This window comes from Rhodoferax bucti, from assembly GCF_005876985.1.
Taxonomy (GTDB): Bacteria; Pseudomonadota; Gammaproteobacteria; order Burkholderiales; family Burkholderiaceae_C; genus Allorhodoferax; species Allorhodoferax bucti.
In genome coordinates this window covers 170427-228097 of sequence record NZ_VAHD01000003.1, presented here as the reverse complement: position 1 = coordinate 228097, position 57671 = coordinate 170427, and the positions used below count along the sequence as shown (strand labels likewise).

50 protein-coding genes (2 of these 50 cut by a window edge) are annotated in these 57671 nt (G+C 61.6%); 15 read left to right on the top strand and 35 right to left on the bottom strand.

Annotated features, from left to right (window positions below; translation table 11 throughout):
- From FDM28_RS12105 to mltG, 6 genes are all read right to left on the bottom strand, one after another.
- Positions 1 to 310, bottom strand: the start of a protein-coding gene (locus FDM28_RS12105; RefSeq protein WP_138515439.1) for an ankyrin repeat domain-containing protein. It extends 350 nt beyond the left edge of the window; 310 of the gene's 660 nt are visible here — the first part of the coding sequence; its start codon is at positions 308 to 310; its stop codon lies off the left edge, out of view.
- A 2-nt stretch (positions 311 to 312) separates the two neighbouring features.
- Entirely contained in the window at positions 313 to 1098 is a 786-nt protein-coding gene (locus FDM28_RS12100; RefSeq protein WP_138515438.1) for a TatD family hydrolase, read from the bottom strand.
- Positions 1099 to 1159: 61 nt separating this feature from the next.
- On the bottom strand, positions 1160 to 1522 hold the full coding sequence (locus FDM28_RS12095) for a PilZ domain-containing protein (protein WP_138515437.1): 363 nt from the start codon (positions 1520 to 1522) through the stop codon (positions 1160 to 1162).
- The gene (locus FDM28_RS12090; RefSeq protein WP_138515436.1) at positions 1519 to 2541 is read right to left on the bottom strand and encodes a DNA polymerase III subunit delta'; all 1023 of its coding nucleotides are present in this window, start codon (positions 2539 to 2541) and stop codon (positions 1519 to 1521) included. Before FDM28_RS12090 ends, FDM28_RS12095 begins: the two co-directional genes overlap by 4 nt.
- Positions 2538 to 3188, bottom strand: coding sequence for a dTMP kinase (gene tmk, locus FDM28_RS12085; RefSeq protein ID WP_138515435.1), 651 nt, complete (start codon positions 3186 to 3188; stop codon positions 2538 to 2540). Before tmk ends, FDM28_RS12090 begins: the two co-directional genes overlap by 4 nt.
- A 10-nt stretch (positions 3189 to 3198) precedes the next feature.
- Complete coding sequence (gene mltG, locus FDM28_RS12080) at positions 3199 to 4179, bottom strand: endolytic transglycosylase MltG (RefSeq protein ID WP_338110192.1); 981 nt, start codon at positions 4177 to 4179, stop codon at positions 3199 to 3201.
- Positions 4180 to 4225: 46 nt separating this feature from the next.
- Between mltG and ygfZ the strand changes: the two genes are divergently transcribed.
- Together ygfZ and FDM28_RS12070 are read left to right on the top strand one after the other, a co-directional pair.
- A complete protein-coding gene (gene ygfZ / locus FDM28_RS12075; RefSeq protein ID WP_138515433.1) occupies positions 4226 to 5155 on the top strand; it encodes a CAF17-like 4Fe-4S cluster assembly/insertion protein YgfZ in 930 nt (309 codons plus the stop codon).
- A gap of 104 nt (positions 5156 to 5259) precedes the next feature.
- Entirely contained in the window at positions 5260 to 5889 is a 630-nt protein-coding gene (locus FDM28_RS12070) for a protein phosphatase CheZ (protein WP_138515432.1), read from the top strand.
- A 41-nt stretch (positions 5890 to 5930) separates the two neighbouring features.
- Here the strand turns inward: FDM28_RS12070 and FDM28_RS12065 are convergent, their stop codons facing one another.
- Complete coding sequence (locus FDM28_RS12065) at positions 5931 to 6377, bottom strand: GNAT family N-acetyltransferase (protein WP_240791992.1); 447 nt, start codon at positions 6375 to 6377, stop codon at positions 5931 to 5933.
- Between the two features lie 13 nt (positions 6378 to 6390).
- Positions 6391 to 7386: an alpha/beta hydrolase gene (locus FDM28_RS12060; RefSeq protein WP_138515430.1), complete on the bottom strand. Its 996-nt coding sequence runs from the start codon at positions 7384 to 7386 to the stop codon at positions 6391 to 6393.
- Between the two features lie 65 nt (positions 7387 to 7451).
- Between FDM28_RS12060 and FDM28_RS12055 the strand changes: the two genes are divergently transcribed.
- Positions 7452 to 8588: an iron-containing alcohol dehydrogenase gene (locus tag FDM28_RS12055; RefSeq protein WP_138515429.1), complete on the top strand. Its 1137-nt coding sequence runs from the start codon at positions 7452 to 7454 to the stop codon at positions 8586 to 8588.
- 20 nt (positions 8589 to 8608) lie between these two features.
- Here the strand turns inward: FDM28_RS12055 and FDM28_RS12050 are convergent, their stop codons facing one another.
- The 4 genes from FDM28_RS12050 to FDM28_RS12035 all read right to left on the bottom strand — a co-directional run bounded on the left by FDM28_RS12050 (position 8609) and on the right by FDM28_RS12035 (position 14085).
- Positions 8609 to 9598: an alpha/beta hydrolase gene (locus tag FDM28_RS12050; RefSeq protein WP_138515428.1), complete on the bottom strand. Its 990-nt coding sequence runs from the start codon at positions 9596 to 9598 to the stop codon at positions 8609 to 8611.
- Positions 9595 to 10758: a patatin-like phospholipase domain-containing protein gene (locus FDM28_RS12045; RefSeq protein WP_138515427.1), complete on the bottom strand. Its 1164-nt coding sequence runs from the start codon at positions 10756 to 10758 to the stop codon at positions 9595 to 9597. The genes FDM28_RS12050 and FDM28_RS12045 overlap by 4 nt, the downstream gene beginning before the upstream one ends.
- Before the next feature lie 7 nt (positions 10759 to 10765).
- Positions 10766 to 11572 carry an HDOD domain-containing protein gene (locus tag FDM28_RS12040; RefSeq protein WP_138515426.1) on the bottom strand — a complete coding sequence of 269 codons (807 nt, stop codon included), beginning with the start codon at positions 11570 to 11572 and terminating at the stop codon, positions 10766 to 10768.
- Positions 11573 to 11649: 77 nt separating this feature from the next.
- Positions 11650 to 14085, bottom strand: a complete 2436-nt coding sequence (locus FDM28_RS12035) for a Tex family protein (RefSeq protein WP_138515425.1) — start codon at positions 14083 to 14085, stop codon at positions 11650 to 11652.
- A gap of 83 nt (positions 14086 to 14168) precedes the next feature.
- Here FDM28_RS12035 and FDM28_RS12030 point away from each other — a divergent pair, with 83 nt between their 5' ends.
- The 3 genes from FDM28_RS12030 to FDM28_RS12020 are packed head-to-tail and all read left to right on the top strand — an operon-like array spanning position 14169 to position 16619.
- Complete coding sequence (locus tag FDM28_RS12030; protein WP_138515424.1) at positions 14169 to 14921, top strand: substrate-binding periplasmic protein; 753 nt, start codon at positions 14169 to 14171, stop codon at positions 14919 to 14921.
- Positions 14918 to 16198 carry a methyltransferase gene (locus FDM28_RS12025; protein WP_138515423.1) on the top strand — a complete coding sequence of 427 codons (1281 nt, stop codon included), beginning with the start codon at positions 14918 to 14920 and terminating at the stop codon, positions 16196 to 16198. Before FDM28_RS12030 ends, FDM28_RS12025 begins: the two co-directional genes overlap by 4 nt.
- Positions 16199 to 16205: 7 nt before the next feature.
- A complete protein-coding gene (locus tag FDM28_RS12020; RefSeq protein WP_138515422.1) occupies positions 16206 to 16619 on the top strand; it encodes a VOC family protein in 414 nt (137 codons plus the stop codon).
- 100 nt (positions 16620 to 16719) lie between these two features.
- Here FDM28_RS12020 and FDM28_RS17670 read toward each other — a convergent pair whose 3' ends face one another.
- Positions 16720 to 16881: a hypothetical protein gene (locus tag FDM28_RS17670; RefSeq protein ID WP_170211738.1), complete on the bottom strand. Its 162-nt coding sequence runs from the start codon at positions 16879 to 16881 to the stop codon at positions 16720 to 16722.
- A gap of 124 nt (positions 16882 to 17005) precedes the next feature.
- Here FDM28_RS17670 and FDM28_RS12015 point away from each other — a divergent pair, with 124 nt between their 5' ends.
- On the top strand, positions 17006 to 17959 hold the full coding sequence (locus FDM28_RS12015) for a histone deacetylase family protein (RefSeq protein WP_138515421.1): 954 nt from the start codon (positions 17006 to 17008) through the stop codon (positions 17957 to 17959).
- A gap of 1 nt (position 17960) precedes the next feature.
- Here FDM28_RS12015 and FDM28_RS12010 read toward each other — a convergent pair whose 3' ends face one another.
- From FDM28_RS12010 to FDM28_RS11945, 14 genes are all read right to left on the bottom strand, one after another.
- Entirely contained in the window at positions 17961 to 20312 is a 2352-nt protein-coding gene (locus FDM28_RS12010; RefSeq protein WP_338110191.1) for a bifunctional diguanylate cyclase/phosphodiesterase, read from the bottom strand.
- Positions 20309 to 20854, bottom strand: a complete 546-nt coding sequence (locus FDM28_RS12005; protein ID WP_138516277.1) for a methylamine utilization protein — start codon at positions 20852 to 20854, stop codon at positions 20309 to 20311. Before FDM28_RS12005 ends, FDM28_RS12010 begins: the two co-directional genes overlap by 4 nt.
- Positions 20855 to 20998: 144 nt before the next feature.
- Positions 20999 to 21907 (bottom strand): SDR family oxidoreductase, encoded by a 909-nt coding sequence (locus FDM28_RS12000; protein ID WP_138516275.1) that lies wholly within the window; start codon positions 21905 to 21907, stop codon positions 20999 to 21001.
- A 29-nt stretch (positions 21908 to 21936) separates the two neighbouring features.
- On the bottom strand, positions 21937 to 22500 hold the full coding sequence (locus tag FDM28_RS11995; RefSeq protein WP_138515420.1) for a GNAT family N-acetyltransferase: 564 nt from the start codon (positions 22498 to 22500) through the stop codon (positions 21937 to 21939).
- Positions 22497 to 23435 carry a glutathione S-transferase family protein gene (locus FDM28_RS11990; protein ID WP_138515419.1) on the bottom strand — a complete coding sequence of 313 codons (939 nt, stop codon included), beginning with the start codon at positions 23433 to 23435 and terminating at the stop codon, positions 22497 to 22499. The genes FDM28_RS11995 and FDM28_RS11990 overlap by 4 nt, the downstream gene beginning before the upstream one ends.
- A gap of 17 nt (positions 23436 to 23452) precedes the next feature.
- Positions 23453 to 25135 carry an isovaleryl-CoA dehydrogenase gene (locus FDM28_RS11985; protein ID WP_138515418.1) on the bottom strand — a complete coding sequence of 561 codons (1683 nt, stop codon included), beginning with the start codon at positions 25133 to 25135 and terminating at the stop codon, positions 23453 to 23455.
- Between the two features lie 82 nt (positions 25136 to 25217).
- Positions 25218 to 25673: a PaaI family thioesterase gene (locus FDM28_RS11980; RefSeq protein WP_206021965.1), complete on the bottom strand. Its 456-nt coding sequence runs from the start codon at positions 25671 to 25673 to the stop codon at positions 25218 to 25220.
- 2 nt (positions 25674 to 25675) lie between these two features.
- Positions 25676 to 26467 (bottom strand): SDR family oxidoreductase, encoded by a 792-nt coding sequence (locus FDM28_RS11975; protein ID WP_138515417.1) that lies wholly within the window; start codon positions 26465 to 26467, stop codon positions 25676 to 25678.
- A 97-nt stretch (positions 26468 to 26564) separates the two neighbouring features.
- Entirely contained in the window at positions 26565 to 26789 is a 225-nt protein-coding gene (locus FDM28_RS11970) for a hypothetical protein (protein ID WP_138515416.1), read from the bottom strand.
- Entirely contained in the window at positions 26789 to 28645 is a 1857-nt protein-coding gene (locus tag FDM28_RS11965; RefSeq protein ID WP_138515415.1) for an acyl-CoA dehydrogenase, read from the bottom strand. The genes FDM28_RS11970 and FDM28_RS11965 overlap by 1 nt, the downstream gene beginning before the upstream one ends.
- A gap of 86 nt (positions 28646 to 28731) precedes the next feature.
- Positions 28732 to 29907 carry an acetyl-CoA C-acyltransferase gene (locus FDM28_RS11960; RefSeq protein WP_138515414.1) on the bottom strand — a complete coding sequence of 392 codons (1176 nt, stop codon included), beginning with the start codon at positions 29905 to 29907 and terminating at the stop codon, positions 28732 to 28734.
- 20 nt (positions 29908 to 29927) lie between these two features.
- On the bottom strand, positions 29928 to 31421 hold the full coding sequence (locus FDM28_RS11955) for a M20 family peptidase (protein ID WP_138515413.1): 1494 nt from the start codon (positions 31419 to 31421) through the stop codon (positions 29928 to 29930).
- A 14-nt stretch (positions 31422 to 31435) separates the two neighbouring features.
- A complete protein-coding gene (locus tag FDM28_RS11950) occupies positions 31436 to 33535 on the bottom strand; it encodes a 3-hydroxyacyl-CoA dehydrogenase NAD-binding domain-containing protein (protein WP_138515412.1) in 2100 nt (699 codons plus the stop codon).
- A 129-nt stretch (positions 33536 to 33664) separates the two neighbouring features.
- Complete coding sequence (locus tag FDM28_RS11945) at positions 33665 to 35293, bottom strand: 3-(methylthio)propionyl-CoA ligase (protein ID WP_138515411.1); 1629 nt, start codon at positions 35291 to 35293, stop codon at positions 33665 to 33667.
- A 140-nt stretch (positions 35294 to 35433) separates the two neighbouring features.
- Here FDM28_RS11945 and FDM28_RS11940 point away from each other — a divergent pair, with 140 nt between their 5' ends.
- The 5 genes from FDM28_RS11940 to FDM28_RS11920 are packed head-to-tail and all read left to right on the top strand — an operon-like array spanning position 35434 to position 39043.
- Positions 35434 to 36918, top strand: coding sequence for a protein adenylyltransferase SelO (locus FDM28_RS11940; RefSeq protein WP_138515410.1), 1485 nt, complete (start codon positions 35434 to 35436; stop codon positions 36916 to 36918).
- A 42-nt stretch (positions 36919 to 36960) separates the two neighbouring features.
- Complete coding sequence (gene msrB, locus FDM28_RS11935) at positions 36961 to 37368, top strand: peptide-methionine (R)-S-oxide reductase MsrB (protein WP_138515409.1); 408 nt, start codon at positions 36961 to 36963, stop codon at positions 37366 to 37368.
- Positions 37365 to 37946: a septation protein A gene (locus FDM28_RS11930; protein ID WP_138515408.1), complete on the top strand. Its 582-nt coding sequence runs from the start codon at positions 37365 to 37367 to the stop codon at positions 37944 to 37946. The genes msrB and FDM28_RS11930 overlap by 4 nt, the downstream gene beginning before the upstream one ends.
- The gene (locus FDM28_RS11925) at positions 37943 to 38239 is read left to right on the top strand and encodes a BolA family protein (RefSeq protein ID WP_138515407.1); all 297 of its coding nucleotides are present in this window, start codon (positions 37943 to 37945) and stop codon (positions 38237 to 38239) included. The genes FDM28_RS11930 and FDM28_RS11925 overlap by 4 nt, the downstream gene beginning before the upstream one ends.
- 21 nt (positions 38240 to 38260) lie before the next feature.
- Positions 38261 to 39043: a foldase protein PrsA gene (locus FDM28_RS11920; RefSeq protein WP_138515406.1), complete on the top strand. Its 783-nt coding sequence runs from the start codon at positions 38261 to 38263 to the stop codon at positions 39041 to 39043.
- 66 nt (positions 39044 to 39109) lie between these two features.
- Here the strand turns inward: FDM28_RS11920 and FDM28_RS11915 are convergent, their stop codons facing one another.
- On the bottom strand, positions 39110 to 39856 hold the full coding sequence (locus FDM28_RS11915) for an acetyltransferase domain-containing protein (RefSeq protein WP_138515405.1): 747 nt from the start codon (positions 39854 to 39856) through the stop codon (positions 39110 to 39112).
- 6 nt (positions 39857 to 39862) lie between these two features.
- Positions 39863 to 41053, bottom strand: a complete 1191-nt coding sequence (locus tag FDM28_RS11910) for an MFS transporter (RefSeq protein ID WP_170211736.1) — start codon at positions 41051 to 41053, stop codon at positions 39863 to 39865.
- 61 nt (positions 41054 to 41114) lie between these two features.
- Between FDM28_RS11910 and FDM28_RS11905 the strand changes: the two genes are divergently transcribed.
- Entirely contained in the window at positions 41115 to 43133 is a 2019-nt protein-coding gene (locus tag FDM28_RS11905) for a peptidase U32 family protein (RefSeq protein ID WP_138515403.1), read from the top strand.
- Between the two features lie 4 nt (positions 43134 to 43137).
- On the opposite strand, the gene FDM28_RS11900 is transcribed toward FDM28_RS11905, so the two are convergent.
- The 6 genes from FDM28_RS11900 to purL form a co-directional block, all read right to left on the bottom strand.
- Positions 43138 to 43365, bottom strand: coding sequence for a hypothetical protein (locus tag FDM28_RS11900; protein WP_138515402.1), 228 nt, complete (start codon positions 43363 to 43365; stop codon positions 43138 to 43140).
- A gap of 5 nt (positions 43366 to 43370) precedes the next feature.
- Positions 43371 to 44009 carry an NAD(P)H-dependent oxidoreductase gene (locus tag FDM28_RS11895; RefSeq protein ID WP_138515401.1) on the bottom strand — a complete coding sequence of 213 codons (639 nt, stop codon included), beginning with the start codon at positions 44007 to 44009 and terminating at the stop codon, positions 43371 to 43373.
- A 64-nt stretch (positions 44010 to 44073) separates the two neighbouring features.
- Complete coding sequence (locus FDM28_RS11890) at positions 44074 to 44670, bottom strand: biliverdin-producing heme oxygenase (protein WP_138515400.1); 597 nt, start codon at positions 44668 to 44670, stop codon at positions 44074 to 44076.
- Entirely contained in the window at positions 44667 to 46166 is a 1500-nt protein-coding gene (locus FDM28_RS11885) for a GAF domain-containing protein (RefSeq protein ID WP_138515399.1), read from the bottom strand. The genes FDM28_RS11890 and FDM28_RS11885 overlap by 4 nt, the downstream gene beginning before the upstream one ends.
- Positions 46167 to 46184: 18 nt before the next feature.
- Positions 46185 to 50759 (bottom strand): EAL domain-containing protein, encoded by a 4575-nt coding sequence (locus FDM28_RS11880; protein WP_206021964.1) that lies wholly within the window; start codon positions 50757 to 50759, stop codon positions 46185 to 46187.
- Positions 50760 to 50859: 100 nt separating this feature from the next.
- On the bottom strand, positions 50860 to 54885 hold the full coding sequence (gene purL, locus FDM28_RS11875) for a phosphoribosylformylglycinamidine synthase (protein ID WP_138515398.1): 4026 nt from the start codon (positions 54883 to 54885) through the stop codon (positions 50860 to 50862).
- Positions 54886 to 55043: 158 nt separating this feature from the next.
- Here purL and map point away from each other — a divergent pair, with 158 nt between their 5' ends.
- Positions 55044 to 55853: a type I methionyl aminopeptidase gene (gene map, locus FDM28_RS11870; protein WP_138515397.1), complete on the top strand. Its 810-nt coding sequence runs from the start codon at positions 55044 to 55046 to the stop codon at positions 55851 to 55853.
- Between the two features lie 9 nt (positions 55854 to 55862).
- On the top strand, positions 55863 to 57671 hold the 5' portion of the coding sequence (locus FDM28_RS11865; RefSeq protein WP_138515396.1) for a [protein-PII] uridylyltransferase. 789 nt of this gene lie beyond the right edge of the window; the window shows 1809 of its 2598 coding nt (coding positions 1-1809); its start codon is at positions 55863 to 55865; the stop codon falls past the right edge of the window.

The following is a 57671-nucleotide window of genomic DNA, read 5'->3' as shown; positions in this document are numbered from 1 at the left end:
GATTGCCATCGAGTGCCGCAAGCATGAGCGCGCTCTCGTCGTTCCGGTTGCGTTGTTCCACTTTGATGTCAGGGTGTGCCAGCAGCGTCTCCGTAACCTTTGGAGCCGGTGTACGGATAGCTAAAAGCAGACCAGGTACGCCGCGTGGATTTACTGTGTTGGGATCAAAACCTCGGTTCAGGAGCTCCTGTACCAAGGGCGCATTGTCTTTGTCGATGGCCAGAAAAAAATCATCGTAAGAGCCTGCAAACACCAGCGTTTGGGTCCACCCAAGCAAACACAGCAACAGAAACCTGATGTGCTTCAACATGGCTACACCTTGAACAAAAGAGTGAAGTTGCGATCGGTTATTGCAGCGACCTCTTCCACGGTGCAATTACGCACTTTGGCGATTTCAGCGGCAACAAACGGTACATACGCAGGATTGTTCGTCTTGCCGCGATAGGGTACGGGTGCCAAATAAGGGCTGTCTGTCTCAATCAACAAACGATCGTCCGGCACTATCTTCACCACATCCCGGATACTTTGGGCCGACTTGAAGGTGACTATGCCGGAGAAGGAAATATAGAAACCAAGCTCCAACGCTTGCCGAGCGATGTTCACATCTTCAGTAAAGCAATGGAAAACCCCGCCTGCGCTCGCTGGATCGCCGAACTCCCCTTCCTCGCGCAGCAAACGAAGCGTGTCTTCAGATGCACTCCGGGTGTGAATAACCAAGGGCTTCTTCAGTTGGCGTGCGGCTCTGATATGTGTTCGAAAGCGCTCGCGCTGCCACTCCATGTCTGCAATCGAGCGCTCGCCCAATCGGTAATAGTCCAGCCCGGTTTCCCCGATGGCGACCACTTTAGGGCGCGAGCCTAAACGCACCAGCTCGGTGAGTGATGGCTCTTGCACGTCGTCGTTGTCCGGGTGCACGCCGGCGCTGGCCCAGATGTGAGGTTGCGATAGCGCAAACTGATGCACCGTATCAAACTCTTCCAGGGTGGTGCAAATACATAGCGCGCGATGCACCTGCGCCGCTTCCATAGCTTGCGCAATGGCAGGCCAATCGTTGACCAAGTCCGGGTACGTGAGGTGGCAGTGTGAATCAGTGAACATGCGGGAGACAGGTCGTAAGCCGGCGGTGAGCGGCTGCAACCCGGTCAGAGGGTGGAAACCGCTAAACGGTTTGGGTGGGGCGATCAGACGCCATGTGCGAACCCAGGATCTCTTCGATTTTGAGCCGCAACAGCCTGGATTTTTCGTCCTTGGGGAACAGAATGCCTACGCCTTGGGTTCGCCCACCAGCGGCTTTGGCAGGGGTTACCCACGCGACCTTTCCGGCTACCGGGTAGCGTTGTACATCCTCAGGCAGGGACAGCAACACGTACACATCATCTCCCAGGTTGTATTCGCGGGTGGTCGGGATAAACACGCCACCTTCGGTAAACATGGGAATGTAGGCGGCGTACAAGGCTGCCTTTTCTTTGATGGACAGCTGGATGACGCTAGGCCGGGCGCTAGGGGTAGAGGTGCTGCTCATGGTGTTCTGGTGTGGCCGGAGTGTAGGACGGATTGGGCTTGTGAAACAAGCGACTCGGTCATGAGCCCCGCGTTGAAGGGGTGATCCATGGTTTTCATGGCCTGCGCAAGGCTTTTGCTCCACTGGGCCAGTGCCAAGCGGGTCGGGCGAATATCTTTGATGGATGCTTTACCAAAGAAGCGCGGCTCTGCCCCCGCATCTTGCACCATCAGGTCGTGGCACAGCTTTTGGGCGCCTTCAATCAGCATTTGCGGCGTCCAGTCTTTCAAGGCGGTGTTATCCCCGGACGCCATCGCTCTCGGGAAACCGGCCCATTCTGCTGCGCTTGCGCCACTTTGCACCCGCCGCCAAGCATCCTCCGGTCGCCCGCCGCATAGTCGCAGCAGGTCAGGAATCAAATCGGCCGCCACGCCTTGCGCCTGCAGCCACGCCGCCGCCTCGGCCGCCGCAGGCCACAGCATGGTGTGGGCAATGCAGCGGCTGCGGATAGTGGGCAGCAATTGATGGGCGGACTCGGTCGCCAGCACAAAGCGCACATCCCCGGCAGGCTCTTCCAGTGTCTTGAGCAAAGCGTTGGCCGTGATGGTGTTCATATCCTCGGCAGGAAACACCAGCACCACCTTGCCCCGCCCTCTCGCACTGGTGCGTTGGGCAAATTCCACGGCATCCCGCATGGCCTCTACCCGGATTTCCTTGCTGGCTTTGCGCTTTTTGTCGTCAATGTCGGCTTGGGCCTTCTCGCTCAGGGGCCAGCCCAGCTCCAGCATAGTGGTTTCCGGCATCAAGACGCACAAGTCGGCATGGGTGCGCACCTCGATGGCGTGGCAGCTACCGCATACACCACAGGCCCCCTCGGGATGCGGGTTTTCGCATAACCAGGCGCGCGCTAGCGACAGCGCCAAGCCATACTGCCCCAGCCCGGATGGCCCCTGCAAGAGCCAGGCATGGCCTCGCTGAGTCAAGAGCTGACGCGTCTGGGTCGCAATCCAGGGCGCGGTGGCCTGCACATCGGTACTCATGGGGTTAACCAGCCACGGTCACGCAGCGCCTGCATCACCTCGTGGCGCACGGCGTCGGGCGTTTGGTTGGCGTTGATGCGGGCAAACCGCTCGGGCGCGGACTGCTGGCGTTTGGCGTAGCCGCCAGCTACTTGCGCAAAAAAAGCTTCCGGCTGCGATTCAAACTTGTCGGGTACCCGCGCCCCCGCCAATCGACTCGCGGCAACCGCAGGCGGCAGGTCAAACCAGATCGTAACGTCGGGCTGTAGCAAGGTTTGTGCAGCTGCACCTGCCGCATCACCGCCCTGCACCCAAGCCTCCAAGGTTTCCAGCATGTGCCAGTCGAACCCGCGCCCTGCCCCTTGGTAGGCAAAGCTGGCGTCTGAAAAACGGTCGCACAGCACCACATCCCCCCGCATCAGGGCCGGCCGGATCACTTGCTGTACGTGGTCGCGGCGCGCGGCAAACACCAGCAAGGCCTCCGTCATGGCATCCATGGGGGCTTGGAGCACCATCTCCCGGAGCTGCTCGGCCAGCGGCGTGCCGCCCGGTTCACGGGTCAGGGTAACGTGGCGCCCCTGGGCTTCAAATGCCCGGGACAAGGCGTCAATGTGGGTGGATTTGCCGGCGCCGTCGATGCCTTCAAAACTGATGAAAAGACCTTGCATGGGTAGCGGCTCAGCGCCCTCGTTGGTATTTGTCGACGGCTCTATTGTGCTCGTCCAGAGTGGCGCTGAATTGGCTGCTGCCATCACCGCGTGCCACAAAGTACAGCGCCTTGGAGGCCTGCGGCCTCACCGCTGCCATCAAGGCGGATTTTCCGGGCAAAGAAATCGGCGAAGGTGGCAGCCCTGCCCGGGTGTAGGTGTTGTAAGGCGTGTCGGTTTGCAGATCTATGCGCCTCAAATTGCCATCAAACTGGGGCCCCAAACCGTAAATGACCGTCGGGTCGGTCTGCAGTCGCATGCCGATCAACAACCGGTTGTGAAACACCGCCGAGATCAAGGGCTGGTCCGCCGTCTTCCCCGTTTCTTTTTCAATAATGCTGGCCAGCACCAAGGCCTGGTCGGGGGACTGCAAGGAAATAGCCGGGTTGCGCAAACTCCACGCTGCATCCAAGTGCTTGTCCATGGCGTGCAAGGCCCGCGTCCATACCGCCAGGTCGCTAGAGCCTTTGGAATAAGTGTAGGTATCGGGGAAGAATCGCCCCTCCGGATGCTGCCCCGGCCGGCCCAAGGCAGCCATCAGCGCTTCATCGCTCAGGTTGGCGCCTTCACTTTTCAAGCCATCGGCTTTGGAGATCGCTTGCCGCGCCTGCCGGAATGTCCAGCCCTCCACCAGCGTGACGGCGCGCAGCGCCTCGTCCCCGCGCACCAGTTTTTGCAGCAAAGAGAGCGGTGTGGTGTCTGCGCCCAATTCGTAGCTACCCGCCCGGATCAGTCGGCTCTTGCCGGACAGGCGAAACCACCAATACAGAAGATCCGGCTGCACCTCCACACCGGATGCCGCGACCAGCCGGGCCACCTCGCGCACCCCGGTGCCGGGCTCAATGCTCAAGTCCGCAGTGGCGGTGGCCATGGTGAGGGGCGTATGCACCCATGCAAAGCCCGCCCCCACGACTGCGGCAACCGCCAGAATGACCGCAATCAGATAACGCACAGCCCTACTCTCCGTCCGGATGAAACGGACAATCATAATTCAGCCCATGACTACTTTGACTTCTCCGCTCCACGCCACATTGCCCGATGGCGTGACCCGCCTGAGCCACTGGGGCGTGATCCGCATCCAGGGTGAAGACGCTGCCAAATTCATCCATGGCCAGTTGACCCAGGACTTTGCGCTGCTGGGTACCGACCAGGCGCGCCTGGCGGCCTTTTGCAATGCCAAGGGCCGCATGCAAGCCAGTTTTGTGGCCTACAAGACTGCCCAGGGCGACGTGTTTTTGCTGTGCAGCCGGGACTTGCTGGCCGCCACATTGAAGCGGCTGTCGATGTTCGTGTTGCGCGCCAAAGCCAAGTTGAGTGATGCGACCGACGCCTTTGCGATCTGGGGACTGTCAGGTTCTGCTACCAAAAACATAGCTACTGGCGCAAGTCCTGTGTGGGCTAAGGCCGAAAGTGAGTCTGAAATCGTAGTGCAGCTCTACTCGACGAGCACAACGCCCCGCCAGTTGTGCATTACCGCTGCAGACGCCTCTACGCCAGCAGGCGCGCCCCTCAGCCTCGACCTATGGCGCTGGGGTGAAGTGATCAGCGGGGTGGCTACAGTGAGCGCGCCGGTGTTTGAGGCTTTTGTGCCCCAGATGTTGAATTACGAGTCCATCGGCGGCGTGAGCTTCAAAAAAGGGTGCTATCCCGGGCAAGAGGTCGTGGCACGCAGCCAGTTCCGTGGCACGCTCAAACGCCGGGCGTTCATTGCGCATAGTGAATTGGCCATGGAAGCCGGCCAGGAAATCTTCAGCGCGGACGACGCGGAGCAAGCGGTTGGCACCGTGGTGCAAGCGGCCCCCAGCCCTGCCGGCGGGTTCGACGCCATTGTTTCGCTCCAACTGGCCGCCCAAAATTCGTTACTTTTGGTTTTTGGCACAGCTTTGCACTTGCTGCCCCTGCCCTATCCGTTGCTGGAAGACATTTGACCGGAATTTGTCACCCGAATTTGGTTATTGAGTTGTGCTGATGACGCGATAGCCCCTCATAATAGGCAGCGAAAGACCATGTGCCAAAGGGATGCCGCTCGCTTATGTCCACACCGCTTACCAAAGAAGAAGCCTTCGCCCGCTTGGGTTCCATCACCCGTGAGATGCACGAGGCCCTTTCGGTTCTCGGTAACAACCAGCTCCACAACATCGTTGAAGAGATCCCGAATGCCCGGGATCGCTTGGCTTACGTCGGAAAAATGACCGAAGACGCCGCCAACAAAGTGTTGACATTGGTAGAAGTGGCAAAACCCGCTTGCGACGATTTGGCCGGCCGCGGTGATGAGTTGGGCCAGTCCCTGCAGCGCTTGGCCAACGCCCCGGACATGAGCCCCGAAAAGGCTCGCGGCATGCTGATTACCTGCAGCAAATTTGCCCATGGCACCGCCGAGTTCGCGGGCAAACAGTCTGAAGTGCTGAGCGACATCATGATGGCGCAGGACTTTCAGGATTTGTCCGGTCAGGTCATTAAGAAGGTGATCGACATCATCACCCGCACCGAAATGCAGTTGGTACAGCTGTTGATCGACAGCTCCCCAGAGCCCGTGGCCAAACCTGCGGCCACCGAGACTGCTAGTTCGGTAGATACCCATGTGTTGGAAGGCCCGCAAACCGACGCCACTGCCCTCAAGCAAGACGATGTGGACGACTTGCTGGCATCCTTGGGCTTCTAAGCCCGCGAGCCTCTAACTTTCACGCACTTCGTCTGCGGCGCTCAAGAAAGCGCCAGCATCATCTCCTGGTGGGCAATGCCCGCCTCCATAAATGCAGGCCCCCGGGCCGTGAATCCGTCTTTCAGATAAAACCCCACCGCGCTGCTTTGGGCATGCAGCATGACCTCATGGTCGTGGCGCTCGCGCGCCGCGTCCAAGAGCGCGTGCAGCACCTGGCGCCCCAGACCTTTGCCACGCTCCGCCTGCGCGGTGGCCATGCGGCCGATGCGGCCCACGCCGGGTGCTTCCACCAGCAGGCGCCCGCTGGCTACCGCTTGGCCCTGGGCCTTGTAGGTGACGGCGTGGACGGCGGTCAGGTCCGCAGCATCACACACCAAATGGGCGCTGATGCCCTGCTCCGCCACAAACACGGCATGGCGCAGGGGGGCAATATCGGCCTCCAACGCATGCCAGGGGCCCACCACGGTGCGCAGTTGCGTAGGGGTCATAGGGTGTTTCTCCTCAAACATGGGGTTGCAAGGCCTGGTGCAAGGCGCGCGCTGCATCGGCATGGGCCTTGGCAGCTTCGGGCAGCGCCCGGCCCATTTTGATGAACTCGTGCACCACGCCCAGGTAAATCTCCAGGTCCACCGGCACGCCAGCCATGCGAAGCCGGTCGGCATAGGCCACGCCTTCGTCCACCAGCGGGTCGCATTCGGCCAGGCCTATCCAGGCGGGGGCGACACCGGCCAAGTCGGCCTCGTAGCCATCGGGCCGGCGGCCATCCAAGGGGGCAAAGCGCCAATCGTACCGGTCTGCCGGGGTGCGGATGTAGTGCCCGAAAAAATAGCTGATATTGGGCTCCTCCAGCACAAAGCCTTTGGCAAAACGCTGGTGTGAGGGGGTGTTCTGGTGCCCCGTGCAGCCGGGGTAAAACAAGAGTTGCAGCGCCAGCGGCAGGCCGTGGTCGCGGGCTTCAATCGCGCAGGCAGCAGACAGGGTACCGCCGGCACTGTCGCCACCGATGGCCAGGCGCGTGCCGTCCAAACCCCGCGCGCTGCCGTGCGCAGCAATCCATTGCAGGGCATCCCAGCTGTCTTCATGGGCGGTGGGGAATTGGTATTCCGGCGCCAGCCGGTAGTCCAGCGACACCACCGCGCAGCCGGCCAGGTGCGCCAGGCGGCGGCACAACCCGTCGTGCGTGGCAATGCTGCCTACGGTAAAACCTCCGCCATGCAGGTAGAGCAGCACGGGCAGCGTCGCGTCGCTGGGGGCGTAGTGGCGGGCCGGTAGCGCGTAGCCGTCGCGGGCAGGAATAGAGAAGTCTTCCACCCGCGCTAGCTTTTGCACCGGCAGCTCCAGCACATTGGCCGCCGCGGCGTAAGCGGCTTTGGCTTGCTGTGCGCTCATGGCGTGCATGGGCACGTGGCCGGCGCGGGCAATGCTGTCCACGACTTTGAGCGTGGCGGGGGTCAGCAGGTTGCGCGGGTTGGCGTGGCGGTCAAAGTGGTGACTCATGGAGGACAAGGGTTGGAGGCAAAAACAGTACAGTGGCGATTCATTCCATCCTACACGGCGGCACCATGGCTTTAATCTATTACGTCACCCAGATTCAGTTTGAATGCGGCGCCATCCGGTTGCTGCGCAGCGAGTGCGAGCGCACCGGCATCACCCGCCCGCTCATCGTGACCGATGCAGGCGTCAAGGCGGCCGGTATTTTGCAAAAGGCGCGGGATGCACTGGGCGATATGCCGGTGGCCGTGTTTGACCAGACGCCCTCCAACCCCACCGAGGCGGCGGTGCGTGCGGCCGCAGACATGTACCGCGCACAGGGCTGTGACGGGCTGATTGCCGTGGGCGGCGGCTCGGCCATCGATTGCGCCAAAGGGGTGGCGATTGCGGCCACGCATGAAGGCCCCCTCACCCACTACGCCACCATTGAAGGCGGCTCGGCACGCATTACCGACCGGGTGGCGCCGCTGATTGCCGTGCCCACCACCAGCGGCACCGGCAGTGAGGTAGCGCGCGGCGCCATCCTCATCGTGGACGACCACCGCAAGCTCGGCTTCCACAGCTGGCACCTAGTGCCTAAAACCGCGATTTGCGACCCCGAGCTGACCCTGGGCCTGCCGCCCCGCTTGACGGCGGCCACCGGCATGGATGCAGTGGCGCATTGCATGGAGACCTTCATGGCCCCGGCTTTCAACCCGCCGGCAGACGGTATTGCGCTGGACGGTTTGGAGCGCGCCTGGGCCTATATTGAGCGCGCCACCGCACAGGGCAGCGATGTGGAGGCCCGCACCCAGCTCATGAGCGCGAGCATGCAAGGCGCCATGGCGTTTCAAAAAGGCCTGGGCTGTGTGCACTCGCTGAGCCACAGCTTGGGCGGAGTCGACCCGCGCCTGCACCACGGCACGTTGAACGCCATGTTTTTGCCTGCCGTGATTGCCTTCAACGCGGCGGCCGAATCGGTGCAAAAAGACAAGCGCCTGCAGCGCATGGCCCACGCCATGGGCTTGGCATCTGCCTCCGACCTGGGCGATGCGGTTAAAGACATGAATGCCCGCCTCGGTCTGCCCACCGGGCTGGCTGCCATGGGGGTGACGGAAGACCTGTTTGACCGCATCATCACCGGCGCTTTGGCCGACCACTGCCACAAAACCAACCCGCGCCAGGCCAGCGCGGATGACTACCGGCAGATGCTGCTGCAGTCGCTGTAAGGGGGCCTAGGCAGCGGGTGTTACCGCGCCAGCACGCCGGCCACCACCGGGCTCAAGCTGCCCATGAACTGCTCCACGGCGCTGGTGTAGCTGCCGGGCAAGCCCAGGTCTTTGTTGATTTCGCTATGGCTCATGTCCTGGCCCAGCGTTTGCACCCGCACGCCCAGGCCTTGGGCGCGGGTGCCAAAGGCGGTAGCCTGCGCGCACGACTCTTCGCGCCGTGTAGAGCACACCGCCAGCATGGGCTTGGCACCTGCGTGCAGCTGCTGGTAGGGGGAAGCGGCCTTCCAGAACTCGGGGTCGGTGCCAAACGCCGGGTCGTAGAGCTTGAAATGCCGCTCTTTCATGATGGGCGCTACATCCAGCGCCGCACTGTCGAGGAGCACCGAGCCCAGCCACGGCAGCGCGCCGGCCTGCGGGCCGTAGAGGCTGGAGGACGACAGCAAACCCACCAGGTGGGCGCCGGCCGAGTGGCCCATCAGCACAAATTGTTTGGGGTCTGCGCCCCAGCCGGCGGCTTTGGCCTGGGCTGCGGCGAGTGCGCGGGCCACGTCGCGCACCTGGTCCAGCGGGTCGGCCTCGGGGAGCAGGCGGTTGTTCACCGACACCAGCACAAAGCCTTTGGCGACCCAGCGGTTGGCTTTGTTGTCCACCACATTGCTGTGGCGCTTGTCGCCAGTGCGCCAGCCGCCGCCGTGCACCATGAAGATCACCGGTGCAGCGGTGGCACCGGTCGCTTCGGGCAGGTACACGTCCATACGTTGCTTGGAGTCATTGCCGTAGGGAATGTCGCGCAGCACCCGCAGTTTGGAGTCGCTCACCACGCTGCCATCGGGGTTCTCCAGCGCGTCTTCGGCGCCCACCGCATCGCGGCGTTCCAGGATGTGCTGCTTGATGCGGTCCAGCAACGGGCCGGCCTGCGTAGGCACCGCCGTGGCCAGCAACAGGGTGCCGAGCAACGCAGCAAAAGCAAGTGGGAGAAAGTGCTGTTTATTCGGCAGGTTTGTCATAGCGGGTGCACCAAGTTCATGTCGGGCTTGTCCAGCCAGGCGATGAACTCGTCCACCAACTGCTGGCTGGCACGGGTGGCGCTCGTCCACGCCTTGACCCGTGCATCCAGATCATTGCCGTAGTGCGTAAAGTCTGTGCGGTCCGGAAGTTTGCTGTTCGGTAAAGTTTTAACCCACTCGGGGTTGGGTGCCAGCAGCACCATGGTGTCCAGAAACGGGCTGCTGCGATGTCGCCACTTCAGGCCCTTGTCCAGCCAGCCGGGCACCACGCTTTTTTGGAAGTGCGGGTACAGCACCAGTCTTGGAGCATCATTTTGGCTGCTAGCGCTCATGGAATATGCGCAAGCAGCTCCTGAATTGATAGCGTTTGGCGCATGACTTGCCCCCGGGTAATTCAGGTGCAGGTGGTAATCGGTGATGCCACCGTCCCAATACGCGCCTTTGGGGGCACCCGGAATGTCTTGGATGGCGCGAAGCACAAAGGGAATCGAGCAGCTGGCTTGTAAGGCCGGGTTGAAGTTGCCTTCACTCAAGGCCACCTGGCGGGTGCGGTAGTCACCGGTAGCAAACGGCAAAGCCGCTGCCCTACCCTCATCTGCCACCGTGCTGGAAAACACCACCCGCTCCAGCCACGCGCCCATGGCTTTGCGGCGTACCGTGTTGGTCAAAAAAGCGCCCAGATAGCCCAGCGGCGTGCGCAGCCCGTGCTCCGTGTGCAGCAAGTGGCGCCCGCGCGAGGTGACGATGTGCAGCCGGTAACGCGGGTGGTGCAGTACTTCGGGAATGCGCCCGCCGTAAAACGCCTTCAGGCTGCGACCAAAGGTTTCGCTCACCTGGTCTGCCGTCACCCGCTTCTGGCCGGGCGGCAGCTCGTAGTGCTGGTGGATGTAGTCGTGCTCCAAGCGCTCAAAGGCGGCTACCGGGTTGTTCAGGCAGGCCGTGGCCATGCGCCAAGCGCCGATGGACGCTCCCACCAAGTCCACCGCTTGGCTGGAGCGCGGCAACCACTCGCCAAACAAAAACCGGTCCAGGGGCCCGAGGATCAGACCTTTGGGACCACCCGCTGCGCCGGGAATGGTGGCAATGTGCTGCGGTTGCAGCCCGTGGCGGGCCAAAGAAGCGCGGGCCGCCGGGCCCGCATAAATACGAAGAGCTTGCATGGGAAATTCAGGTATGTGCCGCCCAATCGAACGGGTCTTGTTGCAGCACCATGTCGATATTCAGGCCCAAGGCCACGCCCACCGAGTCAGGGTAAGTCACGGCCAAGCCCTTGTCGGTGAGGTGGGCCTCTTTGGCGCGGGCGCGCCAGGAGGCCAGGTGGATCACGCCGGCCAGGGGCTCGTAGACATGGTTTTCAAACGGGGCGTACTGGTGCTCGATCGCGTCCACCATGGCCTTGGGAAACTGCCACATGCGCGCATAGCCTGCGCCCACGCTGGCGTAGCAATAGCCCAGCACACTACGCTCTACAAACGCGCGGTTCAGGGCCAGGGGGGCAATTTCCTTGTCCAGCATGGCGCTCACATCAGGCATGGCCAGGTGCATGGCCAGCTCGCCCACCGCGTGAATCAGGCCGGTGGCAAAAGCGGCTTGCGGATTGAGCCGCACCAGGGTGGCCAGCGAGCGGGAAAGCTTGGCCACATTGAGGCTGTAGGCCCAGAACTGCGTGAGCTGGATACCCGGCACCGCCTTGGGCGAGGCCGCGGCGGCTGCCGCTTGTGCCATGGAAAGCACATGGCTCAAATCCAGCAAGGCCAGCGCCTCCGACACGGTGCTGATCTTGCCGGACTGCTGGAAAAAGCTGGAGTTGGCCAGCTGCAGCAGTCGGGTGGTGAGCGCCGGGTCGGTGCTGATCAGGCGGGTGACCTTGTGCAGGTCCACCTCGGGGCGCTCCAGTTCGCTGAGCAGCAGTGCCACCACTTTGGGAATGCTGGGCAGGTGAAATTGCTGCTCCAGCAATGCACTGAGATTCATGAAAGTGCCTTCCGCAAGCTACAAACGGTTATGAGCCCGATTATGGCGTGCAGAGGCCGCGGTGTGCTCGCAAACGGCTAGCGCTTGAGCTTGGCAAATGCCGCGGCCATGGCGTTGCCCGCTGCCGGTGCGCTGTCTTGGTAGCGGCCGACCTGGCGCTCGCCACGGGCCGGGCCCTGATAGCGGTTATCACCGGCTCTTTGGCCCCCAGCGCCCTTGGCGCCTGCGGGAGCTGCTCCTATTTTCATAGTAAGGCCGATGCGCTTGCGGGCCACATCCACTTCTACCACCTGCACTTTGACGATGTCGCCGGTCTTCACGACCTCACGGGCATCGTTCACAAACTTGTGCGCCAGCTGGCTCACATGCACCAGGCCGTCCTGGTGCACGCCCAGGTCGATGAAGGCGCCGAACTGGGCCACGTTGCTCACGGTGCCCTCCAGAATCATGCCTTCCTTGAGGTCGGCAATGTCTTCCACGCCGTCGTTGAAGCGGGCCACCTTGAAGTCCGGGCGCGGGTCGCGCCCGGGTTTTTCGAGTTCGGTGAAGATGTCTTTGACGGTGATCACGCCGAATTGCTCGTTGGCAAACAGCTCGGGGCGCAGGGTCTTGAGCATGTCGGCGCGGCCCATGATCTCGGCCACCGGCTTGCCGGTCTGCAGCATGATTTTCTCGACCACGGGGTAGGTCTCGGGGTGCACGCCCGTCATGTCCAGCGGGTTGCTGCCACCACGGATGCGCAAAAAGCCTGCGCTCTGCTCAAAGGTTTTGGCGCCCAGGCCGGTCACCTTCATCAAATCCTGGCGGCTGCCAAAGGCGCCGTTGGACTCACGCCAGCGCACCACCGCCTTGGCCACAGTGCCCGACAGACCGGAGACACGGCTGAGCAGCGGCACCGAGGCGGTGTTCAGGTCCACGCCCACCGAGTTCACGCAGTCTTCCACCACCGCGTCCAGGGTTTTGGCGAGTTCGCTCTGGTTCACATCGTGTTGGTACTGGCCTACACCGATGCTCTTGGGGTCGATCTTCACCAGCTCGGCCAGCGGGTCTTGCAGGCGGCGGGCAATCGAGGCCGCACCACGCAGGCTCACGTCCACATCGGGCATTTCTTGGCTGGCGTATTCGCTGGCGGAGTACACCGAGGCGCCCGCCTCGCTCACCACCACTTTGTCCACCTTGATCTCTGGTGCGCCAGCCTGGTCGGCCATCTTGGCCAGCAGCTTGATCAGGTCCGCCGCCAGCTTGTCGGTCTCGCGGCTGGCGGTACCGTTGCCGATGGCAATCAGGTTCACGCTGTGTTTGGCGCACAGCTTGCCCAAGGTGTGCAGCGAGCCCTCCCAGTCCTTGCGGGGCTCGTGGGGGAAGACGGTGGCGGTGTCCACCAGCTTGCCGGTGGCATCGACCACCGCCACTTTCACACCGGTGCGGATGCCGGGGTCCAGGCCCATGACCACACGGGGGCCGGCGGGGGCTGCCAGCAGCAGGTCGCGCAGGTTGTCGGCAAACACCTTGATGGCCACCTTCTCGGCGTCTTCCCGCAGGCGGGCGAACAGATCGCGCTCAGTGGAGAGGCTGAGCTTGACCTTCCAAGTCCAGGCCACGCACTTGCGGATCAAATCGTCGCCGGGACGGCCTTGGTGGCTCCAGCCCAGCTTGAGCGCCAGGCGGCCCTCAGCCAAGGACACCACCGCTGCAGGTCGTTTTGCTACGGAATTAGGAGCTGCTTGCGCAGATGCTGCGGGCGCTGCAGCCGCATTTTGCATAGGTTCCGGCAGCACCAGCTTGGCATCCAGAATGTCCAGCGAGCGGCCGCGGAACACCGCTAGCGCGCGGTGGCTGGGCACGCGGCCAATGGGCTCGTCGTAGTCAAAATAGTCGCGGAACTTGGCGACATCGGCGTTGTTCTCGTCCTTGCCATCCATGAGCTTGGAGCGGAACAGGCCTTCCTGCCACAGCCACTCGCGCAGGTCTTGCACCAGCACCGGATCTTCGGCCCAGCGCTCGCTCAAGATGTCGCGCACACCGTCCAGCACCGCCAGCACGGTGGTGAAGTCGTCGCCGGCCTCCGTTTTTTCTTTGAGCACAAAGGCCTGTGCCTCGTCCATGGGCACCAGCTGCGGGTTGGCATACAGCTTGTCCGCCAGCGGCTCGATGCCGGCTTCGCGGGCGATCATGCCCTTGGTGCGGCGCTTGGGCTTGAAGGGCAGGTAGATGTCCTCCACCTCTTGCTTGGTGGCTGCGGCATCAATGGCGGCCAAGAGCGCGGGCGTGAGCTTGCCCTGCTCTTCAATGCTTTTGACCACGGCCTCTTTGCGGTCGCGCAGCTCACGCAGGTAGCCCAAGCGGGCTTCCAGCTCGCGCAGCTGGATATCGTCCAGACCATCGGTCACTTCCTTGCGGTAGCGGGCGATGAAGGGCACAGTGGCGCCGCCATCCAACAAGGCCACGGCGGCCTCGACCTGCTGGGGGCGTACACGGATTTCTTGCGCAATTTGCGCGATGATTTTCTGCATTACGAAATTTCGGGTGAAAACCTGAGTGGGTCAATCGATCAAGGGCGGGAGTGTGCCACACGGCAGCCCCTTACACTGAGGCCATGAAGAGGCTTCCATTTTTGTTGCATGTGAGTCGGTGGCTGTGTGCTGCCGTGCTGCTCATGGGCGGCGCTGTGATGGCAGAAACCGTGTCGGTGGGCATGGGGCTGAACAAGCCGCCCTATGTCATGGAAGCCGGCAAAGCGGGCCTGGAGGTCGAAATCGTCCAGCAGGCGCTCGCCGTGGCAGGCCACACCATGCTGCCGCAGCAATTGCCGCCTGCGCGGGGCATCATGCTGCAGCGCGCCGGGCAGCTGGATGTGCTGCTCAGCGTGGATGAAGGCATAGGCGGCAACGGGTATTTTTCAGAGCCCTACGTCACTTACCAGAACGTGGCCATGTCCTTGGCCCACCGCAAATTGCCGATCAGGCGCATTGAAGACTTGGGGAACTACTCGGTCGCTGCGTTTCAAAATGCCAGTGTCATTTTGGGAGAGCGCTTCAAAGCCATGGCTGGCAGTCATCCCAATTACAAGGAATACCCGCAGCAAATCATCCAAAACAACCTGCTCTTCAGCGAGCGGGTGGATGTGATTGTGGGCGACCGCCGCATCCTGCACTACCTCACCGGCCTGCTGGACCACCAGGTGGATGCGAGCAAACCGGTCGCCATCCACGCGGTGTTTCCGCCCAGCCCGCGCAAGGCCGTGTTCAAAGACGCGACCCTGCGCGACCAGTTCAATTCCGGCTTGAAAACCATCCAGGCGAACGGCGTGTACGACGCCATCCTGAAAAAGTACGCCAATTTGCAATGAAGCCGATCCCCGAATCCTCTGCCCTCCCCTCCATTCCTGCCCGCCCCCTGCTCCACTGGATGGAAAACGGCGTGGCCTGCTCCGCACTCTGGCGCTCTGAGCGTGGAGCCGCCGCGCCCGCCAAGGTCGTGCTGGCCGATGACACCATGACCGCCGATGCCGCCTACCAACTGGCCTGCGGCGGCACCGCCTTGCTCTGGCGCGGCGATTTTCAGAACGCGCGCCAGCTGCTGCAAGCCCTGCAGCGGCGCATAGACACCCCGCCCCGTCGCAAAAGCCGGGGTACGGCTCAGGCCAAGGCGCCCGTCCAGCCCCCGGCTGGCGCGGCCGATGGCGCGATGAACCCGCAGGTCTTCCACTTGCACCGGCAGGCCCAGGCCCAGCGCGCCCGCATTCTGGCCATGGTGCTGCTGCCGTTTGATGCGGACTACGCCATTCCGCTGCGGCGCGCGCCCGATGCCAAGTTGGCGTGTACCCAAGCTTGGGGCATTGCCGCTGCCGACGAGCCGGCCAGCGTGGCCTCGCTGCGCGATCTGCTGGGCATGCGCAGCGCCAGCGAATGGCGCAAAAACGGCGTGGAAATCCGCGCCCTGGGCGAAGGCCCGGCCAACCGCATTCACCCGCACTACGGGGTGTTCTCGCCGGTGCGTGGGGAGTATGTGGACCTGGTGGCCGAAGCCCCCCTGCCGGCCCAGGCCGCGCAAGCCTTGGCGGACGGAGTGCCTTATGTCGCCTTCGACATTGGCACCGGCTCCGGTGTGTTGTCTGCGGTGTTGGCACGCCGCCAGACTATGCAGATTGTGGCCACCGACCAGGATGCCCGGGCCATGGCCTGCGCCACAGAAAATTTTGCCCGCCTGGGTGTGGCCGAGGGCATCGATTTGCAGCAAACCGACATGTTTCCCGCCGGCCGGGCCAACCTGGTGGTGTGCAACCCGCCCTGGCTGCCGGCCCGCCCGAGTGCGCCCGTGGAATTTGCGGTGTACGACGAAAACAGCCGCATGCTGCTGGCGTTTCTCGCCGGGCTTTCGGCCCACCTCGCACCGGGTGGCGAGGGCTGGCTCATCATTTCAGATTTGGCGGAGCGGCTGGGCCTGCGCAGCACCCACATGCTGGGCGGTGCGATTGCCGCAGCCGGTCTGGTGGTGTTGGGGCGCAGCGATGCCCACCCCCAGCATGCCAAGGCACTGGATGCGACGGATGCCCTGCACCGTGCCCGCAGCCGCGAAATCACCACCCTCTGGCGGCTGGGAGCCGCCCCAGCTACTTTGCATTAAGGACCCTATGCGCGCACTGTTTCACTTGGCATACCACGTCCGCGACCTGGATGAAGCCCGGGCTTTTTATGGCGGCGTGCTTGGTTGCCGCGAGGGCCGCAGCACGGACACTTGGGTGGACTTTGATTTTTTCAGCCACCAGATTTCGCTGCATTTGGGCGAGCCTTTTCAGACCACCAACACCGGCAAGGTCGGCGCACACATGGTGCCCATGCCGCATTTGGGTGTGATTTTGTTGATGGACGACTGGAATGCCTTGGCCGAGCGCCTCCAGCAACATGGCGTGGCTTTTGTGCTGGAGCCCCAGATTCGCTTTGCCGGACAGCCCGGCGAGCAGGCCACCATGTTTTTCCGCGACCCCAGCGGCAATCCCATTGAAGTCAAAGGCTTTGCGTCGTGGGAAGCTGTGTACGCGGCCTGAGGCGCTGAGCTTAAATTTGCCCGGAAATGCAAAAGGCCCTCAAACGAGGGCCTTTTTGCTTTTGCACCCGGCAAGCTGCGGCTGCCGGACAGTGCAGGGCTTAGCGGTGACGCTTGCCGGGGTTCTTCTTGCTACGTGTAGCAACACCACGCTCCAAGCTCACGCGCTGACCACGGCCAGCGGTAGGCAGGGTGTAGCCAGGCAGAGGCTTCGGTGCGGGAGTGGCTTTGCGGTCGGCTTCGGTAAAGATTTTGTTGCCCATGTGGCGATCCTGTTGAGGTTGGTGTGAAAACCCGTATTTTCTCATTTTTTCAGGCGCTATTTCCAAGCGCGTGTCGGAAGGCCCCCAACGCCCCTGGATTGGCATGGTTTGCCACAATCTCCGCATGCAGGCCTTTTACTCCGACCAGTTCGTTTTGCCCTTGCCCGAGGGCCACCGCTTCCCCATGGCCAAGTACCGCATGCTGCGGGACCGGATTGCCGCCGAACTGCCCTCCATACAACTCATAGAAGCGCCCGCAGCCACCGAGGGCGAGCTGGCGCTGGTGCATACGCCGGCTTATATCGACTCCATCCTCCAGGGCACCGCCGAGCCTGCGGTGCTGCGCGAAATCGGCTTTCCGTGGAGCCCCTCCATGGCAGAGCGTGCCCTGCGCTCGGTGGGTGCTACCGTGGCTGCGGCACGTGTGGCAATGATTGAGGGCTTGGCGGCCAACCTTGCCGGCGGCACGCACCACGCCTATGCCCACAAGGGTGGCGGCTTTTGTGTGTTCAATGATTTGGCCGTGGCGGCCCGCGTGTTGCAGGCGGAGTGGGGCCGCAGCCGTCACCCTGACGGTAGCCGCCGGCAGCCGTTGCAGGTAGCGGTGATTGACTTGGACGTGCACCAAGGCAATGGCACGGCCAGCATCTTCCAAAAAGATGATTCGGTGTTCACCCTGTCGATGCATGGTGACAAGAACTTTCCCTTTCGCAAGGAAGACAGCGACCTTGATATTCCCCTGCCCGATGGCTGCGCCGATACTGAGTACCTCAGCACGCTGGAGCACGCTTTGCAGGAGTTGGAAGGCCGCTTTCAGCCCGGACTGGTGTTCTTTCTGGCCGGTGCCGACCCGCATGAGGGCGACCGTCTGGGGCGACTCAAGCTGACTGCCGACGGGCTGGAAGCCCGCGATCGCCGGGTGCTGGACTGGTGCTGGCAGCGCCGGATTCCGGCAGTGATCACCATGGGCGGGGGTTACGGGGTGAATCTGGCCGACACGGTGGGGGTGCAGCTCACTACTTACTGGGTGGCCGCCAGTTATCGCGCCCGCTGGGCCGGGGCGCTGCAGGCAGCTTGAATCAAGTCGCCTGGGTGGATTGGTGCTTGGTGCGCCAGGCGATGAACTCCGGGAGCGGAATGGGCTTGCTCATGTAGTAGCCCTGCGCCTCGTCGCATTGCAACTCCACCAGCTTGTCCAGAATCGCCTGGTTCTCTACCCCCTCGGCCACCACGCTCAGGCCCAGGTTGTGGGCCAGGTCGATGGTGGAGCGCACAATTTTGGCGTCGCTCTCATCCTTTTCCATGCCCATCACAAACGACTTGTCGATCTTGAGTTCGTTCACCGGCAGGCGTTTGAGGTAGGCCAGCGAAGAGTATCCGGTGCCGAAGTCGTCAATCGACAGCTTGAAGCCCCGCTCGGACAAGCGGTTCAGGGTGGCCTCGGCGCGCTGCGGGTCGTCCATGATGGCGCTCTCGGTAATCTCCAGGCAGAAGGCGCTGGTGGGCGCGTTGTGCTTGAGCATCATGGCATCCAGCTTGGCCGGAAAGTCCTGGTCCAGCAGGTCGCGGGTGGAGAGGTTGATCGCCACCCGCAGCGGGTGCCCGCCGGATTGCAGGCGCGGCAATTCCTTGGCGACTTCCTCGAACATCCACAGTGTGAGCTGCCGCACAAAACCGGTCTGCTCTGCAAACGGAATGAACTGCATGGGCGGCACAAGGCCGCGCACCGGATGCTGCCAGCGCACCAACGCTTCAGCGGCGACCACGGTGTTGTCAGACAGATTGAGTTTCGGTTGCAAGTACAGGCGCAGCTGCCCGTCTTCCACCGCGTGGCGCAGCTCGGTCAGGAGTGACAGTGTCTGGGTGCTCGACGAGTCCAGCGCCGGGTCATACACCTGGATGCCGGTGGTTTTGCGTTTGGCCACATACATAGCGATTTCTGCGCGGCTCAGCAGCATGTCTACGTCTTGCGCATGCATGGGCCAGGATGCCAGCCCGATGCCCGCGCTCAAATCCACCGTCTGGTCTTCCAGCGTTAGCGGCAGTTCAAAGGCTTTGGCAATCATGGCTGCCATGGCGGTAGCGGTGTGGGCGTTCTGGTCTTCGACCATGACCGCAAATTCGTCACCACCCAAGCGGGCCACGGTGGCGGCCTCGGGCGGCACATGGGTTCGCAGTCGCTCCGCCACGGCTTTGAGCAAGCGGTCGCCGAAGGCATAGCCCAGCACGTCGTTGACATGCTTGAAGCGGTCCAGGTTGAGCATGATGACGGTGACCGGGGGGCCCTCACTGCCAATGGCAATACTGGCCTGGATGGACTGCTTGATCAGATCGCGAAACTGGGTGCGGTTGGGCAGCCCGGTCAGGCGATCCCAGTAGGCGAGCTGCATGATTTCATGCTGCTGGCTCTGGATGCTGCTGCGCATCTGATTGAACGCGCGGGACAAGTCGCCGACTTCGTCGCGGTGGCGCATGGCCGGGAGCGCCTGCGAGTAATCGCCACGGCTCAATTGCTCCGCCGCACCCGCCAAGGAGCGCAGCGGCACCGTCACCCGTTGGGCAAGCAAGGCGCTGCCGACCGCAAACAAGGCGAGGCCGATGGCGGTAATCAGAAGCAACGCCAGCTGCACTTGGCGGTAAGGCGCCACCACTTCATCGATGGAGCGCATCACCAGTGTGGTGAACCCCTTGGCCTGCCCCTGCCCCTCACTCGTTTGCACCATCAAGGTGGCGTACTGCAGGGTGAGATCACCTTGGTTTCCAAAGTTCTTTAGCGCAGGTAAAGCGTCGGCGCCGAGGCTGGAGAGCAGGATGTTCCGGGCCTCATCGCGCAAAGCGATGTGCACACCGGACAACTTAAACATATCGTCAGCCTGTGCCTGCTCCAGGGCGAAGCCCATCAATACCCACCCGATAGTGAGTGGAGCCTTCACCGGCACCATGACAAACTGGTAGAGCTTGGCGTCGATCTGCGCGATTTTGTAGTTGACCCCGCCTGCCCCGAGTTCGGTGGCGACGCGTTGTAACTCCGGTGCAAACGCATCCTCGGCCGCCATTTCAAAGCCGGTCGCCTTGAGGGCAAATTGGGTGTCAAAAAAAGCGGTCACGTTCGCTTTAATGCGCCCGCCGTGGTTTTCGAGGGTGGAGCGCAGGGTTTCAATGTCTCCGGTTCCTAAAGCGGACCGGAAGCCAAAATCCTTGGCAACTACATCAGCGCCTTGCCGGAGCTGTTTGGCATTCTGATCCAGCAGCTGCCACCACACCTTCTCGCCCGTGGCCAGCTCCTGCTTGATCTGGCCACGCACATTGCGCTCCACATTGACCTGCACCACGCCGTACACCGCTGCCTGAATCAGCAACAGCAATACCAGTGAGAAGGCCACAAACTTGGTGCCTACGCCCCAGCGGGCATACATACTTCCGAGTTTCAAGCGTTGCTCCCCACCAGCTTGATCACCACTGGCGCATTGGTGGCCCCCACTGCTTGGCCTTGCTCTGCGGCTGCCCCGCCGGTAGGCAGGCTGGCGTGCCAGGTGCGCAGCTTGTAATTGCCAGCGGGCAGGTCAAGCGACAGATGGCCTTGTGCATCCGTTTTGCCGAAGTACGGCGTATCCACCACCACCACCCAGGCGACCATGTTGTCGTGGATGTTGCAGCCCAGCACCGCGATGCCGCTCTTGTCGAACACCACCGGGTTGGCGGGTACGCCGGCATACAACTTCAAATCGAAGGTTTTGGCAGGCGAGAACGAGTACACATGGTGCCGCACTGTGTCGTTGTTGGGGAACAGCACAGAGGTGCCGGTGGTGACCACCGTGACGGCCGGAGAAAACTGCTTGGCCGCCTGCGAGACTTCAACGCCCTTGAGCGGCTTGGCGGCAGATTTGGCCTCTGCCGACTCCAAAAACACCACCGCGTTGGGCAAGGGCTTGCCGTTTTTGTCCTGCACTTGGACTTGCAGGCCGGCTGCCATGGCAACGTGCCCTGTCAAGACAAGCCCGGCGAGTAAACAAAACCGGCGGGTAAGCGCATTCCAGTGCATGCAGGGCTCCTAAGAAAGGTCGCCACAGGCAACCGTGCCTGTGCGGAGCTTCACTCTACCTCAAGCCCAAGCCGCTCAGGCTGCGGATCGCAAGGCTTTGCGCAACTCTGCGCCCAATTCGGGCTTGTGGGCAAACGGGTCGGTAGGGTTGCGGGCCAGCATCACATCTTCCATGCGGGTCTGGACGGACCCGATGGCTTTGGGGTGGCTGTAGATGTAGAAACGGCCTTCGGCCACGGCATCGAACACCATTTGCGCCACCTGTGCGGCAGTCACCTTGCCACTCGTCACTGCCTTGTCGGTCATGGCCTGGCCGATCATCTGGCTACGGGTGAGTTGGGCTGGAGCCGCATCCGAGGGGCGGTTGCGCTCGCTCTGGCTGATGCCGGTCGGCACAAAGAAGGGGCACAGCACGCTGGCAGACACTTGGTCAGTGACCAACGCCAGGTCCTGGTACAGGGTCTCGCTCAGGGACACCACGGCGTGTTTGCTCACGTTGTAAACCCCCATGTTGGGTGCGTTCAGCAGGCCGGCCATGCTGGCAGTGTTGACGATGTGGCCCTGCCAAGCAGGGTCTTGTTGGGCGGCCTCCAGCATCATGGGGGTGAACACCCGCACGCCGTGGGCCACGCCCATGAGGTTGACGCCCAGCACCCATTCCCAATCGCGGGCGGTGTTCTCCCAGATCAGCCCCCCTGCCCCCACGCCGGCGTTGTTGAACACCAGGTGTGGCGCGCCAAAGCGCCGCAAGGTGGCGGCGCCCAGCGCCTCCACCTGCGCGGCTTGCGACACATCGATCCGCAGGCCCAGCACCTGGGCGCCTGCAGCTTCCATCTCGGCAACCGCCTTGTCCAGCGCGTCTTGCTGCACGTCGGCCAGTACCAGGTTCATGCCCAGCCGGGCGCCGATACGCGCACACTCCAAGCCAAAACCGGAGCCGGCACCGGTAAGCACGGCGGTTTTGCCTGCAAAGTTTTGAATCACAAATGTCTCCTTGCGCTTGGACACGGCGTTCAGGCCGGACGTACCATTTCGAGGTGGGGAATGCCGTCTTCTACGTAAGGTTTGCCCACGTCCACAAAGCCGTGACGCTCGTAGAAAGCCTTGAGGTGGGCTTGCGCGCCAATGCGAATGGCTTGGGTGCCCCATTCGGCCACCAGCGCTTTGATGGCCTCGGCCATCAGCATATGGCCCAAGCCGCCGCCACGGGCATCGGGCTTGGTCACCACGCGGCCAATGCTGGCCTCGTCAAAGGTGACTCCGGCGGGGAAGCAACGCACGTAGGCCACCAACTCCTCTGCTTTCGTGCCACCATTTTTGGTGTGGAGTGAGGGAGGTAGCGGGCTCTGCTCCGTGTCCCCCGCCCGCTTTGCGGGCTCCTCCTTAACCTGCGCAGAACCCGCTACCCCCCTCACTCCTAGAAGGTGCATGGCTTGTTGGTCGAGGTTGTCCATGTCCAGGAACACACAGTTTTGTTCGACTACAAACACCTCGCTGCGCAGTCGCAGCAATTCGTACAGCTGATCGCGGCTCAGCGCTTCAAATGCGAGCCACTGCCATTGGATGTCCTGACTCATGCCTGCGCCGCCTTGAGCACATAGCCGATGCGCGGAAAGTGCACATGCACGGTGCCTGCACGCTCGTCCACGCGCTTCAACGTGAAGCGGGTGCGGGTGGCGGCGACCAAGGTGCCGGCCGTCGTTTCCTGACCGAAGGTTTCGGCGGCGATGGTCACTTCGCTTCCCAGCGGAATGCCGTGCTCGTCTTGAAAATAAGTATCCAAGGGAGCGGTAGCGCCCGCTGCTTTTGCGCAAGCTGCTATGGCTTCTGTAGCAGACAGTTTCTCGAAGCTGCCGTGGCCGATGGCCGCCATGCGCGCCATCCAGGCCTGCACCGAGGGCGTCGCGTTGAGGATGTCGGCCATCACCGGCACTCGTTTGGCGGTAAACCACAGCGGGTGGTAGGCGGCAAAGTCTGCCACGCAGGGGGCTTGCCCCAACAAAAAGTCCTGGCCCTCCAGCATGCTGGCGATGCGGCGCAGGTAGCTCTTGTAGGCGGCTGCAGCATCGCCGGGGCGCAGGCGGGTCATTCCGGTGGACATGGCGGCGCGGTCGGCGCCAAAGGCCTTGGCGGCTTCAGGGGGCGCGCCTTCAAACATGCTAGCCGCCCCTTTGGGCTGCAGGTTGTAGGCCATGGCAGCCCAGAACAAGGTGCTGTCCGCCCACTGCGCCACGATGCGGCTCAGGCCTTTGTCGTCTTCTGGGTAGAGCGTTGGTGTGGGGCGCAGGTGCTCCAGCACATCGCAGATGAGGGCGCTGTCGCAATACACATCGGCGCCGATCTGCAAAAACGGCGTCTTGCGGTAGCCGCCGGTCAGGGCCACCACATCGGGCTTGGGCAGGATAGCCGGGATGATGACCGACTTCCAAGCAAGCTGTTTGTAGCCCAGCACTAGGCGCACTTTCTCGGAGAAAGGCGATGTGGGGTAGTGGTGAAGAATGAGGTCTGTCATGGGTTTCTCCAGAAAAATCAATACGGCATGGCGCGCTGCAGGATGGCGTCAAAGTCCACCGCCGCACCCAGGGTGCCGAAGCTGTAGCCCCAGTTGCCACCCAGCCGGGAATCACAAAACGCCTCGAACACGGCAGCCGGCGCCGTTTGGTACAGCAGCGCAGCTTGCACCGCCAGCGCCACGTCTTGCGCCAAGCGGCGGGCTTCCATCTCGGTAGCCATGAGTTCCACCCGCGTGGGCAAGTTTGCTGCCAGCCGGTCGAGTGCGGGGTGGGCGCCCTGGGCGGGGGCGAGTTCGCGGGCCAGAGCTGCGGCGGCATCGCCTTTGCGCAAAGCGCGCAGCAGGTCCAGCGCCATGATGTTGCCAGCGCCTTCCCAGATGGAGTTGAGCGGCATCTCGCGGTAGATGCGGGCCATGGTGCCTTCTCCGCCCTCCTCCACATAGCCGTTGCCGCCCAAGCATTCCATGGCTTCCTGGGCAAAGGCTGCACCGCGCTTGCAGATCCAGTACTTGGCCACCGGCGTCAGCAGGCGGCCCATGAGCAGCTGGTGTGGGTCAGCGGCATGGTCAAAAGCATGTGCAAGCCGCATGGAGAGTGCGCAAGCTGCTTCGTATTCGATAGCAAGGTCGGTCAGCACATTGCGCATCAATGGCTGCTCGATCAAGGCTTTGCCGAACGTCTGGCGCTGCGCGGTGTGGTGTAGTGCGATGCTGAGTGCCTGGCGCATCAGGCCGGTGGTGCCCAGGGCACAGTCCAGCCGGGTCATGGTGCCCATTTCCAGAATCTGCGGCACACCGCGTCCCTCCACGCCCACCAGCCACGCCGTGGCGTGCTGGAACTCGACTTCCGAGCTGGCGTTGGCGTGGTTGCCCAGCTTGTCTTTGAGGCGCTGGATGCGGATGGCATTCACCGTGCCGGGCGCTTGCGGATCCGCAAAGTCGGGCAGGATGCGGGGCACAAAAAAGCAGGACAAGCCCGCCGGGCTTTGCGCCAGCACCAGAAACGCGTCGCACATGGGGGCCGAGAAAAACCACTTGTGGCCCAGCAGCTTGAAGCGCGGGCCCCAGGCGTCTTCACCGTCGGGGATGGCCTGCGTGGTGTTGGCCCGCACGTCGGAGCCGCCTTGCTTCTCGGTCATGCCCATGCCCATGGTCAGGCCGCGTTTGTGGCGGTAGAGCTTGAACTCAGGGTCGTAGGCCTGCGCCATCAGGCCGGGGGCCCAAGCCTCAAACACAGCAGGGTTGCCGCGCAGCGCCGGCAGCACCGCATAAGTCATGGAAATCGGGCACAGGATGGAAGGCTCGGCCTCGGTGAACAGCATGAACGCGGCTGCGCGGCGCAAGTGCGCAACTTCGCCCGCCGCCGGGTCCCAGGGGCTGCCATGCAGGCCGGCTTGGGCGGCAGCATCCATCAGCGCGTGGTAGCTGGGGTGGAACTCGACCTGGTCCACCCGGCGGCCCAGCCGGTCGTGGCTGTGGAGTACCGGAGGGTGGGTATTGGCCAAGCGCGCGTGGGTCTGCATGGCGCGACTGCCCATTTGCCCGCCCAGGGAATGCAGTGTGAATGTGTCCAAGCCCGGAGCATGAAAATGCAGTGCGCTCTGCAAGGCGCGGTTGCCCGCCAGCAGTTGGGTATCTGCCAAAGGCTCGGCTTGGTTGAACACCGTGTGGGTGGCCGGGAAATCGGTCTCGCTGTGCATGCTGTCTCCTCAAACGCTATTCTTTTGATAGCTGCTCGCGCATATTCAACGAGCGCTAGAGGCCAATTTGGCCCATAAAGCGCTAGTCGGTGGCAATACCGGTGCCCGGTGCATTCAGTGCGTTCACGCTGCGTGCGCCGGTGGCCAGACGTTTCATGTACTTGAAGGTTCCGGTGGCGTGGGCACAGGCTTTGCCGTTGGCGTCATACACCGTGGCCTGGGTGAAGGCCATGGTGGCGGTGCGGTGCATCAGCTCGCCCTTGGCGGTCAGGGCGCCGACGGCCGGCTGCATGAAGCTGGTTTTCATCTCGATGGTGACCACGCCCAACTCCGGCGTCACGCTACGGGCGGCTGTGGCCATGGTCACGTCCAGCAGCGTCATTTGCGCGCCGCCATGGGTCACGTTGAAGGAGTTGAGGTGCTCGGGCTTCGGCACATAGCGGATTTCAGAGCGGCCGCCCTCGAACACCGTCAACTCAAAGCCCAAGAGCGTGACGAACGGGATTTCCACGCCGAAGCCGGCCACCGGGTCCTGCATGCTCAGCCTCCGGTTACCACGCTGACGCCGCCATCTACCGCCAGCCACTGGCCGGTGATGTGCTTGCCCGCGTCGGAGGCATACAGCACGGCCAGGCCTTTGAGGTCCTCATCGTCCCCCAGGCGCTGCAGCGGTGCGGCGGCAGCGAGCTTGTCTTCGCCCAAAGCCTGCAACAAACCGGCTGTCATCTTGCTGGGGAAAAAGCCCGGGCAGATGGCATTGACGGTGATGTGGTGCTTGCCCCACTCGGCGGCGAGCGCGCGGGTGAAGTTGATGACCGCGCCCTTGGAGGTGTTGTAGGCAATGGTTTGCATGCCGGGCGGGTTGCCGTTGAGGCCGGCAATCGAGGCCAGGTTGATGATGCGACCCGTCTGGCGCGGAATCATGCTCTTCTTGGCAATGATCTGGCTCAGCAGAAAGTAGCCGCGTACGTTGAGATTCATCACCTTATCCCAAGCGTCCAGCGGGTGGTCTTCGGCCGGCGCACCCCAGGTAGCCCCGGCGTTGTTGACCAGAATGTCCACATGGCCAAGGCGTTGCAGGGTTTCGTCTGCCAGGCGCTGGATTTCGGATTCCTTGGCGCAATCGGCGGCCACCCAGCGTGCGTCAATGCCGGCGGCTTGCAGTCCGGCACAGGCTTCCTCCAGGTCTGCAGCCTTGCGTGAGCTGATCAGCACTTTGGCACCCGCTTCACCTAGCGCGTAGGCCAGTTGCAGGCCTAGGCCACGCGAGCCGCCGGTGATGAGTGCTGTTTTGCCAGTGAGGTCAAAGAGTTGCTGGATGGTGCGTGTCATGGGGTAAGCCTTTGTCGAACAGATAACGTGGGCGGCATTGTGTGCAGCGGGATGCACAGAGCGCTGTCCCCGCGGCGATATGCAGTAACCCGGGCGACTACTCTTCGCGCAGGCGCGAGCGGATGAGCACCATCACCACGCCGACCGCCACGGCCACGCCGCCCAGGTTGTAGAACATCGAAGCGTCCTGCCCCTCTTGCTTGCCCATAAAGTAGCCCAGCACGATGGAGAGCAGGCCTGCATAAATCAGCGCCCAAATGATGCGCTCCATGCGTACCAAGCGGGCGTTGGTGGTGCCGTTGTATTTTTTGAAAAATGCCATCAGAAAGCTCCTTCGGGGAATGTTGCACAAGTCAGATCCCTCGATTGCACCACACCCAGCCAGGCATTGATCTTTGGCAACTCATAGTGGAAGAAGAATTTGGCGCAGCCCACACGGCCCTGGGTGTCCAGCGCCTCCTGGCGCGGGTCGTTGTCCAGTGCGCAGCCGGCCACGTCCAGCCAGATCCAGGCCAGCACGGTATGGCCGAAAGCCTGCATGTAAGGCACCGCATTGGCCAAGGCCTCGCCAGGCACGCCGGTGGACCACGCCTTCTGGGTAGCGGTGCCCACGTCCTGCAAGGCCTTGCCCAGAGCTTTGGCATGGGGTGCCAGCGCGGGAATTCCGTTGCATCGGTTTACTGTGGCCATGATGCGGTGGCTCAACAGCGTGAGGCCTTTGCCCTCCTCCATCAGCACTTTGCGCCCCAGCAGGTCCATGGCCTGAATGCCATGGGTGCCTTCGTGAATCATGTTCAGGCGGTTGTCGCGCCAGTACTGCTCTACCGGGAAGTCGCGGGTATAGCCGTAGCCGCCGTGCACCTGGATGGCCAGGCTGTTGGCCTCCAGACACCACTCGCTGGGCCAGCTTTTGGCAATTGGGGTCAACACCTCCAGCAACAGGCGGGCCTCTTCCGCGTCTTGTGCGGTGCCGGTGTGCTGCTCGTCAATCAGGCGGGCGCAATACAGCTCCAAGGCCAATGCACCTTCGCAATAGGCCTTTTGCGTGAGCAGCATGCGCTTCACGTCGGCGTGCTCAATGATGCGGGTTTGCGGAGCGGCGGCGTCTTTGCCGGCTCCCGTGACAGGTCTGCCTTGCGGGCGATTTTTGGCGTACTCCAGCGAGGCGTAGTAGCCGGCCATGCCCAACATGGTGGCGGCAATCCCCACACCGATGCGGGCCTCGTTCATCATGTAGAACATGCAGGCTAGACCTTTGCCCGGCTGCCCCACGAGGTAGCCCACGGCGCCCGCGCCGCCTCCAAAAGGCCCACCGGCTTGGCCCTCCACGGGGAACTTGCCCTCGCCAAAGTTCAGCAAGGTATTGGTCGTACCGCGCCAGCCCAGCTTGTGGTTCAGCCCGGCCAGCGCCACGTCGTTGCGCACGCCCGTCAACTCACCCTGCGCATTCACCATCTTCTTGGGAACGATGAAGAGCGAAATACCGCGGGTGCCCGGAACCAGCTTGCCGTCCGCATCGGGAATCTTGGCGAGCACCAGGTGCACGATGTTTTCCGTGAGCTCGTGCTCGCCGTTGGAGATCCACATCTTGTTGCCTCGCAGGCGGTAGCGCGGGCCCAGCGGGTCGCTCTCAAACCCCTCACCATCCGGCACTGCGCGAGTCGCCACATCGCTCAGGGACGAACCAGCCTGCGGCTCGCTCAGGCACATGGTGCCGGACCATTGGCCGGAAAACTCCTTGTGGGCGAACACCTGTTTTTGCAATTCGGTGCCATGCGCCATGAGCAGGTTGGCATTGCCTACCGACAGCAGGCTGGAGCCGATACTGACCGACGCACAGGCAAAAAACGCGTTGGCTGCGGCCTCCACGCTGTAAGGCAGCTGCATGCCGCCGATGTCGTAGTCCTGCGCGGCGCTCAGCATGCCCGACTCGGCATAGGCTTTGAACGCATCGTGGGTGGCTTGCGGCAGCGTGACCTTCTCGCCATCAAAGTGCGGCTCCTGCGTGTCTACCAGCCGGTTGAACGGCGCGTACTTCTCCCGCGCAATGCGCTCGCAAGTGTCCAGCACCGCGTCAAAGGTTTCCCTGTTGTGGTCCGCAAAGCGCTCGCGGCTGGTGAGGCCGGTGGTGTCCAGCCAGTCGTGGAGCAAAAAGTCGATGGTGGTGCGCAGGGTCATGGACAAGGTCTCAGAGAAATAAAAAAGCCGGACTGCGAATTGTGCGCAGGCCGGCTCCCTTCAGATGGCAATTGCTGTCGTGCGGGTTACAGCACTTCAAACACGCCCGCAGCGCCCATGCCGCCGCCGATACACATGGTCACGCACACCTTTTTGGCGCCACGACGCTTGCCTTCGATGAGGGCATGGCCGGTCAGGCGCTGGCCGCTCATGCCGAAGGGGTGACCCACGGCAATGGCGCCGCCGTTCACGTTGAGCTTGTCAGCGGGAATGCCCAGCTTGTCGCGGCAGTAGAGCACTTGCACGGCAAAAGCTTCGTTCAATTCCCACAAGTCAATGTCGTTCATGGTCAAGCCCAAGCGTTTCAAGACCTTGGGGATGGCAAACACGGGGCCGATGCCCATTTCGTCCGGCTCACAGCCTGCCACCGCAAAACCGAGGAAGCGGCCCAAAGGCTTGAGGCCCCTTTGCTCGGCCAGCTTTTCGTGCATGACCACGGTGGCGCCTGCGCCGTCGGAGAGCTGGCTGGCGTTACCGGCAGACACGAGGCCACCCGGCAATGCAGAGCGCAGGTCCTTGATGCCCTCATAGGTGGTGCCGGCGCGGATGCCTTCGTCATCGCTCACGGTGACTTGCTTGGTCATCAGGCCCATCACCTTGTCGGCCACGCCCATGGTTACGGTGATGGGCGCGATTTCGTCCTTGAACAGGCCTTTTTCCAGCGCTGCAGAGGCTTTTTGTTGGCTGCTGGCGCCGTATTCGTCCATGGCCTCGCGGCTGATGTTGTAGCGCTTGGCCACTTGCTCGGCAGTCTGCAACATGGCCCAGTAGACCTCGGGCTTGTTTTTGGCGAGCCACGGGTCTTGCAGCATGTGCTGGTTCATCTCTTGTGCAGTGCACGAGATGGCCTCCAAGCCACCGGCCACGTAGATGTCGCCCTCACCCGCAATCACGCGCTGGGCGGCAGTCGCAATGGTTTGCAGGCCGGAGGAGCAAAAGCGGTTGATGGTCATGCCCGACACAGTGACCGGGCAGCCGGCGCGCAGCGCAATCTGACGGGCAATGTTGGCGCCGGTCGCACCTTCGGGTGTGCCGCAGCCCATGATGACGTCGTCCACCTCGCCGGCTTCGATGCCCGCGCGCTGGATAGCGTGCTCCACCACGTGGCCGCCCATGGTGGCGCCGTGGGTCATGTTGAAGGCACCCTTCCAGGCCTTGGTCAAAGGGGTGCGCGCGGTCGAAACGATTACTGCTGATGTCATGGTGAGTCTCCTGAATAGGGTTAGTTGCGGGGCGCAGCGGCGCCCTGCGTCAAAAAGCGGTGGTAGAAGCGAATCAGCTCGGCGTAGTTGCTGATGGAGATGCGTTCATTGGTGCCGTGAAAGCGCGGTAGGTCTTGCGGACCGGCCCGCACGGGCGAGAACTTGAAGATGTGGTCGCTGATGTCGCCAAAGTGGATCGAATCGGTCGCACCGATCATCAAACCGGGCGTCACCAGCGTGCCGGGAAACACCTCACGGATGGTGCGGTTGAGCAACGCGTACTGCGCGGAGTCGGTAGGCGCCACCTTGGATGCATCCACCGCGCCGGGCAATGCAAACAGCTCAAATTGATCGGTCTTGGTGGCATCAGCCACCAGCGCACGGGTGCGCTCGATGACCTGCTCTTTGGTATCCCCTGGCAGCAAGCGGAAGTTCACCGTAGCCTCGGCGTTACCAGGCAGCACGTTTTCCTTGTTGCCGGCATTCACGATGCTCAATGCCGTGGTGGTGCGCAACACGGCGTTGGTGCTGGCGCTGGCCTCCAGCTGCTTTTGCACCACCGGCCCGAACAGCCACAAATTGCTCAGTGCCACACGGGAAAAGCCCCCCATCTCCGGGGCGATGGTGGCAAACATCTCGCCCGCCACCCCACGGATACCGCCGGGCAGCTGCTCATCGTCCAGCCGCTTGAGGGCGGCACTCATCATGGCGATGGCACTTGTGCCCTTGGGCGGCGGCATGGACGAGTGGCCGGGTTTGGCAGCCATTTTGAGCACCACCGCCAGATAGCCCTTCTCTGCCACGCCCACCACCGCCACTGGGGTCTGCAGGCCCGGCATGATGCCCTGGGTGATCAACAAGCCTTCGTCAAGCACCATGTCCAGCCGGATTTTTCGCTCTTTGAGGAGCGCTGCGATTTTGGAAGCACCGCGCAAGCCCCCCACCTCTTCATCCGCCCCGAAAGCGAAATAGATGGTGCGCTCGGGTTGGAAGCCGCTGGCAACGAGCATCTCCAGCGCTTCCATCTGCGCCATGAGGTTGCCCTTGTCATCCCAGGCACCGCGGCCCCAGATGAAGCCATCTTTCACGGTACCGCTGAAGGGTTCCGTAGCCCAGTCTTTCTCGGTGCCGGGGGCAGCGGGCACAACGTCCTGGTGCGCCATGAGCAGGATGGGCTTGGTGTCCGGATTGCTGCCCTTCCAGGTGTAGAGCAGGCTGTAGTCGGCCACCACCTCACGCTTGAGCACGGCGTGTGTTTTGGGGAAGCGGTTTTGCAACAGCGCGTGCAGTTGCTTGAACTGGTCGGCGCTGAGGTTGGCGTCGTCGCGCGAGGTGATCGTGCGCAGGCGCACGGCCTCACCTAAGCGCTGGGCTGCGCCGGCTTCGTCCACCGGCAGCACAGGGATGGCTTCGACCGTCAGCTGCCGGGAGCCTTGGCGCCAGGTGTTGATGCACAACACCAGCGCTAGCGCTACCAGCACACCGACCAGGCCCAAGGCAATTTTCTTGGCCATGGTGCCGCCGCCGCTCAGTTGAAAGTTTTGCCTTCAGCGGCCAGCTTGGCCAACAAGGGGGCGGGTTGCCAGAACTTGGCATCGTCCAGCGGGTTCTGGGCAAAGCGGTTCATGGCCTGCACCACATTGAACAGGCCGACCTCATCGGCGTAGTTCATGGGGCCGCCGCGGTGGGCGGGGAAGCCGTAGCCGAAGATGTAAACGATGTCGATATCGCTGGCCTTGGCGGCAATGCCCTCTTCCAAAATATGGGCGGCCTCGTTCACCAGGCTGAACACCAGGCGCTGCACGATTTCTTCGTCCGAAATCTTGCGGGGGGTAATGCCCAGCGCCTGGCGGTGCTCGTCAATCATGGCGACCACGTCGGCGTTCGGGATGGCGTCGCGCTTGCCGGGCACGTAGTCGTACCAGCCGGCACCGGTCTTCTGGCCGAAGCGGCCTTTTTCGCACAGCAGGTCGGCAGTTTTGCTGTACTTCATGTGTGGCTTCTCGGTGTAGCGGCGCTTGCGGATAGCCCAGCCGATGTCGTTGCCGGCCAGATCGCCCATGCGGAAGGGGCCCATGGCAAAGCCGAACTTCTCAATCGCTTTGTCCACCTGCTGGGGCGTGCAACCTTCGTCCAGCAGGAAGCCGCCCTGGCGGCCGTACTGCTCAATCATGCGGTTGCCGATGAAGCCATCGCACACGCCGGAGACCACCGCCGTTTTCTTGATCTTTTTGGCGACCGACATCACCGTGGCCATCACGTCTTTGGCGGTCTTTTCGCCGCGCACCACTTCCAGCAGCTTCATCACGTTGGCGGGGCTGAAGAAGTGCAAGCCCACCACGTCTTCAGGACGTTGGGTGAAGTTGGCGATTTTGTTGACATCCAAGGTGGAGGTGTTGGAAGCCAGAATGGCGCCGGGCTTCATCACCCGGTCCAGTTCCTTGAACACGGCTTCCTTGACGCCCAGCTCTTCAAACACCGCTTCGATCACCATATCGGTGCCGGCGAGGTCGTCGTAGCTCAGGGTGGTAGTCAGCAGGCTCATGCGCTGCTCGTACTTGTCTTGCTTGAGCTTTTTCTTGGCCACTTGGGCTTCGTAGTTTTTGCGGATGGTGGCAATGCCGCGGTCCAGCGCTTCTTGCTTCATCTCCAGCATCTTGACGGGGATGCCGGCGTTCAAGAAGTTCATGGCGATGCCGCCCCCCATGGTGCCGGCGCCGATGACCGCTACAGAGTTGATAGCGCGTTGCGGAGTATCCGCGGGCACGTCGGCAATTTTGGATGCTGCACGCTCCGCCAGAAACAGGTGGCGCAAAGACTTGCTCTCGGCCGTCCACATCAGGTTGATGAAGGCCTCACGCTCCACAGCCATGCCATCGTCAAACTTCTTCTTGGTGGCGGCCTCGACCACGTCCACGCATTTGGCAGGCGCCGGGAAGTTTTTGCTCATGCCCTTGACCATGTTGCGTGCGAACTGGAAATACGCATCGCCCAGCGGGTGTTTGCACTTCAAGTCGCGCACCAGCGGCAAGGGACGCACATCCGCCTTTTCACGGGCGAAGGCAATGGCTTCCTCCAGCACGCGCTCGGCAGAGGCCGACAACTTGTCGAACAGCTTCTGGCCCGGGGCCATGGCCAGCATCTCGCTCTTGACGGTTTCGCCGCTCACGATCATGTTCAAGGCCGGCTCCACGCCCAGCACGCGTGGCAGGCGCTGCGTGCCGCCGGCGCCGGGCAGCAGGCCGAGCTTCACTTCGGGCAGGGCCACACTGGTGCCGGGGGCGGCGATGCGGTAGTGGCAGCCCAGGGCCAGCTCCAGCCCACCGCCCATCACGACGGTGTGGATGGCGGCTACGACGGGCTTAGCAGAGGCTTCAAGTACGCCGATCACGCTGTTGAGGTTGGGCTCCTGCATGGCCGTGGGCTTGCCGAATTCCTTGATGTCCGCACCGCCCGAAAATGCCTTGCCCGCGCCGGTGATCACGATGGCCTTGACGGCAGCATCGGCGTTGGCCTGGGCCATGCCGTCTGCAATGCCTTGCCGTGTGGAAAGCCCCAAACCGTTGACGGGCGGGTTGTTCAGGGTGATGACGGCGATATCGCCTTGGACGTGGTACTGGGCGGTCATGCGGGCTCCGTGAGTGAGTTTTCTCAAAATAGAACGATCGTTCTTTTTAAGAATTGTAGGGGCTTTGGCCGCCCGGCCAAGCCCCTTTGTCACGGCAGGGACAAAGGGTTTTCCCTAGATATTCCCGCGTCAGGTATTGGGCAAACGGTAGTCCTGCAGCAGGTCGCGCAGCTTGGTTTTTTGCATCTTCCCGGTACCGCCCAAGGGAATGGCATCGACAAACACCACATCGTCCGGCACCTGCCATTTGGCGGTTTTGCCGTCATAAAAAGCCAGCAACTCTTCGCGGGTGACATCAAAGCCCGGCTTTTTGACCACGGCAATGATGGGGCGCTCGTCCCACTTGGGGTGCTTCATGCCGATGCAGGCAGCCATGGCCACTGCGGGGTGTGCCATGGCGATGTTTTCCACATCAATCGAGCTGATCCACTCGCCACCGGACTTGATGACGTCCTTGCTGCGGTCGGTGATTTGCATGAAGCCATCGGGGTCGATGGTGGCCACATCGCCCGTGGGGAACCAGCCATCGATCAGGGGCGAATGGCCCTCGCCCTTGTAGTACTCGCTGATGACCCAGGGGCCTTTGACCAACAAATCGCCATAGGCCTTGCCGTCCCACGGCAGCTCGGCGCCTTCGCCATCCACAATCTTCATGTCCACGCCGTAGATGCCGCGGCCTTGCTTGAGGCGCACTTTCATCTTGTCAGCGGGGTCGAGCGTGAGGTGCTTGTTTTTGAGCGTGCACACGGTGCCCAAGGGCGACATTTCGGTCATGCCCCAGGCGTGCAGCACTTCTACGCCATAGACGTCGTTGAACGCAGTGATCATGGCCGGCGGGCAGGCCGAGCCCCCAATCACGGTGCGCTTGAGGGTGGAGAAACGCAGCCCTCCGGTCTGCATGTGGCTCAGCATCATCTGCCACACGGTGGGCACGCCGGCGGCAAAGCTCACCTTTTCAGACTCGATGAGTTCAAAAATCGATTTGCCGTCCATGGCCGGGCCAGGGAATACCAGTTTGGCGCCCGTCATGGCCGCGGAATACGGCAGACCCCAGGCATTGACGTGGAACATGGGCACCACAGGCAGCACTGCGTCGCGGGCACTCATGTTGAGCGCATCGGGCAGCGCGCCGGAGAACGCATGCAGGATGGTGGAGCGGTGGCTGTACAGCGCGGCCTTCGGGTTGCCGGTGGTGCCACTGGTGTAGCACATGCTGGAGGCCGAGTTCTCGTCAAAGTCCGGCCAGTGGTAGCTGGTGGAGTGCGGGGCGATCCAGGCCTCGTAGCTTTGCAAGCCGGGAATGCCGGTGTCGGCGGGCAATTTGTCGGCGTCGCACAGCGCAATCCAGTGTTTGACGGTGGTGCAGCGGCTGTGCACCGCTTGCACGATGGGCAGGAAGCTCATGTCGAAGCACAGCACCTGGTCTTCGGCGTGGTTGGCAATCCACACAATCTGGTCGGGGTGCAGGCGCGGGTTCAGGGTGTGCAACACGCGGCCGGAGCCGCTCACACCGAAATACAACTCCAGGTGGCGGTAACCGTTCCAGGCCAGGGTGGCAACCCGGTCGCTGAACGCGAGGTCCAGGCTGTCCAGGGCGTGGGCCACTTTGCGGGACCGGGCGGCTACTTCGCGGTAGGTGGTGCGGTGGATATCGCCCTCCACCCGGCGGGACACGATTTCGCCTTCGCCGTGGTGGCGTTCGGCAAAGTCAATCAAGGTGGAAATCAGCAACTGCTGGCTTTGCATCAGACCTAACATCAAGTCACCTCTATCTCTAAGTTTTATGGGAAACACACCAACGCCATCCACCGGATGGTTGCCACCTCGGCGACACACATAGTACTGCGGCCAAAGCCCCGCAAAGGGCTTGAATTAGTCGTATGCGGGACAATCCTCACATGTCTCATCTGCCACCCGCGCCCGAAGCGCTGGACCTTGATCTCCCCTGGAACAACCGCTTTGCCGGTTTGGGCGATGCCTTCTATGCGCCGCTCCACCCCACTCCCCTGCCTGCGCCCTATTGGGTCGGCACCAGCGCCTCTGCGGCGCGCTGGGCCGGGCTGGATACGGCCTATTTAAACCACCCCGATGTCTTGCAAGCCCTCACGGGCAACCGCTTGCTGGCCGGAAGTGCGCCCCTGGCCAGCGTGTACAGCGGCCACCAGTTCGGCCAATGGGCCGGGCAGCTGGGCGATGGCCGGGCCATTCTGCTGGGAGAGCTGCATGGCCTGGAGGTGCAGCTCAAAGGCGCCGGGCTCACACCTTTTTCCCGCATGGGCGATGGCCGCGCCGTGCTGCGCAGCAGCATCCGCGAATTTCTGGCCAGCGAGGCCATGCATGGCCTAGGCGTGCCCACCTCGCGCGCCCTGTGCGTCACCGGCTCCGATGCCTTGGTACGCCGGGAAGAGATGGAGACGGCCGCCGTGGTAACGCGCTTGGCCCCCAGCTTCATCCGTTTCGGGCACTTCGAGCATTTTTGCCACCACGGCCTGCCAGATGAGTTGAAGACGCTGGCCGACTTTGTCATCGACCACCACTACCCCGACTGCCGCAGCGATGTGCGCTGGAATGGCAACCCTTACGTATCGCTCTTGGCCGTCGTGACCGAGCGCACCGCAGAGATGGTGGCGCACTGGCAGGCGGTGGGCTTTTGCCATGGGGTGATGAATACCGACAACATGAGCATCCTCGGACTGACCATCGATTACGGGCCTTTCCAGTTCATGGATGCCTACGACCCCGGTCATATCTGCAACCACTCCGACACGGGCGGCCGCTACGCCTTCTACAAACAACCGAATGTGGCGTACTGGAACCTGTTTTGCCTGGGCCAGGCCATGATGCCTTTGATTGCCGAGCAAGAGCACGCGATTGCGGCACTGGAAACCTTCAAAGACATCTTCCCCCGCGCGTTCGTCCGCCGCATGGCCGCCAAGTTGGGGTTCAGTGATGTGCAAGAGGCGCACAAGCCGGTCATCGAAGGCATTTTGAAACTGCTGGCCGCCGACAAAGTGGACTTCACCATCTTCTGGCGCCGCCTAAGCCACTGGGTGCGGGACGAAGTCTCGGCTGCTGATTCGGTGCGCGACCTCTTTCTGGATAGAGCCGGCTTTGACGCCTGGTTGCTATCATATTCGGAGCTGCTTGCGCATATTCCACGGGCGCTAGCAGCTGATTTGATGCTCAAAACCAACCCGAAGTATGTGTTGCGCAACCACTTGGGCGAGCAGGCCATTCAAGCCGCGCGGCAAAAAGATTTCAGCATGGTCGCTAATTTGCTGAAAGTTCTGGAGACGCCGTACGACGAACACCCGGAGTTTGACGCTTGGGCCGGTTTTCCGCCGGACTGGGCTTCGCACATCTCCATCAGCTGCAGCTCCTGAACTTTCAGGGCTGCTGTGCATCCACGCATTTCAGGAGTTCCCATGACATTCCCCATCCAGAAAACCGACGCCGAATGGAAAGCCTTGTTGGCCGAAAAAGGTGCCGAGGCCGTGGCTTACCAAGTGACGCGCCAGGCTGCCACCGAGCGCCCCTTTACCGGCAAGTACGAGACCCACTGGGCCGACGGCAGCTACCACTGCATGTGCTGCAGCGCCAAGCTGTTTGACTCGGACACCAAGTTCGACGCCCACTGCGGCTGGCCCAGCTTTTCGCTAGCGATCCCCGGCGCCATCACCGAAATCACCGACCGCAGCCACGGCATGGTGCGGGTAGAAACGGTGTGCAGCCAATGTGGCGCGCACCTGGGCCATGTGTTCCCCGATGGCCCGACCGACACCGGCCTGCGCTATTGCATGAACTCGGCCTCGCTACACTTCACGCCCAAATGAAAACCTTACTCGACTTCATCCCCATCCTGCTGTTTTTCGCAGCCTACAAGCTGCACGACTGGTTTGGTATCAGCAAAGACGAAGCCATTTACTTTGCCACCCCGGTGCTGATGGCCGCCACGGTGGGACAGATGGCCATCATTTACTGGATCGACAAAAAGCTCACCACCATGCACAAGATCACCTTGGGCATGATTCTGGTGTTCGGCACCATCACTTTGGTATTGCACGACAAGCGCTTCATCATGTGGAAACCCACCGTGTTGTACGCGGGTATGGCTATCGCACTGGCCGTGGCCGTGTGGGGCATGAAGCACAACTTCTTGAAGTCCATGCTGGGCAGCCAGCTGGAGCTGCCGGATGCGGTGTGGCACAAGCTCAACATCGCCTGGATTGTTTACACCGCTTTCATGGCGATCAGCAACGGCTATGTCGCCGCGTATTTCAGCGAAGACGCGTGGGCCAATTTCAAGCTTTGGGGCTATGTGTTCCCGCTGGCTTTCTTGATCGGCCAAGGGCTCTACATTTCGCCGTACCTGAAGGCCGACGCCTCCACCGATGAGCCCCCTGCCCCATGAGCGCACACCTTCCTACCGCCGCTGCGCTCGACCACCGCTTGCGTGAAAAATTGCAACCCGTTGCGCTGCAAGTGATTGACGAAAGCTACCAGCATGCGGGTCACGCGGGGGCAGACCCCAGCGGTGTGGGCACGCATTTCCGGGTGAAGATTGCTTCACCTTTATTTACCGGTTTGAGCCGGGTAGCAAGGCATCGCCTTGTGTATGATTCGCTGCAAGATTTCATTGATCAGGGCCTGCACGCCTTGGCCATTGAGGCCGAAGCCTCGCCCTCTGGCAACTCTCAGATTTAAAGCATTCCTGAAGGAAACGGTATGAAGAAGCACATTTTGTCCGCCTTGGCTGCAGCCAGCCTGATGGTGGTCGCCTCCAGCGCGATGGCACAAAACATCGCCATCGTGAACGGCAAGGCCGTTCCTTCCTCGCGCATGGATGCCCTCGCCCAACAAGTGGCCCGTTCCGGCCGCCCTGTGACACCTGAAATGCAAGGCCAGTTGCGCGAAGAAATCATCGCCCGCGAAATTTTTGTGCAAGCCGCCCAAGCCCAAGGTCTGGATGCCACGGAAGACTACAAAAACCAGCTGGAACTGACCCGTCAGTCCATCCTGATCCGTGAGTTGTTTGCCGACTTCCAAAAGAAGAACCCGGTGACTGACGAAGAAACCAAGGCCGAGTACGACAAGTTTGCCGCGGCAAACGCCGGCAAGGAATACCGCGCCCGCCACATCCTGGTGGAAAAAGAAGAGCAAGCCAAGGCCCTGATTGCCCAGCTCAAAAAAGGCGCCAAGTTTGAAGACCTGGCCAAGAAAAACTCCAAAGACCCCGGCTCCGGCGCCAACGGTGGTGACCTGGATTGGGCCAATGCCAGCAGCTACGTGAAAGAGTTCTCTGACGCGCTGACCGCGCTGAGCAAAGGCAAGTTGACCGACACCCCGGTCAAAACCCAATTCGGCTACCACATCATCCGCTTGGAAGACGTGCGCGAAGCCCAGTTGCCCAAGTATGAAGATGTAAAGCCCCAGATTGCACAGCAACTGCAACAGCAAAAGATTGCCAAGTTCCAGGAAGACCTGCGCGCCAAGGCCAAGGTCGAATAAGCCATTCCAGGCCTTTCAAACAAAAAAGCGGCTTCGGCCGCTTTTTTGTTGTCCCCACGTGCTTGTTCAGGCGCGTATGCCTGCCAACCACAACAAGCCCAACATCAGCGGCTGGTGCAGCAGGTAGTAGCTCAAGCTGTAGCGCCCCAGCTGCGTCAGTTTGCGATGCAGCCATCCTTGGCCGCGCTCCCCAGTGGGCGGCACTGCATGCGCCAGGTACTTTTGCATGGCCGCCGCGCCCAGCAACATGACCCCCAGCCAAGGGAACAGGGGCACATAGTCTTCGGTGATAGGCAAACGGGTGATCAGCCCGACCCAATGCAAGGCAGGCGCATCAAAATCAATGCCGGATACGCTGCTAGCCCACGCAGACAATGCGCGACCAGCGATCAAATGGATAGCAATAATCGCCATACCAAGTGCGGCATACCACTGCCCCCACGGCATCAGCAAGCGAACGATCAGCAGCATCACAGCCATGCCGTGCAGCACCCCGAAATAGATATAGCTGTGGGGAAACATGAGCCATGACCCCAGCGACACCAGCCCGGCGGCCGCCGCAATCTGCCCCCACCGCTTGCCAAACTGACGCCAGCTTTGGCCTTGGCGCCGTGCGAGGGCCTGCCCTACCCCTGCACACACCAGAAACAGACTGAGGATGAAGGTGCGCTGCCAGGTCCACACCGGGTTGTGATGAAAATCCTGCTGGAGAATGCGGGCGTTGTTCAGGTCGAAGCAGAAGTGGAACACCGTCATCCACACCATGGCCAAGCCACGGAGGGCATCAAGATTGTCCAAGCGTCGGGCGTGCATAGGTGCTTACGACTTGGCGGTAAGCGCTTCTGCGGCGAGTGCTTGGTGCCGCTGGCCCCATCGCAAAATGAACCACCCCAGCGCGGCCAGCACAACAACCGGCATGGCCAAGCCCCAGGCGGGTTGGTGGCTCAAAGCCAGCGCAAAGGTAGGCGGCCCCAAGGTGGCACCCAGGTTGCCCATCTGAGCGACCGCGCCGTTGGCCCGGGCCTGCTGGGCGGCATCTTTGTTCAGGGCCGGTATCAGTGCGAACGCTGTGCCTCCCGCAAGGCCGGAAATGCCCATCAGCAGCAAGGCAGCGGCGGTGTAACCCCATTCGCTGTAAGCAGCAAAGGCGCACGCCATACCCGACAGACCCATGGCGGGATAAATCCACTGTAACAGCTGCATGGGGTGGCGCCTGCGGGTCAGCCAGCCGGCGCCGAAGGTGCCCGCCATGCCTACAAAAGGCAGCACGGCGGCAACCCCATGTTGGCTCTCCGGCAAGCCGCGCGGCAGAAAGGTAAGCAAGGCCACGGCGAGGCCGGTATAGCAAAAAAAGCACAAGCCCGGCATGGCAGTGGCCCAGTGGGTATAGATGCGTACATGGCGGGCCAGCAGGCTGCCCCGTGCGGCCTCCGGCACCCGTGCCGGGTCCGCAGGCACCATGCACCACACGCACACGGCTGCCAGCAGCAGCAAAGCCGCATGCAGGGCAAACAGGTGGTACACGCTGAAATGCATCAAAAAGGCCTGCCCGAAAGCAGCGCACAGAGCAAAAGCGGTCCCTACAAACGTGCTCCACAGCCCCATGGCCACGGAGCGGTGTGCCGGGCCAGCCGCCCCTGCCATGAGCGTGGGGGCGGCCACCACTACCGAAAGGTGCGAGGCTCCCTCCAGCACGCGGGTGGCAAAAAACCAGCCAAAGGGCAAATCGAGTGTCTGCACGCCGGCCAACACGGCCCCGAGCACCAAGCCCCCGGTCAGCAGGCGCCGGTACCCGACCCGCGGAGCCAGCAAGCCCATGCTGACCCCCAGGCTCAAGCCCACCACCCCGACCATGGACAGCACCCAGCCCATCTGGGCAGGACTCACTCCAAACTGCGCCTGCAGAATGGAAAACGTCAGCGAAATCTTGGCGAATTGCATCGCGGCCAGAATGCCGCAACCCCACAAGAGGAATACGCGGGACCAGTGGGTGGGGTGGGAAGTGTGCATGGGAGGCGCAGAGTGTAGCCAGCCCGTAGGGAAAAGACGGCCTGCGGGATAATCCTGCCCCATGTCCCTGCAAGATTTTCAACTCGAACTGCTGGCCCCGGCCCGCACGGCCGACATCGGCATTGAAGCCGTCAACCACGGTGCTGACGCGGTGTACATCGGCGGACCGGGCTTTGGTGCCCGTTCCAGCGCCGACAACAGTGTGGCCGATATCGCCCGGCTGGCGGCGCATGCCCACCGTTTCAACAGCCGCATTTTCGTCACCATGAACACCATCCTGCGGGATGACGAACTGGAGCCTGCGCGCAAGCAGGCATGGCAACTGTATGAAGCCGGGGTGGATGCACTGATCGTGCAGGACATGGGCCTGTTGACCCTCGACATGCCACCGCTGCAATTGCATGCCAGCACCCAGACCGATATCCGCACGCCGGAGAAAGCGCGCTTCCTGCAAGACGTGGGGCTAAGTCAAATCGTGCTGGCGCGCGAACTGACCACCAAGCAGATAGCGGCCATCCGCGCCGCGACCGATCCTGAGAAATGCACGCTGGAGTTCTTCATCCACGGCGCCCTATGCGTGGCCTACAGCGGCCAGTGCTATATCAGCGCGGCCCACACCGGGCGCAGCGCCAACCGGGGCGAATGTAGCCAGGCCTGCCGCCTGCCCTACCAGGTGGTGGACGACAAGGGGCGCTTTGTGGCCCACGACAAGCATGTGCTGTCCATGAAGGACAACAACCAGAGCGAAAACCTGGCCGCTTTGGTGGACGCAGGCATCCGCAGCTTCAAGATCGAGGGCCGCTACAAGGACATGGGCTATGTGAAAAACATCACCGCCCACTACCGCAAGCTGCTGGACCGGCTGATCGAGGACCGCCAGTATTCCGACCAACCCTTGGCACGTAGTAGCAGCGGCAGCACGACCTTTACTTTCGAGCCCGACCCCAACCAGAACTTCAACCGCGAGTTCACCGACTATTTTGTGCAGGGTCGGCAGATCGACATTGGCGCCTTCGACACTCCCAAAAATCCGGGCCAGCCTATCGGTTACGTCACCAAGGTCAATGCCGACAGCGTGGAGCTGGAGTTGACCGACCGCAGCAAGGCGCTCAGCAATGGCGATGGCCTGTGCTACTACGACCTGCAGAAAGAACTGGTGGGCCTGGCCATCAACCGCGCCGAGGCCATCAACGCGCCCAAAGGCCTGTGGCGCGTGTTCCCCAAAGACCCGATGCCAGGCTTCAAAGACTTGCGCAAAGGCGTGGAGGTGAACCGCAACCGCGATGTCAACTGGACCCGCGTGCTCGACAAAAAGAGCAGCGACCGCCGCATCGGCGTCTGGGCAGTGCTGGCCGAAACCACCGACGGTATTGCCTTGACCCTGACCGACGAAGACGGCTTTGTGGCCACCGCGCGCACCACCCTGCCCCGTGAGCTGGCCAAGGATGCGACTACTGCGCTGGATACGCTGAAAGAGAACGTCAGCAAGATGGGCACCACCATCTTTGCCACATTGGATGTGCAGGTGCAGTTCAGCCAGCCGTGGTTTGTGCCCGCCTCGGTGCTCAACCCCCTACGGCGTGAAGCCGTGGAAGCGCTGGAGCGCGCCCGAGCCGATGGTTTTGTGCGTCTGGCACCCGGCGTGGCGGTGGAGCCGCCCGTGGCCTACCCCGAGGACACCTTGAGCTATCTGGCCAATGTGTTCAACCAGGCGGCGCATGGCTTCTATGCGAAGCACGGCGTAAAAGTGATTGCCCCGGCCTATGAGGCGGTGGAAGAGCTGGGCGAAGTGAGCCTGATGATCACCAAGCATTGCGTGCGCTTCTCTCTAAGCCTCTGCCCTAAGCAGGCCAAGGGCGTGACGGGCGTGCAGGGGCAGGTCAAAGCCGAGCCCTTGCAACTGATCAATGGCAAAGAGAAGCTCACCCTGCGGTTTGACTGCAAACCCTGCGAAATGCATGTGGTGGGCAAGATGAAAACGGGTGTTGCCAACCAAAGCCGCCTGGAGCTGCTGGAGGCCGCACAGGGCGTGCCGATGACTTTCCACAAAACCCGCCCGAAACAAGAGTTCGGGCACTGATCGCTTAGTGGGGGCGCTGGGGCGGGCGCTCTTCAGGTGCCTGCGTTTGCAGCAGCTGGCGCAGGAATTTCAACCCCAACACCATATTGCCAATGGCAAACACGACAATGATCGAGGCCACCCAAGCCCGCAGATGGTGGTTTTGAACGATCCAGACGAGCGCCGTTGACAAAGCATTCAACACCAGCATGAGCCAAAAGGCGGGCTGGCGGGGTTGCAGTAAACGGCGCAAGTACTTCACTTCAGCTCAGTGACAAAGTTTTCACGGCTGCGGCGCACCTTTTTCAGGTTCACCAACCAGTCGCCTTCGTCGGCGCGGTAGCCCAAAGGCATGATCACCACGCTGCGCAAGCCGCGCTTGTCCAGGCCCAGGATTTCGTCCACAGCATTGGGATCAAAACCTTCCATGGGGGTGGCGTCGACTTTCTCTTCAGCAGCCGCAATCAGGGCGGTGCCCACGCCAATATAGGCCTGGCGGGCAGCGTGCTGGTAGTTCACTTCGGCCTCGCGGGGCACGTAAGCGCCCAGAATCATCTTGCGGTAGTTTTCCCAACCTTCGTTCACGAATCCGCGCTCGGTGTTGACCAAGTCGAAAGACGCATTGATGCGCTCCGCGGTGTAGTTGTCCCAGGCGGCAAATACCAACAGGTGCGAGCCATCTGTGATCTGCGCTTGGTTCCAAGCCACGGGCACGATTTTTTCGCGCAACTCTTTGTTGCTCACCACGATCAGCTCATACGGCTGCAAGCCGCTGGAGGTGGCGGTCAGGCGCACGGCCTCCAAGATGCGGTCCAGCTTGTCCTGGGGGACTGCTTTGGTGGGGTTGAATTTCTTGGCGGCGTAGCGCCACTGGAGTGTGCTGATGAGGTCGGTCATAAAGGTATGGTGAGGTCAAAAAATGGTGAAAGTGATCGGGTAGCTGGTACGGAAAGCCGCAATTTCAAGCCCTTGCCGGTAAATTTTCTGCAGCTTGGTCCAGGCGATGGGCGAACAAATCAAATACCCGTATGGCAGTGGCGCAGGCCGCCGGGATGTCGTCCTGACCCAGGATGCCCTCGGCCCATTGCATGTATTGCTTCCAACGTTGGACACTTGCAGTTCCACCCGCCTCAAAAAACCGGCATGGCCACTGCTCTCCACCATTGGCCCGCAGTTGGCGCGTCAGTAACTGCCCCCCTAGCCGGGACCCCTCCACTACGTACATCGCCCCGACAAGTTCGGCGGCAGAGCACAACTTCAGGGTCAGCGGGCTGTCGCCACAGGGTGCTGCTCCGAGTTCCTCGAGATCCTTGTTCAGTAAAGGTAAGCGCCGCTCCATTGGCAATGGCAGTTGGTGGCGGGTGGTGATGAACCTAGGGTGGGCAGCTTCAATGGCCGATTCGCAGTCGGCCAATGCGGTCCCCAACCCATGCAAAGCGGCAGCATAAACATGGGCTGTCAGGCCCGGTTGCATGAGGGCCATCATCAGCACATGGCTGTCGAGTCGGCGATGCGGCTCGCGTGTTGCCAAACGAAGTGAGGCATGCAAAGCGCTCACAGCATGCGTCCGACGGTGCTTCGGATCTTTGCCGCTATCAGCTTCTCATCAGCCGTCCACTCACGGCAGTATCCGGTGCGGGTCTCCACCCACTTCTCAAAAGAACGCCGCGGAGACAAGTGGGTAGCCGCAGCATTTTCAGCCTGTGGCTTGTCCGGGTTGCCTGCCCAGGTGATGTGTTGTATTTCCGCTTGCCGGAACCAATAAAAGCGAAGCCAACCCCGGCCAGCCGTCCATATTTTTACGGCCAACACTCCGCAGCTGGAGGAGCCCACCTCGGGATACCCGGTAAACACATCATTCATCCGCTCCAGCGTTGCTGATGCGTCGTCATGGTGATTCAGAAACCAATCGTCAATCACAGCCAGACCGGCCAAATCCGGTCCTCTGCCGCTGATGGCGGCCTCTTCGTCGATGGCCATGGCAAAGCCCTCGGCATTGACAAGGCCGGCAAGCGCCATCCCCGATGCCGCCAAGCTGTCCAGCGGATTGCTCACACCGACCAAGGGCTGAATCGAGACTTGGATACGGCGATCCATGCTGTCGAGCGCTTGCAAGTGCGCGCTTGCAAGGTAATTGGCCAAACCCAAGGAATAGGCAGTCACCAGGGTCACACAGGCCTGCCGCTGGTCTTGGCCCAAAAGATTGGGGCCGTCGTAGTGGTGGCAGGCCACCAAGCCCCACAGCTTGCCGGTGATCACAATAGGTAAGGAAAACGAGGCTTTGACACCCATGTTGCGCATGTACTCCAAATGCATGGGCGACACACTGCGAAGGTCAGACCAGGTCAGGTCGGGAGGTTCACCGCCAGTCGACAAGACTGGAAAAACCGGTGCGGCGATATCCGGAATCATTCGATACGGATTTTGGACATACAACTTGCGGGCTATTTCCGGAATGTCCGTAGCCGGAAAACGCAGGTCCATGTAGCTGCCACGATCACCGGCAAAGCTTTCGGCCACGACCTCACCCGCCCAGTCTTCCCGGAAACGGTAGACCATGACCCGATCCATTCCCGTAATCTGGCGGATATGCCCGATCAGGGTGTTGTGATAGACGTTGATGTCGTCCTTGTGCGATGGCGCACGCACCATGGTCCGATGCATTTGGTGAATGGCAATCGGCAGTAATGAAGTATGGGCAGGCTCCCACTCAATCAGCACGGAACCTGCATTTCGGATGAAGGTGACATCGAGGTGTGCGCCATGGGAGGTCACCACATTGGCAATGAACATCTGCTCATTGCGGGGCAATGCAAAAGCCTCTTCAAAATCGGGCGTGTAAAACGCCTGAGAGGCCAGCGAAGTTCCTAGTAAAAGGGACACCGGACACCCAATGACACTTTCGCAATTGGCACTGGCATGGGTAATCAAGCGCTCGGAATCGCTCACGACGATGAGCGCGCCATGCCCCTGGATCCGCCCGGATAGGTGCAACTTTTCAGATTCGCAGGACGCAAGCGTTACTTGCGAGTGGTTGATAGACGTATCAAACATGCAGACGGTAAAGAGTCATCAAGCTTCCGATGAGGCGGGCTTTAAAAGCTGCGCAAACGATTCCGGTGCCATGGGTTTGTGGAAGAAATAGCCCTGCCCGATCTCGCAACCCTCAGCGCGCAAAACCTCGAGCTGTTGGGCTGTTTCCACACCCTCTGCCACAACACGCAAACCCAAGGTCTGTGCCATGTTGATGATCATCTTTGCAATGCTGCGGTCATCCGGCTCAGTGGCAATGCCGTCAACAAAACTGCGGTCCACCTTGAGCTCATGAATCGGGAATTTGCGCAAATAAGCCAGTGAGGAATACCCGGTTCCAAAATCGTCCACACTCAAATCAACACCCAGCCGGGTCAATTGAAAGAGGCGCTCCATCAGCGCATCCAAGCGCTCCATCAAGACGCTCTCGGTGAGCTCAACGATGATTTGCGACGGGGGTACCCCGGCCGCACTGAGTTTGGCGCTGAATCTCTCGACAAAAGAGGGCTCTTTCAATTGGTGCGCTGACACGTTAATTGCAATTCTCGGAACCTCCAGACCCTGACGGCGCCAATAGGCGATGTCACTGAGGACCCGGTCGATGACATAAAACCCCAGTTCATTGATGAGCCCGCTCGCCTCGGCAACAGGAATGAATTTGGCTGGTGAAATGTCGCCAAGCACCTCGTCTGACCAACGCAAAAGTGCCTCGCCACCCACTACTTCGATGCCGGCGAGTGAGACCTTGGGTTGGTACACCAGTTTGAGGGTTGACTGCTGAAGCGCCACCCGCAGGCCTGTTTCCAGGGTCATCCGTTGCAAGGCGTTGACCTTCATCTCGTGAGCGAAATACTGGTACTGGTTACGCCCGCGTTCCTTGGCCCTGTACATGGCGGTATCCGCATTTTTCAGCAACGTAATGCTGTCGTCCCCATCGTCCGGGTAGACGCTGATGCCTATGCTGGCAGAGACAAATAGATTGTTTCCCTGGACCGGAAAAGACGCCGACATAAAGTCCACGATGCGCCCAGCAATCGTGTTGACTTCATTCAAGTCGACTTCCGACAAGACCGCCACAAATTCATCCCCGCCGAGCCGGGCCAGCGTGTCCGAGTCCCGCACACAGCTGCCCAAGCGCTGGGCTGCTTGTACCAGCAGCATGTCGCCGACGTCATGGCCCAAGGTGTCGTTGACGTTTTTGAAGTTGTCCAAGTCAATAAAAAGCACAGCGACCCGTTGTTGACGCCGTTTCCCCTGCGCCAATGCATGGCGCAGCCTGTCGGTCAGCAAGCCGCGGTTGGGTAGGCCTGTCAACTCATCATGGCTGGCAATGAATTCGATGCGCTGTTGGGAGTGCTTCATGGCGGTGATGTCACTGAACATCTGCACATAGCTCTGGAGCGCGCCATCGTCATCCATCACCGCATTGACCGTGAGCCACTGCGGGAAGATCTCGCCATTCTTGCGGCGATTCAGTACCTCGCCCTGCCAGACTCCGTTTTCGGCCAGTTGGCGGCGAACACCGTCTACCAAATCAGGCGTCTGCAGTTCACCCAGGTGGGTGAATACATCGCGCCCGATGACTTCATCTTGAACAAAGCCGGTAATTTTTGTAAATGTCCTGTTGACGTTCAGTAGGTGACCTCGGGGGTCCAAAATCGCGATGGCTTCACCCGCATGGTCGAACACTTTGGCCGCCAGGCGTAACTGCTCTTCGGCCTTGCGGCGCACCGTAATGTCATTGCTTTCGGTACAGATAGAGCGCACAACCCCTGCATGGTCGCGGATCGGAAAGCGGACACTGCTGAGCCACAGATCACCGTCGTGGCGCTGCAAGTGCTCCACAGTTTCAGTGGCAGCGCCTTGGCGCATGGTGTCAAGGTCATGGCCACGCAAGCGGGTGGCAAGCGGCGCAGGAAAAATTTGCTGGTCGGTTTTGCCGAGCACGTCTGCTGCCAATAAGCCCATCAACTCCTCAAACCGCGCGTTCACGAATTCATAGCAGCCTGCAGAGTCTTTGACAGATACAGCCGACACCGAATGCGCCATGATGGACGCCAGCTGCTCCTGGCTCTCACGGATACGTTGCTGCGCAGACACGAGCTCGGTGTTGTCGAGCACCACCAGCACCACGCCTTGCACCGATGCTGTCATATTGAGCACCGGATTGATCTGCAGCTGATAGGTTTTGTCGCCGTGCTGTCGCTCGAGCAGGGCCTTCTGGGTGCTAGCGCAACTACCTTGTAGGGTCGATCCGATATCGTTCAGATAATCCGGCAGTTTCAAGCGGCTGATGTGTTGACCGACATTGGTAGCCGGTAGCGAGTAGGTCCGGATGGCAGTGCCGTTGATCCGCCGCAAACAGAGCAATGTGTCAAACACCAGGACCGGAAAGTCCAGGGTGTTGTACATGCTTTCAAACTCGCTATTGACCGACGCAAGTGCCGCCGATTTGATCTGGCTCTCTTCATTGACGCTGATCAGCTCTTCATTCGTAGCCTGCAGCTCCTCGTTTGCAGCTTCCAACTCTTCGTTGGAGGCCTGTAGTTCCTCATTGGCTGCTTGTACCTCTTCGTTGAGGGCTTGCATTTCCTCGTTGGAGGCGGCCATCTCCTCCATCAGAGTCTGCAATTGCTCACGCGCGCTATCGAGCTCGAGGCGGGTGTCATCGCTGACAGCACCCCTGTCTGCGGAGCTTTTGCCACGCTGGGCTCCATCGAGCCCCTTTCCTTCCTCGAACACCACCAGAAACAACTGGGACTCACTGGCCAGCGACACAGGCCGCAAGCCGAGTCGCCAGGTCTCCCCGCCGCAAGCGGCAATACGCCTTCGCCGGCTATAGGCCAGAGTACCCGTTTTGTGGGCTCTTTGCATGGTCGATATGAGCTCACCCGACAACTCAGGCACGATGAGCTGCGCGAGATTCATCTCGGGTGTTCCTGTGGGGAACACCAGCAGGGTTCCCACAGGCCCTTGGCTGTGGAGAATTCGCAAACCCGAGTCCAGCAGCATTGCGGGCCCCACGTGCGCTGCGAGTGCTTGCGCGAATACTTGCTCATGGGTTCGCGGGGGTTTGCGGGCCACCATCACCCCTGACTTGAATGAGCCCCGGCTCAGCGCACCCATGGTGACAGGTCGGCTGGCAGCCCTGCTACGGTAGATCCTTGCTCTCCGGTCTGCCACGGCGAACAGTGCCTCCTGTTGCAAAACCGTTTCAGATCGCCCGAGAAACAGCAGCCCATCATCGTTGAGCGAATAACGGATGACAGACAAAACTTTGGCCTGCAACTCGTTGTTGAAATAGATCAACACATTACGGCAGGTCACCAAGTCAAGGCGCAGGAAGGGTGGGTCCACCGTAATGTCCTGGCGCGCAAAAGTGACACAGTCCCGCAATGCCTTGACCGGCTCATAGCCCTCTCCGGAGGGTTGGTAGTAACGATCGAGATACGCGCGGGGCATCTCCGCCATGGCCGCAAGGCTGTAATGCCCCCGGCGGGCTACCGTGAGCGCGTCATTGTCAATATCCGTGGCGAAAATTTGGAGACGGGTGTTGGTCGAGTGTTGCCGCAACAACTCCAAAAAGACCATACCTACCGAGTAAGCCTCTTCCCCGGTAGCGCAGCCGATGACCCAGATCCGCAGTTCATCGCCCTGCCCTTTGCGTGCCACCAATTCAGCCCCGGAGCGCTCTAGTGCCGCAAAAGCATCCCGGTCACGGAAAAACTCGGTCACCGAGATCAGGGTGTCTTTGGCCAGGGTGTCGAGCTCTTCCGGCTGTTTTTCGGTGTAGGCCAAGTAATCGTGAAGATTCTTGACCCCTACGGCCAAAACCCGTCGCTGAAGGCGCCGCTGCACCGTGGAGAGTTTGTAGCTGGAAAAGTCGATGCGGGTTTGATCCCGCACCCGCTCAAACAAGGTGTCCAGCTCAGCTCGCGGGTAGGCGGGCGCCTCTACCGCTTCCAGAGTTCCGGGGAACCGCACCAGACGCTCCAGATCAGCGCCCATATGTTCCGGGGCCAGCACGCGGTCTGCCACTCCGGCCTCGATGGCGGAGCGCGGCATTCCATCGTACTTTGCGGATTCTGGAATCTGCACCATCGTGAGTCCGCCCGCTGCCTTGATGGCCAGCAAGCCACGGCTGCCATCGGCCCCAGTACCTGACAGGACAATGCCCACCGCCATTTCATCGTATTCCTTGGCGAGGGACTGGAAAAGTAGATTGATGGACGGCTTTGGCGACACCTCAGGCGGTGGCGTGGTGAGCCGGAACACGCCCTTGGCAAGAACCAAGTTGGTGCCGGCCGGCACGATGTAAACCACATCAGGTTCTGGAGTTTCGCCGTTGAGGGCTTCACGGACCGGGAGGCTGGTTTCCCGGCCCAAAATCTCAGCCATCAAGCTGCGATGGCTGGGGGCCATATGCTGGGCCACTACATAGATGCAGCCCAGGGCGGGCGTCAGACCGGAAACAAAGGCGGTGAGCGCCTCCAGCCCTCCAGCAGAAGCCCCGATCCCCACCACAATAGGCCTTGGGCGTTGTTTTTCTCCGGCACCGGAGCTTACAGTTTTATCCACCCTCGCCTCCCGAAAATTTGGAGCATGGTATCCCAAATTCCCTACGGGACTGAAGGGTTTTTAGAAAACTGAAGTCATGTCTGAGACGTAGTCATGACCCTGCAATTACAAACGAACGCCCGCTGGGGCAGCGTTGTTAACCCACCCACTTGCGCGCATTGCGCCACAGCTGCATCCACGGGCTGAATTCGCTCTTGTCCAAGCTGGTCCAGCTCATCTGCACGTTGCGGAACACACGCTCGGGGTGCGGCATCATGGCGGTGAAGCGGCCGTCTGCGGTGGTGACCGCGGTCAGGCCACCGGCGCTGCCATTCGGGTTGAACGGATACGCTTCGGTCGCTGCACCAGTGTTGTCCACATAGCGCATGGCGGCGATGGCCGTATCGGCGTTGCCACGGTACTTGAAGTTGGCGTAGCCCTCGCCGTGTGCCACCGCAATCGGCAGGCGCATACCGGCCAAGTCGGTGAAGAACAAAGACGGGGACTCCAGCACTTCCACCAGCGAGAGGCGCGCTTCAAAGCGCTCGCTCTGGTTGGTGGTGAAGCGTGGCCAGTCTTGCGCGCCGGGGATGATGTCGGCCAGCTCGGCAAACATCTGGCAGCCGTTGCACACGCCCAAGCCGAAAGTGTCCTGGCGGGCAAAGAAGGCCTTGAACTGCTCAGACAGCACGTCGTTGAACGTGATGCTGCGCGCCCAGCCGATGCCGGCACCCAAGGTGTCGCCATAGCTGAAGCCGCCGCAAGCGACCACGCCCTTAAAGTCCTGCAGTTTGGCGCGGCCGGTTTGCAGATCGGTCATGTGCACGTCGTAGGCCTCAAAGCCCGCTTCAGTAAATGCATAGGCCATTTCCACGTGGGAATTGACGCCCTGCTCGCGCAGCACCGCCACCTTGGGGCGGCTCGTGAGGATGGCAGGCGCTCCTGTTTTGATAGCTGCTTGCGCATATTCCACGAGCGCCAGGGCCTTGTTGGGCATGTAAACATGCATGCCGGGGTCATTTTCCGCGCCAGCGGCTGCGTGTTCCGCATCGGCACACACCGGGTTGTCGCGCTGCTGGGCAATTTTCCAGCTCACGGCGTCCCACACCTGGTGCAAGTCGGCCAATTTGGCGCTGAAGATGCTCTTCGCGTCACGCCAGATTTGCAGCTCGCCTTTGCCAGCATCGATGCCGTCAGAGGCAGGACGGGTCTTGCCGATGAAGTGGCTGAACTTGGACAGGCCGTGTTCGCGCAGCGTAGCCATCACTTCGGAGCGCTCGGCCGTGCGCACCTGCAGCACCACACCCAGCTCTTCGCTGAACAGAGCCTTGAGCGTGGCTTCTTCACGGCGGGCACCTACCTGCCCTGCCCAGTTTTTGCTGTCGCCCACGTCCATGCGGCTGTCAGAAATGCCGTCACCCTCGGTGACTAGCATGTCCACGTTCAGGGCCACACCCACTCGGCCGGCAAAGGCCATTTCGGCCACCGTCGCCAGAAGACCACCATCGCCACGGTCGTGGTAAGCCAGCACCTGACCCTTGGCGCGCAGTGCATTCACCGCGTTGACCAGGTTCACCAGGTCTTTGGCGTCGTCCAGATCCGGCACCTTGTCGCCAACCTGGTCCAGGGTCTGCGCCAGGATGCTCGCGGCCATGCGGTGCTGGCCCTTGCCCAGGTCGACCAACACCAATGTGGTGTCCTCGGTCGCGTTGAGCTGGGGCGTCAGCGTGCCGCGCACGTCTTGCAAGGTGGCGAAGCCGCTCACGATCAGCGAGACGGGGGATGTGACTTTCTTGTCCTTGCCGTCGTCCTTCCACTGGGTGCGCATGGACAAGGAGTCCTTGCCCACAGGGATGGAGATCCCGAGCGCCGGGCACAGCTCCATGCCGACCGCCTTCACGGTGGCGTACAGCGCCGCGTCTTCACCGGCTTCGCCGCAAGCCGCCATCCAGTTGGCGGACAGCTTGACGCGCGGCAGCTCAATCGGCGCAGCCAGCAGGTTGGTAATGGCTTCTGCCACGGCCATGCGGCCCGACGCAGGCGCGTTGAGCGCGGCCAGCGGCGTGCGCTCGCCCATGGACATGGCTTCGCCGGCAAAGCCCTTGAAGTCGGCCAGCGTCACGGCACAGTCCGCCACCGGCACTTGCCAGGGGCCAACCATCTGATCCCGGTGGGTCAGGCCGCCCACGGTGCGATCACCGATGGTGATCAGGAAGCGCTTGGAGGCCACCGTGGGGTGCGCCAGCACGTCGATGACGGCTTTTTGCAAATCCACGCCGGTCAGGTCCAGCGGCTTGAACTGGCGAGCCACGGTCTTCACATCGCGGTGCATCTTGGGCGGCTTGCCCAATAGCACGTTCATAGGCATATCTACGGGGGACTCAGCGCCCTCGTCCACCAATTGCAGCTGGCGCTCCTCAGTGGCCACACCAATCACCGCGAACGGGCAACGCTCGCGTTCGCACAGCGCTTCAAACGTGGCCAGCGACTCAGGGGCGATGGCCAGGACGTAACGCTCCTGGCTTTCGTTGCACCAGATCTCCTTGGGTGCCATACCGGACTCTTCGAGCTTCACTGCGCGCAGGTCGAAGCGTGCACCGCGACCTGCGTCGTTGGTCAGCTCGGGGAAGGCGTTGGACAAGCCGCCGGCGCCCACGTCGTGAATGGCCAAAATGGGGTTCTGCTCGCCCTGCATCCAGCACTGGTTGATCACCTCTTGGGCGCGGCGTTCGATTTCGGGGTTACCACGCTGCACCGAGTCAAAGTCGAGCTCAGCAGCGTTCGCACCCGTGGCCATGGAGCTGGCTGCACTGCCGCCCATGCCGATGCGCATGCCCGGGCCGCCCAGCTGAATCAACAGGCTGCCGGCGGGGAATTCAATCTTGTGGGTCTGGTCCGCATCGATGATGCCCAGACCACCTGCGATCATGATGGGCTTGTGGTAGCCGCGTGCCACGGTGTCGACATCGCTGGCCACGGTTTGCTCATATTCCCGGAAGTAGCCCAACAGGTTGGGCCGGCCAAATTCGTTGTTGAAGGCTGCGCCCCCCAGCGGGCCTTCGACCATGATTTGCAAAGGGCTGGCAATGTGCTCAGGCTTGCCCAGCGTGCTGCCCCACAGCTTGGAGACCGTGAAGCCGGTCAGGCCTGCCTTGGGCTTGGAGCCACGGCCGGTCGCACCTTCGTCACGGATTTCGCCGCCGGCACCCGTAGAGGCTCCGGGGAATGGGGAGATCGCGGTCGGGTGGTTGTGGGTTTCCACCTTCATCAGGATATGGTTGGTCTTGCTATGCTTTTCGTAGCTTGGCGCGCTCACTGCACCTGCGCCAGTGGCCGATTTGGCTGTAAAGCGCTCAACCTGCACGCCTTCCATCACCGAGGCGTTGTCCGAGTAAGCCACCAGCATGTACTGCGGGTGCAACTGGTGCGTGTTGCGGATCATGCCGAACATGCTCTTGTCCTGCGCCACGCCGTCGATGGTGAACTGGGCGTTGAAGATTTTGTGGCGGCAGTGCTCGCTGTTGGCCTGCGCGAACATCATCAGCTCCACGTCGGTGGGGTTGCGGCCCAGCGCGGTGAAGGCGTTCACCAGGTAGTCAATCTCATCAGCGGCCAGGGCGAGACCGAATTGCGTGTTGGCTTTTACCAAGGCATCTTTGCCGCCACCCAACACGTCCACATGGTCCATGGGCGCGGGTTGCAGGGCATTGAACAGCTCTTGCGCTTGGGCGCGGTCCAACATGGCGCTCTCGGTCATGCGGTCATGCAGCAGCCCTGCTACAGCCTGCAGTTGCTCGGGCGTCAAGGCCCCCTTGCTCAGCAGGCCGTTCTTCAAGGTCAGGCGGTACTCCACCAGACGCTCTACACGCTTCACGGCCAAGCCGCAGTTGTGGGCGATGTCGGTCGCTTTGGACGCCCAGGGGCTCACGGTGCCAAAACGGGGGCTCACCACAATCGTCGGGCCTTCCGACGGGCCTGCATACGGGTCGCCATAGGTCAGCAGCGCGGCCAGCTTGTCGGCCAGGGGCTTGTCCAGCGGCGCTTCAGTGGCGGCCAGGTGCACAAAACGGGCAGCAATGCCGGAAATCTTGTCGCTCACGCCGTGCAAGGCGGGCAGGAGTTGTTGAACGCGGAAATTGCTCAGGGCGTTACCGCCCTCGAAAGAGGTGATGTGCAGGGTCACTGTGGTGGCCTTGTAATGGACTGGAGCGTTGGGGAGTGGTGATCCACACACGGCCGCTGACTGGGGACGCGCATGGAAGCTCCGGATTTTACCCGCCAGCGCGGCCGGCTTTTCCCCACGGGCCCGCCAGATGCTGACGGATGGGATAATCCTGCCCCATGACTATCACTTACAAAGACGCCCAAGGCATTGCCGGCATGCGCATCGCGGGCAAACTGGCCTCCGAAGTACTGGACTACCTCACGCCTTTCGTGAAACCCGGCGTGACGACCAACGAGCTCGACAAGCTGGCCCACGACTACATCACCCAGGTGCAGGGCGCCATTCCTGCGCCTCTCAATTACACCGGTGGCGGTAACACGCCCTACCCCAAGTCCATCTGCACCTCGGTGAATCAGCAGGTGTGTCATGGCATTCCCAACGACAAGCAGCTGAAGAAAGGCGACATCGTCAACATCGACGTCACTGTCATCAAAGACACTTGGCACGGCGATACCAGCCGCATGTTTTTGGTGGGCGACTGCTCCATCGCAGCCAAGCGCCTGTGCTCCATCACGTATGAAGCCATGTGGGTGGGCATTCAGATGGTCAAGCCCGGTGTCCATCTGGGGGATATTGGCCACGCCATCCAGAAATTTGCCGAAGGCAAGGGTTTCAGCGTGGTGCGCGAGTTTTGCGGCCATGGCATCGGCCAGGTCTTTCACGAAGAGCCCCAGGTGCTGCACTACGGCCGCCCCGGCACGCTGGAAAAGCTCAAGGAAGGCATGACCTTCACCATCGAGCCCATGATCAATGCCGGTGGCAAAGACATCAAAGACGGCCCGGAAAAAGACGGCTGGAGCATCGTCACCAAGGACCGCTCCTTGTCCGCCCAGTGGGAGCACACTGTGCTGGTCACCCCCACCGGCTACGAGGTGCTCACCCTGTCGGCCGGCAGCCCGGCAACGCCCGACTTTGTGACAGCCTGACAGGCTCCCATGACCGAGCTGCAAGCCCTGCGCACCGACTACCGGGCACGCAAAGCCCGGCTGCTGGAACACGTCGCCTCCCCCAAAGCCACTGCGCGGCTGGTGCGCAAGGTGCTGCTGCAAATGGCAGATCTCACCGATGACGTACTGCGCAAGCTCTGGGAGGGCGCAGGCTTGGGCGAGCCCCATGCGCTGTTAGCTGTGGGCGGCTATGGCCGCGCTGAGCTGTTTCCGCACTCGGATGTGGATGTGCTGGTCTTGCTGCCGGATGGCTACTCTGCAGAGACCGACAGTGTGCTGAAGAAGCGCATTGAAGTGTTTATCGGTAACTGCTGGGATGTGGGTCTGGAAATCGGCTCCAGCGTGCGCACGGTGTCGGACTGCTTGTCCGAAGCCGACAAGGACGTCACCGTGCAAACCGCGCTGCTGGAGTGCCGTCGCATCACCGGCAACGCCGCACTGGTGCAAGAGTTCAAGGCTGCGTTCACCCGGGCACTGGACCCCAAAGCCTTTTTTGTGGCCAAGACCTTGGAGCTGCGCCAGCGCCACACCAAGTTTGAAGACACACCCTACTCCCTGGAGCCCAACTGTAAAGAGTCTCCCGGCGGGCTGCGTGATTTGCAGGTGATTTTGTGGGTCGCCAAGGCGGCCGGCTATGGCGACAACTGGGCGGATCTGGCCCGGGGAGGCTTGGCCACGGAATTCGAAGTGAAGCAAATTGAGCGCAACGAAGCGCTGCTGCTGCTCATACGCGCCAAACTGCACTTTGTGGCCAAGCGGCGTGAAGACCGGCTGATTTTCGACTTGCAAACCAGTGTGGCCGAGTCCTTCGGCTACACGGCCAGCGCGCCGGAAGGCGACCGCAAGCAGTTGGTGCGGGCCAGTGAAGCGCTCATGAAGCGCTACTACTGGGCAGCCAAGGCCGTGACGCAGCTCAACCAGATTTTGTTGATGAATATTGAGGAGCGGCTCAACCCCTCCACCCATGCGCCACGGCGCATCAATGACCACTTCAACGACAAAGCCGGCATGATCGATGTGGCGAGCGACGACCTGTACCGCCGCAACCCGCACGCGATTCTGGAAACCTTTCTGGTCTACCAGACCACGGTGGGCGTCAAAGGCCTGTCGGCCCGCACCTTGCGCGCGCTTTACAACGCCCGTGATCTGATGAATGCCAGCTACCGGCGCGATCCGGTCAACCGCGCCACCTTCCTGAAGATCATGCAGGCGCCCGACGGCATCACCCACGCCATGCGGCTGATGAACCAGACCTCGGTGCTGGGCCGCTACTTGTGGGTGTTCCGCAAAATCGTGGGGCAGATGCAGCACGACCTGTTCCATGTGTACACCGTGGACCAGCACATCCTGATGGTGCTGCGCAATGCGCGCCGCTTCTTCATGGTGGAGCACGCCCACGAGTACCCGTTTTGCTCACAACTCGCTTCCGGCTGGGACAAGCCGTGGATTTTGTACATCGCCGCCTTGTTCCATGACATCGCCAAAGGCCGGGGCGGAGACCACTCCGAACTGGGCATTGTGGAAGCACGCCGCTTCTGTAAAGACCACGGCGTGCCGGTGGAGGATACCAAGCTGATTGAGTTTCTGGTGGGCGAACACCTGACCATGAGCCGCATCGCACAGAAGTCTGACTTGTCCGACCCCGATGTGATCCGCGCATTCGCACAGCGTGTGGGCAATGAGCGTTACCTCACCGCGCTCTACCTGCTCACCGTGTCCGACATCCGCGGAACCAGCCCCAAGGTGTGGAATGCCTGGAAAGGCAAGCTGCTGGAAGACCTTTACAAGTACACCGCA

Bases quoted from the DNA above. Each gene is read 5' to 3' on its own strand.
- FDM28_RS12100 (WP_138515438.1), bottom strand. From the start codon at position 1,098: ATGTTCACTGATTCACACTGCCACCTCACGTACCCGGACTTGGTCAAC.
- FDM28_RS12095 (WP_138515437.1), bottom strand. From the start codon at position 1,522: ATGAGCAGCACCTCTACCCCTAGCGCCCGGCCTAGCGTCATCCAGCTG.
- FDM28_RS12090 (WP_138515436.1), bottom strand. From the start codon at position 2,541: ATGAGTACCGATGTGCAGGCCACCGCGCCCTGGATTGCGACCCAGACG.
- tmk (WP_138515435.1), bottom strand. From the start codon at position 3,188: ATGCAAGGTCTTTTCATCAGTTTTGAAGGCATCGACGGCGCCGGCAAA.
- ygfZ (WP_138515433.1), top strand. From the start codon at position 4,226: ATGACTACTTTGACTTCTCCGCTCCACGCCACATTGCCCGATGGCGTG.
- FDM28_RS12070 (WP_138515432.1), top strand. From the start codon at position 5,260: ATGTCCACACCGCTTACCAAAGAAGAAGCCTTCGCCCGCTTGGGTTCC.
- FDM28_RS12065 (WP_240791992.1), bottom strand. From the start codon at position 6,377: ATGACCCCTACGCAACTGCGCACCGTGGTGGGCCCCTGGCATGCGTTG.
- FDM28_RS12060 (WP_138515430.1), bottom strand. From the start codon at position 7,386: ATGAGTCACCACTTTGACCGCCACGCCAACCCGCGCAACCTGCTGACC.
- FDM28_RS12055 (WP_138515429.1), top strand. From the start codon at position 7,452: ATGGCTTTAATCTATTACGTCACCCAGATTCAGTTTGAATGCGGCGCC.
- FDM28_RS12050 (WP_138515428.1), bottom strand. From the start codon at position 9,598: ATGACAAACCTGCCGAATAAACAGCACTTTCTCCCACTTGCTTTTGCT.
- FDM28_RS12045 (WP_138515427.1), bottom strand. From the start codon at position 10,758: ATGCAAGCTCTTCGTATTTATGCGGGCCCGGCGGCCCGCGCTTCTTTG.
- FDM28_RS12040 (WP_138515426.1), bottom strand. From the start codon at position 11,572: ATGAATCTCAGTGCATTGCTGGAGCAGCAATTTCACCTGCCCAGCATT.
- FDM28_RS12035 (WP_138515425.1), bottom strand. From the start codon at position 14,085: ATGCAGAAAATCATCGCGCAAATTGCGCAAGAAATCCGTGTACGCCCC.
- FDM28_RS12030 (WP_138515424.1), top strand. From the start codon at position 14,169: ATGAAGAGGCTTCCATTTTTGTTGCATGTGAGTCGGTGGCTGTGTGCT.
- FDM28_RS12025 (WP_138515423.1), top strand. From the start codon at position 14,918: ATGAAGCCGATCCCCGAATCCTCTGCCCTCCCCTCCATTCCTGCCCGC.
- FDM28_RS12020 (WP_138515422.1), top strand. From the start codon at position 16,206: ATGCGCGCACTGTTTCACTTGGCATACCACGTCCGCGACCTGGATGAA.
- FDM28_RS17670 (WP_170211738.1), bottom strand. From the start codon at position 16,881: ATGGGCAACAAAATCTTTACCGAAGCCGACCGCAAAGCCACTCCCGCA.
- FDM28_RS12015 (WP_138515421.1), top strand. From the start codon at position 17,006: ATGCAGGCCTTTTACTCCGACCAGTTCGTTTTGCCCTTGCCCGAGGGC.
- FDM28_RS12005 (WP_138516277.1), bottom strand. From the start codon at position 20,854: ATGGCAGCCGGCCTGCAAGTCCAAGTGCAGGACAAAAACGGCAAGCCC.
- FDM28_RS11995 (WP_138515420.1), bottom strand. From the start codon at position 22,500: ATGAGTCAGGACATCCAATGGCAGTGGCTCGCATTTGAAGCGCTGAGC.
- FDM28_RS11990 (WP_138515419.1), bottom strand. From the start codon at position 23,435: ATGACAGACCTCATTCTTCACCACTACCCCACATCGCCTTTCTCCGAG.
- FDM28_RS11985 (WP_138515418.1), bottom strand. From the start codon at position 25,135: ATGCACAGCGAGACCGATTTCCCGGCCACCCACACGGTGTTCAACCAA.
- FDM28_RS11980 (WP_206021965.1), bottom strand. From the start codon at position 25,673: ATGCAGGACCCGGTGGCCGGCTTCGGCGTGGAAATCCCGTTCGTCACG.
- FDM28_RS11975 (WP_138515417.1), bottom strand. From the start codon at position 26,467: ATGACACGCACCATCCAGCAACTCTTTGACCTCACTGGCAAAACAGCA.
- FDM28_RS11970 (WP_138515416.1), bottom strand. From the start codon at position 26,789: ATGGCATTTTTCAAAAAATACAACGGCACCACCAACGCCCGCTTGGTA.
- FDM28_RS11965 (WP_138515415.1), bottom strand. From the start codon at position 28,645: ATGACCCTGCGCACCACCATCGACTTTTTGCTCCACGACTGGCTGGAC.
- FDM28_RS11960 (WP_138515414.1), bottom strand. From the start codon at position 29,907: ATGACATCAGCAGTAATCGTTTCGACCGCGCGCACCCCTTTGACCAAG.
- FDM28_RS11955 (WP_138515413.1), bottom strand. From the start codon at position 31,421: ATGGCCAAGAAAATTGCCTTGGGCCTGGTCGGTGTGCTGGTAGCGCTA.
- FDM28_RS11950 (WP_138515412.1), bottom strand. From the start codon at position 33,535: ATGACCGCCCAGTACCACGTCCAAGGCGATATCGCCGTCATCACCCTG.
- FDM28_RS11945 (WP_138515411.1), bottom strand. From the start codon at position 35,293: ATGTTAGGTCTGATGCAAAGCCAGCAGTTGCTGATTTCCACCTTGATT.
- FDM28_RS11940 (WP_138515410.1), top strand. From the start codon at position 35,434: ATGTCTCATCTGCCACCCGCGCCCGAAGCGCTGGACCTTGATCTCCCC.
- msrB (WP_138515409.1), top strand. From the start codon at position 36,961: ATGACATTCCCCATCCAGAAAACCGACGCCGAATGGAAAGCCTTGTTG.
- FDM28_RS11930 (WP_138515408.1), top strand. From the start codon at position 37,365: ATGAAAACCTTACTCGACTTCATCCCCATCCTGCTGTTTTTCGCAGCC.
- FDM28_RS11925 (WP_138515407.1), top strand. From the start codon at position 37,943: ATGAGCGCACACCTTCCTACCGCCGCTGCGCTCGACCACCGCTTGCGT.
- FDM28_RS11920 (WP_138515406.1), top strand. From the start codon at position 38,261: ATGAAGAAGCACATTTTGTCCGCCTTGGCTGCAGCCAGCCTGATGGTG.
- FDM28_RS11915 (WP_138515405.1), bottom strand. From the start codon at position 39,856: ATGCACGCCCGACGCTTGGACAATCTTGATGCCCTCCGTGGCTTGGCC.
- FDM28_RS11910 (WP_170211736.1), bottom strand. From the start codon at position 41,053: ATGCACACTTCCCACCCCACCCACTGGTCCCGCGTATTCCTCTTGTGG.
- FDM28_RS11905 (WP_138515403.1), top strand. From the start codon at position 41,115: ATGTCCCTGCAAGATTTTCAACTCGAACTGCTGGCCCCGGCCCGCACG.
- FDM28_RS11895 (WP_138515401.1), bottom strand. From the start codon at position 44,009: ATGACCGACCTCATCAGCACACTCCAGTGGCGCTACGCCGCCAAGAAA.
- FDM28_RS11885 (WP_138515399.1), bottom strand. From the start codon at position 46,166: ATGTTTGATACGTCTATCAACCACTCGCAAGTAACGCTTGCGTCCTGC.
- map (WP_138515397.1), top strand. From the start codon at position 55,044: ATGACTATCACTTACAAAGACGCCCAAGGCATTGCCGGCATGCGCATC.